The sequence below is a fragment of the Tistrella bauzanensis genome (genome assembly GCF_014636235.1).
GTDB classification, from domain to species: Bacteria; Pseudomonadota; Alphaproteobacteria; order Tistrellales; family Tistrellaceae; genus Tistrella; species Tistrella bauzanensis.
The window spans coordinates 1-57,512 of the sequence record NZ_BMDZ01000029.1; the positions used below are offsets into that span (position 1 = coordinate 1).

Below are 57,512 nucleotides of genomic sequence, written 5' to 3' on the forward strand. Positions count from 1 at the left end.
CAGGCGCCGGCCGCAGGCTCAAGGGCGGATCTCACTGCGATCGCGACACATTCCGAAGACCCATTCTGCAACAGGCTCTCAGGCCCCGCGCCGCCAGATGCTCGCCCAGTTCCAGCATTTCCGACACCCGGAACCATTCATCGGTGAAGCTGAACGTGCGGCGTCCGGTCTCGCCATGCCATACCGCCAGATCCTCGGCGACCTGAGCCATCGGACGCAGGCGCTTGCGGAACTTCACTTTTACCTGCCCGTCGGTCTGGCGTTCATGAACGACGGTGTCATAGCCTTCATTGATATCGCAGAAACTACAGATGCCGGAATAATAGCAGCCACGATAGATGTTCAGCGCCGTCACCGGCTCGGGCGTCCACGGCCGATAGGCCTCAGGGTCGGGGCGTGGCAACTGGTCGAGTTGAACCGGCACCGAAGGTGGCCCCGATACCGGCCGCGCGCCATCGAAGCGGATCACCTGCGGCACCGGCCGGTTCGCGACCCGGCCATGGACCAGTTCCTCAAGCAGGGCCGCCAGCGGCTGTTCGCCTTCGTGGTGAATGAAGCTGTCGACGACAGTATAGAAGGCGGCCGTCAGGGGGTCGTCCGCTTCCAGCGTCGTCTTCAGCCGCGCGATCAGATTACCGCCGATGGTGATGTGGGTATCGGGCAGCGCCTCGCGCAGCATCGATGCCAGAACCATCGACGGGATCAACTGATGGTGATCGTTGACCGACAACCCCACCAGGCGCGGCTTCAGGGTCGCGATCGCCGGCACCTCGACGTCGCGGTAATAGTCGTGAAACAGATGGTTCTCGCGATCGGCAACCGCCGCCATCACCGCCTCACGGCGCCGGGCATCATAAGCCGATATGTATTTCAAGGTGTTGCGGAAGATCAGAAACGTGTCGGGCACGGCGGCGTCGATGATCGTAGACGCCTCCTCGATCATGCGCTTCGCTGCCAGATAGGGCTCAAGGGCATGGTGCGCCGCCTCGTCCCGCATCGTGGCCAGGGCCGGGCCGATACCGGTCAGCATATGCCCGGGCGCGCCAGCCACCGCCAGTGCCTCGGGGCGCAAGACGTGCTCGATGGCCGGAATGTTGGCGTCACGCTGCACCACCGCCCATCCCTTCGCCTTCAGCCACGCCGTCAGATGCGACAGGCCGGGGGCGACGAACCACGGATAATAGGATGGCGGAAATACCAGGACGGCGTCGGTCATCGGGCACGCTCCTCATCCGCGAAGGGGAGGCGCGCGCCTCTGGGCGTGGCATGACCGGCAGCACCGGCGACGCACGCATGCAGTCCTCACCGCATCATCATCGGTCTTATGAGGCGCGCAGGAAAATTGGTGCCGGAGGCAGGACTTGAACCTGCAAGGACGCGAAGATCCTGTCAGATGATCGGCAAGCCGAAAATCCGGTGTCTACCAGTTTCACCACTCCGGCAGATACGGAACCGGGCACTCTGGTCTTCTCCTCATCACGGCCATACAGGCCGATACCCCGGTATCCATGACAATGATGGTATTTTGACTCGATGCCATCGATCAACTGAAAATTGATTGACTGACCGGAAAAATGTCATTTGCGCTCACAGGCTGACCAGCCCCACCACGGCACCGGTCATGCAGGTGGCAATCGTGCCCGATACCAGACTGAGCGGCGCCAGACGCACGATGTCGGCACGCCGTTCCGGCACCATCGCGATCATGCCGCCGATCATGATGCCCAGGCTGCCGATATTGGCGAAGCTCGACAGGGCATAGGTCAGGATCAGCCGCGATCTGGGGCTGAAGGCCGAGGGATCGGCGGCGAAATTCAGGAACGCGACCAGTTCGTTGACCACGACCTTGGTGCCGAGCAAGGGGGCCGCGGCCAGCGCCTCGGTCCAGCTCATGCCCATGGCCCAGGCGATCGGCGCCATGATCCAGCCCAGCATGCGTTCCAGGGTCAGCGGCGCGCCGCCGATATCGCCGCCCAGGCCCAGAACCATATTGGCGAGCGCCGCCAGCGCGATGCCGGCGATCAGCATCGCCACCACGTTGATCAGAAGATTGATCCCGTTCAGCACCCCCACCACCGCGGCCTCCAGGCTGCTGGACGCCTCGGATGGCGGTGCATCCACGTCCTCCGCAAGGACACCGTCCGGTGTCGTGGCAGCCATGGCCGGCATCATCACCATCGCCACCACCAGTGCTGCCGGGGCCGAAATCAGCGATGCGGTCAGCAACTGGCCGATCGGGTCGTCGATCACGCCGGTCAGGAACACCGCATAAAGCACCATCATGTTGCCGGCGAGTGTCGACAGCCCCGCCGTCATCACCATGAACAGCTCAGAGTTGGTCAGACGGGCCAGATAGGGGCGCACGAACAGCGGTGCCTCCACCATGCCCACGAAGACATTGGCGGCGGTCGACACACCCACCGCGCCGCCGACACCGAAGCTGCGCCGCAGCAGCCGGGCAAACAGCCGCACGAACAGCGGGATCACCCGCCAGTGATACAGCAGCCCGGCGATCGCCCCGATCACCAGGATCAGCGGCAGGCCCTGGAAGGCCAGGACGAAGCTGTTGGCCGGCGTGACCGCATCGAAGGGCGGCGCACCACCGCCCAGATAGCCGAACACCACCGAAGTGCCGGCGCGGGTTGCGGCTTCCAGCGCCGACACTGCCCGATTGGCCCAGACGAAGGCCAGTTGCACCGGTGGCAGTTTCAATAGCACCAGCGCGATGACCACCTGCACCACCAGCCCGATGCCCACCGCCCGCCAGGACACGCCACGTGGCATCCGGCCGATGATCCAGGCCAGCGCCACCAGCAGAAGCAGCCCAAGCCCGCTCTGTGCGACGCCCGCCAGGGCGCCACCGGTCATTCCGTCCATCATCAGCCCCGCCCCTTGGCCCCGTCCGTCGATGCTGCCCGCCTCAACCCCGGCGGGAAGTGCTCCCCGGCACCGATATTAGGCCGCCGGACCGGTCGTGACCAGACAAGGGACCGCGTCACGCGGACGTGGCCGTCGCCGTCAACGCATTGGCATCGATCCGGTCAAGCGACCGGCCGATCAGCAGATCATGGTCGCGCTTGACCAGATCGCGGAGGTAATCGGCGACCGTGCGCACCCGCACGATGTCGCGCAGATCGGCATGGGTCACCAGCCAGAAGCTGCGGGTGATGCTGCTCTCCTTCGGAATCACCGGCACCAGCCCCGGTGCCGTCGCCGCCACGAAGCAGGGCAGGATGCACAGGCCCAGACCGTCGATGGCGGCATCGCGCTGCACGATCAGGCTGGTGGAGCGCATCACCACCTGCGGCGTGCGCACCAGCTTGTCGAGATAGCGCAGTTCCGGGGCGAAGATCAGATCGTCGACATAGCCGATGAAATCATGGGTCTCCAGATCCTTCAGGCTGCGCGGCGTGCCCATGCGTTCCAGATAGGCGGGGCTCGCATAAAGACACAGCCGGTAATCGGTCAGCTTGCGTGCCACCAGCCGGCCGGAGGTCGGGCGCGCCAGCCCGATCGCCAGATCGGCTTCCCGCTTCGACAGGCTGAGATAGCGCGGCGCCGCGACCAGATCGATCTGGATGCCCGGATGGGCCGCAAAGAAACGATGCAGCCGCGCGCCCAGAAACGCCGACGCGAAGCCTTCGGGCGCACCCAGCCTGACCGTACCCGACAGATGCAGATCCTGGCCGGCGATGCTTTCCTGAATAGCAAAGGCGGTTGTCTCCATCGCCTCGGCATATTCCACAAGCTGGGCACCGGCGGGGGTGAGGCTGTATCCGGCCGGCGTGCGATCGAACAGCTTGGTGTTCATCCGCTCTTCCAGGGCCTGTATGCGGCGGCTGACGGTGGTATGATCAACCGCGAGGTGTCGTGCCGCGGTGACCAGACGCCCGCGTCGGCTGACTTCCAGGAAGAAGCGCAGGTCGTTCCAGTCGAACATCGGGGCCTCGCGGAGTGTGTGCATCCGCGCAGACAGCCTCTGCGCGTTTTAGGCTGGTCGTGCAGTTTTACATCGTTATCGTAGCGTCACCAAGCTGTCCGGCGGGTCGTGACGCACGACCCGCCTGCTGCACATGATACCAAGGCACAAGACAAGGGCGGTGCGGACGCGCCGCCGCCTGATCTGGCGGCAGGATGGCGTGGTCCTACACCCTCGCAAAAAGTTGGGGAAACGCGGGATGGTCAAGCAGATCCATCACTTTATCGGCGGCAAGATCGTCGAAGGCACCAGCGGCAATTTCGGCGACGTTTACAACCCGTCGACCGGCGAGCTGTCGGCAAAGGTGGCGCTGGCCACCAAGGCGGAAGTGGAAGCGGGCATCGCCAATGCCGCTGCCGCCTTCCCCGGCTGGTCGAACACCTCGGCCATGGCACGCGCCAAGGTGATGTTCAAGTTCAAGCAGCTCGTCGAAGAGAACATGGACAGCCTTGCCGAGCTGCTGTCGAGCGAGCATGGCAAGACCTTCACCGATGCCAAGGGCGACGTGACCCGCGGTCTCGACGTGGTCGATTTCTCCTGCGGCATTCCGCATCTGCTGAAGGGTGAGTATTCCGAGAATGTCGCGCGCGGCATCGACGTTTACTCGATGCGTCAGGCCCTGGGCGTCTGCGCCGGCATCACGCCGTTCAACTTCCCGGCCATGGTGCCGATGTGGATGTTCGCGGTGTCCATCGCCTGCGGCAACACCTTCGTTCTGAAGCCGTCGGAGAAGGATCCCTCGGTCCCGATGCGTCTGGCCGAGCTGATGATGGAAGCCGGCGCGCCGGCCGGCGTGCTGAACGTCGTCAACGGCGGCAAGGACGCGGTCGACACGCTTCTGACCGATCCGCGCGTGCCGGCGATCAGCTTCGTGGGCTCGACCCCGATCGCGAAATACGTTTATGCGACCGGTGCGGCGCATGGCAAGCGCGTCCAGGCCATGGGCGGCGCCAAGAACCACATGATCATCATGCCGGATGCCGATCTCGATCAGGCCGCCGACGCGCTGATGGGCGCGGGCTTCGGCTCGGCCGGCGAGCGCTGCATGGCGATTTCGGTGGCGGTGCCGGTTGGCGAGGAAACCGCCGAGGCCCTGCGCGAGCGTCTGATCCCCCGGGTTCAGAACCTGAAGTTCGGCCCCTCGATGGCCGACGGCGATTTCGGGCCGCTGGTCACCGCCGAGCATCTGCGCAAGGTGCGTGGCTATGTCGATCTGGGCACCCAGGAAGGCGCCGAGCTGATCGTGGACGGCCGCGAGGTCAACATCCAGGGTTACGAGAACGGCTACTACATGGGTGGCTGCCTGTTCGACCGCGTGACCCCGGACATGCGGATCTACAAGGAAGAGATCTTCGGCCCGGTGCTCAGCATCGTGCGCGCGAAGACCTATGACGAGGCCGTGGCCCTGCCGACCGAGCACGAATTCGGCAATGGCGTGTCGATCTATACCCGCGATGGCGACACCGCGCGTGAGTTCGCCCGCAACGTCCAGGTCGGCATGGTCGGCGTGAACGTGCCGATCCCGGTGCCGGTGGCCTTCCACACCTTCGGCGGCTGGAAGAATTCGGCTTTCGGCGACACCAACCAGCATGGTCCCGAAGGCGTGCGCTTCTATACCAAGGTCAAGACCATGACCAGCCGCTGGCCGACGGGTATCCGTTCGGGCGCCGACTTCCACATCCCGACCATGGGCTGATCCACCGGCTCTTCGCGTCGATTGAACCGTCACGTCCCCCGCCCGCCGGTCGCACCCGACCGGCGGGCGGGGCGTGGACGCATACGGTGCTGGAGGTGACCCCATGGATTTTTCCCTGACCGAAGACCAGCGCGCGTTCCAGGACATGGCACGCGGCTTCGCAACCGATCGTCTGGCGCCCGGCGCGCCGGAATGGGATGCGAAGAAGATCTTCCCCGAGGCGGAACTGCGCGAAGCGGCCGCCCTGGGTTTCGGCGGCATCTATGTCAGCGACGATGTCGGCGGATCGGGCCTGTCGAGGCTCGATGCGGCGATCATCTTCGAGGAACTGGCCGCCGGCTGCACCTCGACCGCGGCCTATATCTCCATCCACAACATGGCGTCGTGGATGATCGACCGCTTCGGGTCGGACGAACAGCGCAACCGCTTCCTGCCCAGGCTGTGCTCGATGGAGCATTTCGCCAGCTACTGCCTGACCGAACCGGGCGCCGGATCGGATGCGGCGGCGCTGCGCACCCGTGCAACGCGCGACGGCGATCATTATGTGCTGAATGGCTCGAAAGCCTTCATTTCCGGCGGTGGTCGCTCCGACATCTATGTGGTGATGGTCCGCACCGGCCAGGACGGCCCCAAGGGCATCTCGACCTTGGTGATCGAAAAGGACACCCCCGGCCTGTCGTTCGGCGCCAACGAACGCAAGCTGGGCTGGAACAGCCAGCCGACCGCGGCGGTGATCTTTGAAGACTGCCGGGTGCCGGTCGCCAATCGCCTCGGCGAAGAAGGCGACGGTTTCAAGATCGCGATGATGGGCCTGGATGGCGGGCGGATCAATATCGGCGCCTGCTCGATCGGTGCCGCGCGGGCCTCGCTTGCTATCTCGCGTGACTATGTCATCGGCCGGCAGCAGTTCGGCAAGGCGCTGGCGGAGTTCCAGGCCACCCAGTTCCGGCTCGCCGACATGATGACCGAACTGGATGCCGCCCGGCTGATGATCCGCCGCGCCGCCTGGGCGCTGGACAATCAGCACCCTGAGAAGACCGCGATCTGCGCCAGCGCCAAGCGTTTCGCCACCGATGCCGGCTTCCGGATCTGCAACGAGGCGCTGCAACTGCATGGCGGCTATGGCTATCTGATGGATTACCCGATCGAGCGCTATCTGCGCGATGCCCGGGTCCACCAGATCCTGGAAGGCACCAACGAGATCATGCGGGTGATCATCGCCCGCCGCCTGCTTCAAGGCATGGCGGTCGACTGAGCCCCCGTCACAAGAACTGAAGATTTCAGGGAGACGTTCCGAAGATGGCGACCATCGGTTTCATCGGCCTCGGCAATATGGGCGGGCCCATGGCCCTCAACCTGCTCAAGGCCGGCCATGCCCTCAAGGGCTTCGATCTTTCCGACGAGGCGGTGCAGCGCATCGTCGACGCCGGCGGCAGCAAGGCCGCCAGCGCCAACGAGGCTGCGACCGATGTCGATGTTGTGGTCTCGATGCTGCCCGCTGGCCGGCACGTCAAGGGTGTGTATCTGGGCGATGACGGCATCCTCGCCGCCTCGCGCCCGGGCACGCTGTTCATCGACTGCTCGACCATCGACGTCGACAGCGCGCGTGAGGTGATCGCCGCCGCCGAGGCCGCCGGCCGGCCGATGGTGGACGCGCCGGTCTCTGGCGGTGTCGGCGGTGCCGCCGCCGGCACGCTGACCTTCATGGTCGGTGGCACGGCCGATGCCTTCGCCAAGGCCCAGCCCTTCCTTGAAAAGATGGGTAAGAAGATCGTCCATGCCGGTGGTGCCGGCAATGGTCAGGCGGCGAAGATCTGCAACAACATGCTGCTCGGCATTTCGATGATCGGTGTCTGCGAGGCGTTTGCCCTGGCCGAGAAGCTGGGCGTCGAGCATCAGACCCTGTTCGACATCTCGTCGACCGCCTCGGGCCAGTGCTGGTCGCTGACCACCTATTGCCCGGTGCCGGGCCCGGTGCCGACCTCGCCGGCCAATAACGACTACAAGCCGGGCTTCGCGGTCGACATGATGCTGAAGGATCTGAAGCTGGCGCAGGATGCCGCCGGCTCGTCCGGTGCCGCCACGCCGCTGGGCGCCGCCGCGGCAGCGCTTTATCAGCAATATGCCGATGCCGGTCAGGGCGGCGCCGACTTCTCAGGAATCGTGCGCATGCTGCGCGAGATGGCCGGCAAGGCCTGATCCCGCTTTCCCGCCGCCATACGCCTGACAGATGACCACCCTGCGGCCTTCTCCTGACGGAGCGGGCCGCATTTTTTTCACAGCTCGATCAGGGCGCATCATCATACAACTCTGCCTGCGGCGCCGTCGTCGTCCCTGGCGGTATCCGCATCACCCTGCCCTGATCCTGTCCGGAGTTCCTGCCGTGGCCGCGCCTGCCGACATCACCATCCTGCTCGACATGGATGGCACGCTGATCGATTCCCATGACGCCGTGGTGCGGTGTACCCACATGACCCTGCGCGAGATGGGCCATCAGCCGGATCTGTCGGAAGACCTGGGCTGGACGATCGGCCCGCCACTGACCGACACCATGGCCCTGTTGATGTCCCGCCATGGCGATGACCGCGTGGCCGAGGCGGTGGCGGTGTTCCAGCGCCATCACGACGAGGTCGTGCTGAAGGACAGCCCGCTCTTCCCCGGCATCCCCGAGGTGCTGGCACAATTCGGCCGCGAGGGGCGCCGTCTGGTGCTGACCACCTCGAAGGCCCTGCCCGCCGCCCGCCATATCCTGAAGCGCCACGGGCTGATGCCGCTGTTCACCGGCACCTATGGCGCCAATGCCGACGACAGCGGCGGCGAGAAGCCCGAGGTGATCGGTCGCGCCCTTCGCAGCGAACATATCGATCCCGCCCGCGCGATCATGGTCGGCGACCGCCGCTATGACATTTCCGGCGCCCACGCCCACAACATCCGCGCCCTCGGCGTGTTGTGGGGCTATGGCGGCCGCGACGAGTTGGAGACCGCCGGCGCCGACGGCCTTGTCGCCGATCCCGCAGACCTGCCCGATGCAATCGACCAGATGGCCCGCGCGTTGTGACATCACTGTCTGGTGGCGCATTGCCGCATTGCGGGTGCCGGGCAAGACATCAGCAGGCGGTCAATAAAACGCCGATGTAAACGGTGAAAGATCGGCAAGTCGAGCAATCGATCGCGCCAGGAACGGCATTGCTGTAACTTGACCGGCGATGCCGCCCCATGAAGGCGGCCCGACGATAACGACAACCGGAGGACGCTCCCCCATGACCCCCAATCTGGTCATCACCGCGATCATCACTGCCGAACCCGGCCATGCCGACACCGTGCGCGAGGCTCTCGCCGCCTGCACCGGCCCCAGCCGGGCGGAAGATGGCTGCCATCGCTATGACCTGCATGTCGATGTCACCAACGATCATCGGTTCGTGATGCTGGAAGAATGGACCGACGAGGCGGCGACCGTCGCCCATGGCAAGTCCGACCACTTCCGCACCCTGGGCCGGACGTTGAAGGGCATCGCGCAGTTCGAGGTGATCCGCCTGAAGCAGATCGGCTGATCCGGGCCCGGCGCCGGGCGGGCCGGCTACGGTCCTGCCCGGCGACCGTCCTGATCCCCGATGCCACGGTGCCCGCGATCAGAGCGGGATCATATGATTGTCGAAGGCCAGGGCATGGCGCGCGCGCAGTGTCATCCTGAGGCCGCCCTCGGCCGCTGGATCGGGCAACAGCGCCAGCACACGGCCGCGACCGTCCGTGGCCAGGAAGCCGTCGCTGTCGGGATCGGCCGCCAGGCCGCAGACATCGGCCGCCACCAGACTGGCGCGGAAGCCGCCGGTCTCGACGCCGAAGACCTGGATGCGGCCGCCGACCGGCGAGGTCATCGCCACCAGATCGCCTGCGCGGTTGAAGGCGGTGCTGCCGGCATAATTGCGCATCGCCGCATGCGCGGGCTCCGGGGCGGTCAGCAATCGCGGCGCCGTGCCGGCCTTGTGCAGCATCATCAGTGGCGGGCGCTCATGAGCATCGCCCTGCCACTGCATCACCGCCGCCGCCAGCCCATCGGGGCGGGTCGACAGATGTCGGATGCTGTTGAGCCTCAGCGCCGGCTCATTCTGCACGGCATCGACGATCCGGCCGTCATCGACCGCGATCCGAACCAGATTGGGCTGCATGGTGCCGGGGTTGAGCACCTCGCGTCCGGTGTCGGGATGAGTGGCATTGCCGCCATTGGCGACCAGCAGGGTGACACCACCGCTCTCCAGGCGGATCTCGTGCGGCCCGACACCGCCCGAGGCAATCTCGTCGATCCGCTTGTAACCGTCGGCCGCGTCCCAGATGCCGATGCGCCCGGTTGCCGCCTCGTAATCGTTCTCGGGCGTGAACAGCAGCCGGCCATCGTTCGAGAACGCGCCATGGCCATAGAAGACCCGGCCCTTGGGCGGTGTCAGCCGCAAGCTCTCACTGCCGGTCGCGCAATCGATGACCAGCGCCTCACGCCCCGGCCGGCGCGCCACCGCCACCGCTTCAGACCGCAGCGGATGAACCACGCCGCCATGACCACGGGCCGGCAGCGGCAGCGTGAACCGGATGCCGCCGTCCCGCATCAGGCCGATCAACGCATAGTCGCCGTTGTCGTGGCGGGCCGCGACCAGGAAATCCGGCGCGCCGGGTGCCGGGCCGGCAGATGATGCCCACAGGGTTCGCGGACGGGCCATCGCGATGCCGGCCATAGCCGCGCCGAGCCCCCCCAACACACGCCGCCGGGTGACAGTCGTGTCGCCATCGCTCATTGTCGGGCCCTCTCCATCCATCGCCATCAGTCGCCGTCGAACGAGTTGAAGCCCACCCGCACACCCAGCGCCGGCGCGAGACGCGACACCGCGAGGCCGCGGGCATCGGCGAGGGCCGATTTCAGCGCGGCAATACCGGCGATATCGGCCGGCCCCGCCGCGATGGCGGCATCAGCCGCGCGCACCGCCTCGGCAAGCGATGCCGCCATCGCCGCCTGCGCCGTCTGGTCGATGGCGGCGGGCGCGAACACCACCCGTTCGAAGTCGATCAGGCCACCAATGCCGGCGCGGATGTTTTCAAGCGATGCCCCTGCCCGTTCATGGTCGGCCCGGGGCGATTTCGAGGCCTGATCGGCGACGATCGCGCCCAGCCGCAGTTCCTCAAGTTCCTGAAGCGCGCCGTGAAAGGCATTGAACAACGCGAAGGTCGCCTCATCCGGGGTGAAATAGGTCATGTTCTCTTCGGCACCCGCGGTCGTCAGCAGGAAGGCCGCACCACCCTCCGCATCCCAGTCGGCCCGCGCCGCGTGGGCCTCACGGGCAAGATTGCGCGCAACGGCACGGATCAGCCGGTGGCGATAGTCGGCGCCAGACGTGCCGGCGGCGGGCGCGGTATCGCGCGGGCGCAGCAGCCGTTCCATGGCAACCAGGTTCTGCGCGCCGGCGGACGCGCCGGCGAACGCATCGGGATCATCGACGATCGGGTTGCGGGCCCGGACCAGCGCGCTGATCGCCCGATAGGCGATGCCGCTGCGCTCCGGCCAGAACTCCAGCCGGAAGCGTCGGCCTTCGGCCTCCAGGGGCCCGAAGCGGAAGAACCAGACGCGCATCCAGGCGTCATAGGCGGCATCATAGAGCGGCAGCAAGGTCTCCGGCGACTGATCATCCTCGGCGGCGGCGGCCAGACGGGCGGCGGCCGTCTCGAAACCGTCGAATTCGGGCCGGATATAGCCGTCGAGCGCGCGCGCGGCCAAAGCCTTGTGGTCAACCGCCTGGGCAGCGGCGGTCTGCTCCGCCGCCGGCGCGGATGTCGCGGCACCGGCAGGCGCCGTCATGGCGATGGTCAGGGTGGCCAGAATGGCCAGTGGCACGAGACGACGATGGTTCAGGCAACGCATCACAGCGACTCCAGAAAACGGATCAAGGCGTCCCGATCGGGCTTGGGCATGGTCATCACGGCCTGCTTCTGGGCTTCAGCCTCTCCGCCATGCCAGAGCACGGCTTCAAGCAGGCTGCGGGCGCGACCGTCATGCAGGAAATGCGCGGGCTCGTCCACGGTCGCGGTCAGGCCGATGCCCCAGAGCGGCGCGGTGCGCCATTCGGACCCGTTCGCCGCCCCCTCGGGCCGGCCATCGGCAAGCCCGGGGCCCATATCGTGCAGCAACAGATCGGAATAGGGCCAGATCAGCTGAAAACTCTGTTCGGGACGGTCGGTCAGGCGCGCGGTGACGAATTTGGGGGTGTGACAGGCAATGCAGCCGGTGTCGTTGAACACCTGCTTGCCACGCAGCACGGTCGGGTCGTCGGCATCCCGCCGCGCCGGCACCGCCAGATTGCGCGAATAGAACGTCACCAGATCCAAGCCCGGCCCATCGATCTCGAATCCGTCCCTGTCATCGGCATCCGCGCCGTCCGGGGCATCACGGCAGGCCATCTGCGCCTCGGTGCATTCACCATAACCGGCCGGGTGCAGGACATTGGATATCCCCATATCGCCGGCAAAGGCATCGGCGGATTGCTGGCGCACGGTGGGCGTGCCCGCCTTCCAGCCGAAACGACCCAGCATGACCCGCTGGAATTCCGGGCTGAAGGCGAAGTTGGGCCGGCCGGAAATGCCATCGCCATCGGCATCGTTGGGGTCGGCATTGGCCAGTATATCGCGCGCCGGCACGGCTTCCAGCAGCCCAAGCCCGATCATCGCCGGCGCCACCCGTGGCGACAGCATCACCTCAGGGTCGAGCGGCCCATAGCCCGGATCGTCGATGCTGTATGTGGGCACACGCAGGCTGGCCATCTCGCCATCCGATAAGGCCACCGCCATCTCACGATAGCCGATCTCCATGCGCCCTTCGGCCGGCACGCCCTGGACCGCCAGATCCTGAAGCTGACCGCCATAGCTGGGCTCGGGCACCACGGTCAGCAGATGGGCGGCGATCGCCGCCTTCAGTTCGTCGGTTCGCGGTGGCACCGACAGGCGCAGGAAGATCGAGACGCGATCGTCATCCTCTCCGGCCGGCGGATGGCCGCGGCCGTCCTTGATATGGCAGCTCTGGCAGGATCGGGCATTGAACAGTGGCCCCAGCCCGTCGGATGCCCTGGTCGATGATGGCGACGACACCCAGATCTTGCGGAACAGACCGTTGCCGACCTTGAAATCCAACTCGCTCTCGAACGGCATATTGGCCGAGGATTGCGAGAAGATGTCGCGATTGACCTGCTTCATCGTGGTCGCGGCACCACCCGGCCGGACCTCGTATTCCTCAGCCCGGGTGAAATCGGTGGTGGGCCGGATGACGGCGGCGATCCGCGCCCGCTCGGCCTTGGTGCGCGGCACCGCCGACAGATGCGGATCAGGCTGTTCTGCAACCTCGGCGGGGATATCGACCGTTGTCATCGGCGGCGGTGGCGATGACGCGGCCTGCGGCACCCCCAGCACCGCCATCATTCCCGCCGCATAGCCGGCAGACCTGATCCATCTGCCCCTGGTCGTCGCGATCGTCACGCCTGGTGCTCCAAATGCATGACGGTCGGCCGGACGCCACGTCCCCGGCTGACGCCAGGGCCCGTGATATCCAGACCGACCGTTGAAGACGCGCCGGCGGCTTGCATGCCGCCGGCTTTATGATTGCCGGCTTTTCAAAGGTCCGCCGCGCGCGTGGGCTTATTTGAACACGGCGTTCGGATCGTCGAGGCTGTCGGAGCCTTCGATCGCCACCGGCTCCAGCTTCAGCGCGGTCACCGCACGCTCGATGGCGCGGGTCTGCTGCACCAGACCGTCGATGGCGGTGTTGATCAGCGCGGCCCCGGCCTCGTTGCCCGGTGCCAGTAGCTGGTCGTAATGGGTGCCCGCTTCCGCCGTCGCCTTGATCGCGCCAAGCGAGGCCAGCGTCACCGCCATCCGTGCCTTGACGTCGGCATCCACCTTGGGATCGGCCTCGGCGACCAGGCCGGACAGCGACGGCCCTTCGACCGCCGAGCCGTCGATGCGGACATAGCGGCCGCTATAGACGTTCCACATGCCCACGGCATCGTAATAATGCGAATTGTGGGTGTTGTCCGAGAAGCAGTCATGCTCCTCTTCCGGGTCGTTGAGCAGCAGGCCCAGCTTGATGCGCTCGCCGGCCAGTTCGCCATAGGACAGGCTGCCAAGGCCGGTCAGCATCACGCTCAGCCCGGCATCGGGCGTGGTGTCGGTCAGCGCCTTGCGCGCCTCGCCGCCATCCTGCCACTGTGCCGCCATCCAGGCCAGATCATCGACCAGCAGATCGGTCGCGGCCTTCAGATAGGCGGCCCGGCGGTCGCAATTGTCGCCGGTGCAGTTGGCGGTGTCGTAATCGGTCCAGGGCCGGTTGCCGGCGCCGGCCCCCGTGCCGTTCAGATCCTGGCCCCAGAGCAGAAACTCGATCGCGTGATAGCCGGTCGCGACATTGGCCTCGACGCCTTCGGCCTCTTGCAGCGACTCGATCAGCGCGGGCGTGATGGTGGTGGCATCGACGGTCTTGCCCGCCACGGTCAGGCTCGTGTTGGCGATGACGTTCAATGCCGCCGCCGCATTGCCCTCGGCGCCGACATACGAGCTGTCGACATAGTCGATCAGGCCTTCGTCGAGCGGCCAGGCATTCACTCGGCCCTCCCAGTCGTCGACGATGGCATTGCCGAACCGGAAGGCCTCGGTCTGCTTATAGGGGACATTGGCGGCGATCCAGGCGGCACGGGCTGCTGCCATGGTCTCGGGCCCGGGGCTGGCGATCAGCGCCTCAACGGCGGCCTGCAGGGTCTTCGCGGCCGTCAGGCTGTCGCCATAGGCGGCCTGGGCGATGTTGGCGTAATTGGTGACCACCGCACGCTTCTGGTCGTCGGTGGCGGCCAGCGCCGACGCCGAAGCCAGCAGCGCACCACCCAGAACCAAGCACCCGATCCTACCCATCTTCATCGCCATGTCGTCTCCTCCGCCCTGAGGTCATCTGCGCCCTGAGATCATCTTCGCAAGTGCGAATGACTTGCATTCCTACACCCTGAGCGGCAGGACGTCCAGCGGCGGCGGCGGGCAACCCACCATTTCACGGCGCTGCGCCGTCAAAGCGGCGGGCGGCGGTCGCGCACCGGGCTCAAGGCTTCCAGCCGCGCCCCGGCATCAAGCACCGTGCGTTCGGCGAACCAGCGGCCGACGATCTGCACGCCGATCGGCAGGCCGGTTGCCGTCATCCCGAAGGGCAGTGACAGCGCCGGCAGCCCGGTCAGGTTGAAGGGAACCGTTGCGCGCATCACATGGCGTGCCGATACCCGCTCGCCATCCACCAGATGATGGGCCTGGCCATGCAAAGGCGCCGGGATTGGCAGCACCGGGCACAGCAACAGGTCATGGCGGGCGAAGACATCCGCGAAGGCATCTCTCAGCGCCTCCGCCGCCCGCACCGCCGCCGCGTGATCGGCCAGCGCAACCGGCTCGCGGGTCACCACGTGGCGGATCAGCGGGTGCACGGCATCCAGGCGCCCGCCCACCGCCGCACGAAATCCGGGCTCGACCTCCGGCGCGTGCAGGATGGCGCTGACCGCGGTCCAGTCGGTTTCCAGGGCCGGTATCACGACCGGCTCGACCACGCAGCCCGCCGCCGCCAGCGCATCCGCCGCCGCGGCGATCGTCGCCACCACCTCAGGATCGACTGGCCCGAACCCTTCGGCCGCCATCCATCCGACCCGCAGCGGCAAGCCGTCGGCCACATCCGCGCCCACACCGGCCGGCACGACCGCGTGACCGTCCCGGCCATCCGGGCCGGCCAGCAGATCCAGCGCCAGCGCCAGATCGCGCACGCTGCGCGCCATCGGACCGACATGCCACCACCGGCGCAGCATGTCGGGCCAATGGCCGGTGAACGGAATGCGGCCGTGGGTGGCCTTCAGCGCCGCGATGCCGCACATCGCAGCCGGGCCGCGCACGGAGATTGCGACATCGCTGCCAAGACCCAGCGGCGACAGGCCGGCGGCGATCGCCGCCGCCTCACCGCCGCTCGATCCACCGGGCGTGCGCGCCAGATCCCACGGATTGTTGCTGCGGCCCGAAAGCGGGTTGTCGGATTCGATCCCGTATGAGAATTCCGGCAGGTTGGTCTTGATCAGCGGAATGCCGCCCGCCGCGCGAAGCCGTGCCACGGCGGTCGCATCCTGCACCGGCAGATGATCGGCAAACAGGCGCGAACCGCGCCGCGTGGGAATGCCGGCGGTGTCGAGGCAGTCCTTGACCGAGAACGGCACGCCGAACAGCGCGCCCGTGGCCGCACCAGCCATGACCGCCGCCTCGGCCACCCGCGCGGCCGCACGGGCGCTGTCGGCCATCACCGTGACGGCCGCGTTCAGCATCGGATCGATCCGGGCGATGCGGTCGAGATGGGCGTCGATCACCTCGACCGGCGACAGCGCCCGGGTTCGGATCAGGGCTGCCTGTGCGGTGGCATCGAGATAGCAGAGTGTCGTGGCATCCATGGTCGGGGCGGCCTCGCTGGTGGTCGATCGACCGACTGTCGGCGCGGAAAGCGCCCGCGACAATTCGGTTCTGCGGCCGCAGCCTTCAGGAAACCGCAAGGCGGGCGGCACGGTCGCCACGCCGCGCTTCCGCCTGCAGCCAGTCGCTGACCACGCCGACCGGGGCGCGGGCCGCGGCACCTGCGGGCATCACCAGATGAAACGCACGCGAGGACACAACCGTGCCCGCGATCGGCCGGACCAGCCGGCCGGCGGTGATCCAGGGCTGCACCAGCCGGTCGATGCCGATCGCCACCCCCAGCCCCTGGGCCGCCGCCTCATACAGCATCTGCAGGCTGTCGAAGGTCCGGACCGGCGGCAATGCGTCGGTGTCGAGCCCCTGGGCCCGCGCCCATTCCGGCCAGAATTCCGGCCGGTGGCCCGGGCCCAGCAGCACCGTGCGGAACAGATCGCGCGGCTCGTTCAATCCGGCCGGATGATCCGCAAGCCATGCCGGGCTGCAGACCGGTTGCAGATCCAGCGCCATCAGGGGCCGAGCGTCGGTGCCCCGCCATCGGCCCTGCCCCAGCCGGATCGCCAGATCGGCATCACCGGCGGCGAGGTCGACACAGGCGGCCGATCCGTCCAGGTCGATCGCAATCGCAGGGTTGGCGGCATGGAACGCCGCCATCCGCGGCAGCAGCCAGGTCACCGCCAGCGTCGGGATCAGGCTGATGCGCACCGTCTGCCGGTCGGGGTGGCCACGGGCGGCGGCGCGGGCCGTGTCGCTCGCGCGGTGCAATGCCGTCACCGCCGGCGCCAGATCCGCCGCATAGGCGGCGCCCAGCGCCGTCGGCTCGACACCACGCGGCAACCGCACCAGCAAGGGGCTGCCGATATGCGCCTCCAGCACGCCGATCCGCCGGCTGAGCGCCGGCAGCGATAGGCCCAGCTCGTCGGCCGCCGCCGTCAGGCTGCGCCGCCGTGCCGCGACCACGAAGGCTTCTATCGACCGGAACGGGGGAAGCTGCGTCATCACTGGGGCATCCGGGCTGTCGTTTCTTCGACACTGGACCTCAGTCTGTCGAATGCCAACCATGACGGAAAGCCCTAAGCTCACAGGCGACCAGTACATAACGCCCATGCAAGGACCACCCCATGCCCCTGAAGAGAACCGTGAAAGACCTGGTGATGGAGGCCAGCGCCCGCATTCGCACCATCCCGATGGACGAAGCCGAAACCCTGCTCGACGATCCCGAAACCCTGTTCGTCGACATCCGCGACGTGCGCGAGCTGGACCGCGAGGGCATGATCCCCGGCGCCTATCACGCGCCGCGCGGCATGCTGGAATTCTGGGTCGATCCAGAAAGCCCCTATCACAAGCCGGTCTTCGCCTCGGGCAAAAGCTTCGTGCTGTATTGCGGCGGGGCGTGGCGATCCGCACTGGCGACGGCGGCCCTGCAGGATATGGGGCTTGAACCCGTGGCGCATATGGAGGGCGGATTCACGGCCTGGAAGGCCGCCGGCAGGCCGGTGGTGCCGCGGCCGGCCAAGAGCTGACGCCTCATCCCCGCGGTCGGCCGGTTGCCTCAACTGCCACGCGGCTTGGCCCGGTGGGTGGCGACCGCGCCGGTCGGGTCGTCCGGCCAGGGATGTTTGGGATAGCGGCCGCGCAGCTCGCCCCGCACCTGGGCATAGCTGCCGGTCCAGAATCCGGCAAGGTCGGCCGTCACCTGCACCGGCCGACCAGCTGGCGACAGCAGATGGACCAGCAGCGCCACCCGGCCATCGGCCACCCGCGGGCCTTCGGCGGCACCGAACATTTCCTGCAGCTTCACCGCCAGCACCGGCGGATCGGTGGCATAATCGACCGCATGCGACCGGCCGGACGGCACTGTCACCCGTTCCGGTGCCGCCTGATCCAGCCGGCTGCGCTGGCGCCAGTCCAGCAGACGCAGCAGTGCTGCCCTGACATCGATCCGGGCCAGATCGTCGAGCCGGCGGACCCGCCCCAGATCGGGGCCGAGCCAGTCTTCCAGTGTCGCCGTCAGCCCGGCATCCGACACATCCGGCCAGCCCGCATCGGGGCCGTCGATACGGGCCAGGAAGGCGATGCGGTGGCGAAGCGACAAGGCCGCGTCGCGCCAGTCCAGCCGGTCGAGGCCGAGCGACCGCACGCCTTCGGCAACCGCATGACCATGATCTTCGGGCGCCAGCTTCGACAGTGGCTTTGTCCCGATCAGCAACTGACCCAGCCGGCGTTCGCGCAGCGCCACCAGACCACCCGATTTCAGATCGAATTCCACCCGGTCGACCGTGCGGACATCAGCGCCGAAACTGGTCTCGATCTCGTCGAGCGTGATCCGGGCCGCCAGGAAGGCGCGCGCATCGCCACCATGGCCGCTGCCGCCGGTGGTGGCCACCGCAAGCCAGGGCTCCGCCGCCAGCGGGTCGAGCGGATCGAGCGCCACGCCGCCACCACCCATCAGCCGGAACACCGCGTCCCGGCCGCGCGCCTGAGCCAGCCGCTCAGGATAGGCCAGCGCCACCAGTTGGCCGAGAGAGGGGCGCGGGTCGCGACCGTCGCGCCGGGCCGCCGGCAGGCGCCTTTCCAGCGATCGCGCGCCCTCGCGCACACGGGTCAGCGTGCCACGGTCGATGACGGCACCATCGCCACCGCGCAAGGGGTCGCGGCCTTCCGCCACCAGGATCATCCGCCGGGCGAGGTCGATATCGGTCCGCGCGTTTCTGAACAGGTCGCGTTCCGACAGGATCTGGGCCAGCACCGCCGCCTCCCGCGCCGCGCCGCGCCGCGCGCCCTCGATCGCCAGATGGGCGAGGCGTGGATGCATCCCAAGCCCGGCCATCGCGCGGCCATGGGCGGTCACCCGGCCTTCTGCGTCGAGGGCACCCAGCCGTCGCAGCAGGTCGCGGGCCTGCGCCCAGGCGGCCGCGGGCGGATGATCGGCGAAGGCCAGGGCTGTGGTCTGATCCACGCCCCAGACCGCCAGCTCCAGTGCCAGCGGCGCCGGATCGTCGACCGTGATCTGCGGCGCGGCGAAGGCTGGCAGTGCCCGGGTCTCCGCCTCGGGCCACAGCCTGAGACAGACCCCCTCGGCGACACGCCCGGCGCGGCCGCGGCGCTGTTCGGCCTCAGCGCGCGACACCCGCAGCGTCTCAAGCCGGCTCATGCCGCTTGCCGGGTCGAAGCGCGGCCGCCGGGTGTAGCCACCATCGATCACCACCCGCACGCCGTCGATGGTCAGGCTGGTTTCGGCGATCGCGGTCGCCAGCACCACCTTGCGCCGGCCGGGCACCGACGGGCGGATCGCCAGATCCTGAGCCTCGGCGGTCAACTCGCCGGCAAGCGGCATGATATCGACGCCGGGGCCACCCGCCCCGGCCAGCAGATCGGCCGTGCGCGCGATCTCCCCCGTGCCGGGCAGAAACGCCAGGATGTCGCCGGTCTCGGCCGCCAGCATGCGGCGGACCGCACCGGCCATGGCAGGGGCAAGCTCGCGCGGTTCGGGCCGGCGGTCGTCGTTCACCACCACCACCGGAAACATCCGGCCATCGGCGCGCAGCCGGGTCGCGTCCCCGATCAGGGACGCGACCCGGCCGGCGTCGAGCGTCGCCGACATGGCGATGATCCGCAGATCCGGCCGCAGTGCCTGTTTGACCTCGATCGCGAGCGCAAGCCCCAGATCGCCGTCCAGGCTGCGTTCATGGATCTCGTCGAAGATCACCGCGGCCACACCGTCGAGTTCGGGATCGCCCTGGATGCGGCGGGTGAAGATGCCCTCGGTCACCACCTCGATCCGGGTGGCGGCGCTCACCCGGGCATCCAGACGCACCCGATAGCCCACGGTCTGGCCCAACGGCTCGCCCAGCATCGCGGCCATGCGGGCGGCCGAGGCCCGCGCGGCCAGACGCCGGGGTTCCAGCATCAGAATGCGGCCGCCGGCAGCCCAAGGGGCATCCAGCAGCATCAGCGGCACGGCCGTGGTCTTGCCGGCGCCGGGCGGGGCCTCGATGACGAGGTCACGTCCGGCCGCGAGTTCCGACCGGATGGCGGGCGCGAGCCCGGCCACCGGCAATGCCGCGATCGCATGGGCGATCCGCGCCGGCAGGGGCGCATCGGTATCAGGCGCCGTCACTGTATGGTCAGTCTTCCAGGAAGAAATCGATGGTGCTCACCACCCGCACCGTCTTGGTGATCTGGCGGCTTTCCGGCATGTTCGGAATATCGGTCGCCGGCAGGATCTGGAACAGCCCCTGCGAGGCATTGCGGATCGCGCCCACCCGGCTGCCGCTGTCGGTGGCGAACTGGGCGGCGCCGTCACGCGCATTGGCGGTGGCCTCGGCGATCATCTCGGGTTTCAGGTCGTTCAGTTTGGTGAAGACGAAAGACGGGCCGCTGCCAAAGGCGCCCATCTCGTTCGACAACACCACCCCCGCCTCGACCAGTGCCCCCACCTTCTGCGACGCGGCCTCGACCTTGTCGACCTCGGTGGTGCGCACGGCCACCGTCTGCGCCACGATATAGCGCACCTCGACCGGGCCGGAGCGATAGAGCTGCGCATTCTGGTCGGTGACGTCCAGGCTCAACATCTCGATGTTCTCGGCCGGCAGGCCGGCATCGGTAAAAAAGCTGGTGACAGATTCGGTTGCGCCGCGCAGTTCACGCAGAACCTCAGTCAGATCATTGCCCGACGCCACATAGCGCAGCGACCACACCGCCAGATCGGCCTTGACCTCGCGTTCGGACAGGCCCTTGACCGAAACGGTGCGATTGCCCAGCCGCGCCTCGACCACGCCCTGGCCCACCAGCCAGCCGCCGGCGGCGATGCCGACCGCGATCACGGCGGCACCGGCCAGACCCAGAATGTCCATACGCATGCGGCAGCTCTCCTCACCACGTGGGAACCAGACGGGCCATGGCCATGTTTGGACCTGTGCGGTCGCCGTCGTTACCTCTGACGCGGAGCCTGCGCCGGGTGCCGGTCGCCGTCAAGCACCGCTGCGACATGCGGACGACACAGGTTGTTGCCCGATGCAATCGCTGTGGCCGCAACTGCGCTTATCTTTCATGCCAGGACATCATAGCGACACAACTTGAGACATGCCTCAATATTCACTGGCAAAATGCCTCATGATTATGCCACAGCCTTTGCCATTCACAATCATAATGGAAGATCTTAAGTCTTAGGGGAAGGCAAGAGAGCTTGCCGGATCGCTGAACACAGGAGACCCCCCATGCTGAAGTCCATGCGCAGCACCACCTCGGCTCTCGCGATCATTCTTGGCCTTGGTGCCGTTCCGCTTGCCGCAGGCAGCGCGCTGGCCCAGGCGACAACCCCCGGTGCCGGCACCACCACCGAGGCGCCGGCGGGCGGTTCAGCCGACACGATGAACCAGGCCCCGGCCGCCGGCGCACCCGCCGCCACCACCCCGCCCGCGGGCGCCGAGGATACCGCCGAGGCGCCGCCGGAGCCGCAGCCGGCCAACACACTGCTGTCGAGTGACGCTGTCGTCCGCACGCCGGATGGCGAGGAAGTCGCCACGCTTCGCGGTCTGATCTTCGATCCCAATGGCCAGATCACCCACGCCGTTCTGGGATATGGCGGCCTGCTGGGCTTCGGCACCAAGGAAGTGATGGTGCCCTGGGATCAGCTGACCGCGGAACCGGGCGAACAGGTTCTTGTCGCCTCGATGACGCCGGAACAGCTTGAGCAGATGCCGGCCTTCAAATCGGCAGAAGCGGTCAAGAGCGACGCCGAGGCCGGTGCCGCCCAGCCGATGACCACCACCGCCCCGGCCCCCGCCGGCTGATACTCCGTCTCCAGCCTGAACGACCCGCGTTTCCCTGGAATACCCACTCTCTCTCTCCCTGAGACTTGCTCTCTCCCTGAGACTTGGGCCCTGAAGGCCTGGCGTCGCATCCCGATGGTGCGACGCCATTTTTTTGGCCGCTGCCGGTGCTGCGTTCCACCGGCCGATGGATGGCCCTTGTCGGCGGTGGATGCTGTGTCTATGGTGCGCGGCGACGGTTTCGCGCACAGGTTCTGTCTGTGAGCGGATGAAGAGGGAATGCGGTGCGGCGGGGCCAGCCCCCGCCAATGCCGCGGCTGTACCCGCAACTGTAGGCGGAGAGCACCACCCGATCATGCCACTGGTGACCATGGGTTGCCGGGAAGGCCGGGCGGCGCATGGACCCGCGAGCCAGGAGACCTGCCGTCAGCCACCCGCGTATCGAGGCGACCACCGGACGGGTCTGACCGGTGGAGCGGCGGCATCTTTTGTCTGCAAAGAGCCGCCAGCCGCGTCGATGCGCTTTGGCCATCGTCATTGCGGGACCGCTCGATGCACACCTCCAGGCGCTATCGTCCTATCCATGTCACCGCCCGGCCCTCGACCGCAGCCCGGCCCTCAACCGCAGTCTGGCCCTCGACCGCAGCCCGGCTCGTCGCCGGCGGCGCGCTTGCCATTCTTCAGGGCCAGCTTGCCATCGCACCGGCCCGGGCCGACGAGCCCTTGTCGCCGCTTGTGGTCAGCGCCACCCGGACGGCCGTGGATCCGGATCGCATCGGCAGCGCCGTGACCGTCATCGAGGGCGACAGCTTGCGGCAGGCGGGCACGGTGTTCGTGGTCGATGCCCTGCGCCGGGCGCCGGGGGTGAGCTTCAGCCGCACCGGCGGCCCCGGCTCCGCCACCAATCTCAGGCTGCGCGGCACCGATGACAGCCAGACCAAGATCCTGATCGACGGCGTCGAGGTGAACGATCCCGCCAGCGCCAGTGGCGGCTTCGATCTGGGCCGGCTGCTCGCCGACGATGTCGACCGTATCGAGGTGCTGCGCGGTCCGCAAAGCGCCCTTTATGGCGCGGATGCCATTGGTGGCGTGGTCAATATCATCACCCGTCGCGGCCTGAGGGATGGCGGGCATGGGGTGGAGGGCGATGCCTCGGTCGAGGCCGGCGCCTATCGCAGCCAGCGGGTCAGCACCGCCCTGCGCGCGGCCGGTGCCGGCTGGGACGCGGCGATATCCGCGGTCGATTTCCGGACCGAGGGCTTTTCGCGGCTGGAAGGCGGCCGAGAGGATGACGGGTTCACCGGCACCCAGATCGGCCTGTCCGGGGGCGTGACGCTCAGCGACGTGCTGGCGCTGGAAGCCACGGGCACGGCAGCGCGGACCAGCGCCGATTTCGACCCGTCGAGCAACCCCGAAGCGCCGGGTACCAATGATGCCCTGAGCTATAGCGGGCGGCTGACCGCGATCGCCACCCTGGCCGATGGCCGGGTGGAGAACCGGACGACGCTGTCGGGCGCGCGGCTCGATCGGGAGTCGAACAACCCCCTGTCGCGTTTTCAGGCCCGCACCGAATTCGATGGCGTGCGCCAGGGTATCGAGACCCAGACCGATATCATGGTCGACGATCACGACGACATCCTGACACTCGGCCTTGGCACCGAGACCGAACGCGCCACCATCCGCGATGCCCGCGCATTGGGCGATCCGGTCACCACCACGCTGAAGGCCGATGCCACGACCACCGCGATCTTCGGCCAGTATCAGGCCGGCTTATGGGATCAGGTGTATCTGACCGCCGGCCTCAGGCGCGACGATCACGACGCCTTCGGCGCCAGCACCACCTGGCGGTTCACCGGCGCCTGGGTGATTCCAGGCACCGGCACCACCCTGCGCGGCAGCCTGGGCACCGGCACCAAGGCACCGTCGCTATACCAGCTTTATCACCCGACCTATGGCGACGCGTCGCTTGATGTCGAGAAGAGCCGCGGCTATGACCTTGGTATCGAACAAAGTTTCCTGGAAGAACGCCTGACCCTGGGCGCCACCTGGTTCCGCAACGATATCCGCAACATGCTGAGCTTCGACAGCGCCGCCAGCCGCTATCGCAACACCGCCCGCGCCCGCACCGAAGGCGTCGAGCTGTCGGCCAGGGCCACGCCGGCAGACCTGTTGTCGCTTCAGGCCGCTTATACCTATCTGGAGACGACCGACCTCGATACCGGCGGGCAGCTGCCGCGCCGGCCGCGCCACAGCCTGTTCGCCGCCGCCGATCTCTATCCATGGGATGGCAGCCGGATCGGCGCCGAGGTGACCCATGTCGGCGCACAGCAGAATTCCGCCAGCCGGCCCACCAGGATCCGTCGCTATACGGTGCTGGGGCTAAATGGCGACCAGCGGTTGACCGACAGCCTGACCGCCTTCGCGCGGCTCGACAATGTCTTCGACGTCGACTATCAGGAAGTGGATGGCTATGCCACCCCTGGTCGCAGCGTCTATCTGGGCCTGCGGGCCACATTCTGAGACCGCCGGTCAGGAGGGCTACAATCATGGCCACCGCGCGCTGCCTGATGGTGATGGGCACTGGTTCCGATGTCGGCAAATCGCTGCTGGTTGCAGGCCTTGCCCGCATCGCCCGCCGGCGCGGGCTGACGGTGCGGCCGTTCAAGCCGCAGAACATGTCCAACAATGCCGCCGTAACCGCCGATGGCGGGGAAATCGGCCGGGCGCAGGCACTTCAGGCCCGCGCCTGCGGTGCTGCGTTGAGCGTGCACATGAACCCGGTGCTGCTGAAACCGCAGACCGATATCGGCGCGCAGGTCGTGGTTCAGGGCCGGATGGCCGGCACGGCGCGCGCCGCCGAATACCGCGGCTGGCGCGACCGCCTGATGCCCAGGGTTCTGGAGAGCTTCCATATCCTGACCGATCAGGCCGATCTGGTATTGATCGAGGGTGCGGGATCGGTGTCGGAGGTCAATCTCCGTGCCGGCGATATCGCCAATATGGGCTTCGCCACCGCCGTGCAGGCGCCCGTGGTTCTGGCCGGAGATATCGACCGCGGCGGGGTGATCGCCCAGATGGTCGGCAGCCACATGCTGTTGCCACCCGATGAGCGCGCGCTGATCAAAGGCTTTATCATCAACCGGTTCCGGGGCGATGTTCGCCTGTTCGATGGCGGGCTCGACGAGATCCGGCGCCGCACCGGCTGGACGGCTTTCGGTGTCGTCCCCTGGCTGCCGGCGGCGGCGCGGCTGCCGGCCGAGGATGCGGTCGCCCTGGACATGCCAGGCGGCCCCGGCCCCGGGGGCCTGAAGATCGCCGTGCCGATGCTGTCGCGCATCGCCAATTTCGACGATCTGGACCCGCTGAAGCTGGAGCCACAGGTGGCCCTGACCATGGTGCCGCCCGGCCAGCCGCTGCCGGTCGCCGATCTGATCATCCTGCCGGGCAGCAAGGCGACCATCGGCGATCTGGCCTTCTTCCGCGCCCAGGGCTGGGATATCGATCTGGCCGCCCATGTCCGGCGCGGCGGACGGGTGATCGGCATCTGCGGTGGCTATCAGATGCTGGGGCGCAGCATATCCGACCCTGAGGGCATCGAGGGCGAGCCCGGCCATGTCGCGGGGCTGGGCCTGCTCGACATCCACACCCGGCTGGGTGGCGATAAGTCGCTGATTGAGGCGACAGGCACCGACAGGATCACGGGGGCCGCCGTCCATGGCTATGAGATGCATATCGGCGTCACCACCGGCCCCGATTGCGCGCGGCCGATGCTGATGCTGGCCGGGCAACCGGGCGTGGCGGAGCGCGCCGATGGTGCGGTGGGCCATGACGGGCGGGTGACCGGCTGCTATCTGCACGGGCTGTTCGGCGCCGATGGCTATCGCGCGGCATTGATCGAGGCACTGACCGGCCGGCGCCCGGCGCCGGTCGACTATCAGCGCTCGGTGGATCAGGCGCTGGATGCCCTGGCCGACCATCTGGAAGCCAACCTGGACATCGAGGCGCTGTTCGCCGCCGCCGCCCGGCCGGTGCGGCCATGACCGGGACGGGACCGGCGGAGCGGGATCATGGCGGCGGTCTGACGCGGATGATGGTCCGCTATCCGCATGCACCACGGCCCTGGATCGACCTCAGCACCGGCATCAATCGGAATCCATATCCAATTGATATTGCTAACAATATTTCGGATGCCTGGACCCGGCTTCCCGATGACGACCTGATCCGGCCCTGCATCGCCGCCGCCCGGCGCTTCTATGGCGCCGCGTCGGATGATCAACTGTGCCTGGGGCCCGGCTCGCAGGCGCTGATCCAGGCCCTGCCCTTCGCCGTGCCGCGCGGGCGGGTCGCGGTGCTGGGGCCGACCTATAACGAACATGGCCCCGCCTGGCGGCGCGCCGGACACGCGGTCTGCGTGGTCACCGACCCTGCAGACCTCACGGCCCCCGGCATCGATACCGCGCTGGTCGTGAACCCGAACAATCCCGACGGCCGGCTGCACGCACCCGACATGTTGATGGATCTTGCTCAGGTGATGGCGCGGCGCGGCGGCCGGCTGGTGGTCGACGAGGCCTTTGGCGAGACCACCCCCGCGGCATCGGTCGCCGCATCGGCCGGACCGGCGCTGATCGTGCTGAGGTCGTTCGGAAAATTCTTTGGTCTGGCGGGGTTACGGCTGGGGGTTGCGATCGCCGATCCGCCCGTTGCCGCGGCCATGGCCGATCATCTGGGGCCATGGGCGGTGTCGGGTCCGGCCCTGGCCGTGGCGGCGCAGACCTATGGCGATGCCGGCTGGGCCGCTCGAACCCGAGACCGGCTGGCTGAAGATGCCCGCCGCCTCGACCGGCTGCTGGCGGGGGCCGGGCTTGAGGCCGTGGGCGGCACCGACCTGTTCCGCACCGTCGATGCCGGCAGCCGCGCCCGGGCGGCCGCCATTCTGGCGCATCTCGCGGCGCGGCATGGTATCCTGATCCGCGACTGGCCGGCAGCCGTCACCATCCCTGAACAGGCCGGCTGGCTGCGCTTCGGCATCCCCGCCCATCATACCGCCGACGCTATCGGCACGGGCGACGCGGACGAATGGCAGCGTCTCGCCGCCGCCCTCGCCGATGTGGCAATGCACACGGACGGCTGACAAGACACGCGGTTTCCGCTAACGATGATCGGCCGGAGTGCGGCGGACGAGGGGGTCGTCTGCGTCCGGTGCCCGCCCCCGGCCCGGCTCCGCCCGTCCGGACGGGCCGAGCTTGGCCAGGGAGAGCCCTTGAGCGATGTCGTCGCGCCTGATCGGACTGGTCGCCTTTCTTGTCACTGCCGCGATCGCCTGGGGCCTGTGGTCCTGGACGAATGCGCCGGTGGCCCTGCCCGATGTGCCGAATGCCCATGTGGCCTGCACGTCCTATGCCCCGTTCCGCGGCCGTCAGACGCCCCACAATGTCGATTTCGTCGCCCCGCCCGCCCAGATCGCCGAGGATATGGCGATCCTCAAATCGGTCACCGACTGCGTGCGGCTGTATTCGGCGCGCCAGGGGCTGGAAGAGGTGTCGGTCCAGGCGGCCCAGTTGGGCATGAAGGTGCTTCAGGGCATCTGGATCGGTGCCGACCCTGAGAACAATCGGCTTGAGATCGATGCGGCACTGGATGTTGTGGCCCGCAACCCGGATGCGATCCGGGCGGTGATCGTGGGCAATGAGGTGCTGCTGCGGCGCGAACAGTCGCCGGAGCGCCTGCGAGAGCTGATCCGCGGCGTGAAGGCACGCACCGACAAGCCCGTCACCTATGCCGATGTCTGGGAATTCTGGCTGCAGAACCGGGACCTGGCCGACGAGGTCGATTTCGTCACCGTCCATATCCTGCCCTATTGGGAGGACGAGCCGGTGTCGGTGGACCACTCGATGGCTCATCTGCGCCGGATCATCGCCGAGGTGAAGGAAGCCTTCCCCGGCAAGCCGATCATGATCGGCGAGACCGGCTGGCCCAGCGAGGGCCGCACCCGCGGCCCCGCCTCACCCGGTCTGGTCAATCAGGCCAAGTTCATTCGTGAGTTCATCCCACTCGCCCGCAGCATGGGGGTCGATTACAACCTGATCGAAGCCTTCGATCAGCCCTGGAAGCGGGTGCAGGAAGGCACGGTCGGCGGCCATTGGGGGCTGGTGGATGAATTCCGCAACCAGAAATTCCCCCTGACCGGGCCGGTGGTGGAGATGCCGCACTGGTACTGGCTGGCGGCTGGCGGCATTTTCGCGGCCGCCATGCTGATGCTGCTGGCAGGGCGCCGCCGTCCTGACCGCTCGATCGAGGAACATGTCGGGCGCGAGATCCTGGGCTGGACCGCGGCGGTCAGCGCCGCACAACTCGCCGGGGCGACATTGCTGCTGTCGATCGACCACCTGTCGCTGGTCAATCGCGGCCCGGTGGAATGGACCGTCGGCATCGGCCTGTGGCTGCTGTCGACGGTGACCGCCGTGGTGCTGGCCCGGCGCTGGGCCGGGCGTGCCGAGATGCGCATCCAGCCCGCCCCGGTGCATACGGTGCTGAGCGCCCTGCGCATGCCCCATAAGGCCCGTTGGCTTGGCACCGACGACGAGGCACGCGCCTTGCGCCATGGCCTGCTGCGCGGGCTGGCAGCGGTATCCGTCGCCATCGCGATGATCGGGCTGGCGCTGGATCCGCGCTATCGCGACTTCCCGATCGCCACATTCCTGATACCGGCGCTGGGCTGGGCCGTGGACGCCCTGATGCCCGTCGCCGGCCGAGCCCGCACACCGCGCCTGACGCTGCCGGTCGAAGAAGCCCTGCTCGCCTTGATGATCGGTGGTGGCGCGGTCGCGGTCGCCGTGGCCGAGGGCGCCGAGAATGGTGAAGCGCATGTCTGGGCGGTGATCGGCCTGCTGTTCGCGACCGCCATGGCGATCGCCCCCCGGCGCGGACCAGCCGGCCCGGACTGATCCCGCCCCGGCAGCGGCGGCCATGCACGCACCCCACGCCCGAGGCGATTTTTCACCGGCTGATGAATGATCATTGGTCCATTCGGGGCTGCGGACTGGAAAGCTGCGCGCGGTTGCGCAACACTGCCCTCATGACGTCACATGCCCGTTGGCCCGGAGTTCCGAATGACCACATTGTCGCCGGCTGAGAGATCTCGTGAACGCGCGGTCGCCATCGCAGTGCTGGCCGATCTGGCCTTGTGCGGGCCGTTCATGGCGGTGGCCATATGGTCGGGTTCGCTGACCATGATCGCCGACGGCGTGCGCGGCACATTGCTGATCTGTGTCGGGCTGGTGTCCTATGCCACGCTGCGCAACATCAACCGCCGCCGCACCGGCAATTTCGAATACGGCACCGCCAAGCTGGAACAGGCGGTCTCGATCCTGATCGCGATGATGCTGGTCATCGCCGCCTGTTTCATCCTCTACAAACTGGCAACCAAGGTGCCCGCCCCGTCGGAGACCGGCACCGCCGCCTATCTGGCCACCTTCTTCGTGACCTTCAATCTGTTCCTGAATACCGGTCAGCTACTGTCGTTGCGCCGGGCGGCCCGCGACGGCGCCTCGATCATCGTGCGGTCGCAATACCGGGCGCGCTGGGCCAAGACCATCGGATCGGTGGTGGTGGTGGGTTGCGTCGCCATCGATCAACTGGGCGGCGACATGATGCTGTCCTACTGGGCCGATATGGTCGGCTCCACAGCAGTTGCGATCATCATGCTGGCCACCACCTTCGGCATGCTGAAGGAGGCCATGCCCGATCTGCTCGACCGGTCGCTGGCCGAACCGTTGCAGATGGAGATCAACAAGGTTCTGGCGCAGTTCTTTGACGATTATGACGATCTGGTGCGGGTGCGCAGCCGCCGGCTGGGCAACGGCGCCGAGATCGAGATCACCCTGACCTTTGAAGGCGATCGCAGCTTCGCGGCTGTCGCCGAGATCATGAACCGGATGCGCGCGGCGCTGGCCGCAGCCCTGCCCGATGCCCAGATCGTGCTGGTCCCGCTGGCCAGCCGCCATGGCGGCGGCCAGCCGGCCCCATCCGTCGCGGAACCCGCCTGATGCTGCCCGGCCATTGTTTCCTGGCGGTGCAAAGATCGTTGCGCCGGCCACGTCTACGGAAACAGTGGCGCAGTGCCTATCTTCAGGGCTGAACACGGCACCCGACCGAAGACCTGCCCGGCCGGACACGCCGCACCGGCACCGCGACCTTCGGACCAGAGGAAAGGCGTCTCCCCATGACCGCGACCATGACCAATACGACCCCCGCCACTGCCGGCGGTCGCCGGGTGACCAAGGTCATCGTCGGCCGTCCGGCATCGGATGGCGACGGTGTCAAGCTGACGCGGGTGATCGGCCAGCCGGCGCTCGACATGCTCGATCCGTTCCTGATGCTCGACGAATTCGGCTCCGACGACCCGGGCGCCTATATCGGCGGCTTTCCGGCACATCCCCATCGCGGCTTCGAAACCGTGACCTATATGCTGGCCGGCCGCATGCGCCATGCCGACAATGCCGGCCATGCGGGGGTTCTGGTGCCGGGCAGCGTGCAGTGGATGTCGGCCGGCCGCGGCATCGTTCATGAGGAAATGCCCGAACAGACCGAGGGTCTGATGCGCGGCTTTCAGTTGTGGGTGAACCTGCCCGCGTCGGAGAAGATGAAGGCGCCGGCCTATCGCGAATTCGGCCCCGACAGCATTCCGGATGTGCCGCTGCCGGGCGGCGCCGGCCGGGTGAAGGTCATTGCCGGCACGGTCTTCGGCACCAGCGGCCCGGTGGCCGGGGTTGCAAGCGATCCCTTGTATCTGGATGTGGCCGTCACCGCCGGCGGCAGCGTCGACCTGCCGGTGCCTGCCGGCCATGCCGCCTTCATCTATGTCTATGAAGGCGCACTCAGTCTGGGCGTCGGAGCCGAGGCCAGCCCGCTCGCCACCCGGCGGCTGGGCGTGCTGTCGGGCGATGGCGATGTCAGGCTGCGCAATGACGAGACGGCCACTGCCCGCGCCATCCTGGTCGCCGGCCGGCCGATCGGCGAGCCGGTGGCCCGATATGGCCCGTTCGTGATGAACACCCAGGCCGAGATCATGCGGGCGATCGACGACTATCAGCGCGGCCGGTTCTGACCGGCGGCAACGGCCCGATCACGGTTGCTCAGGCCGCACCGGGCCGGCGTCGCGCCGGCACCTGCTGGGTGATGCAATGGATATTGCCGCCGCCCAGCAGGATCTCGCGCCCCGGCACACCCACCACCTCCCATCCCGGACAGGCGGCAGCGATCGCATCGGCCGCCGCCTGATCGCGGGCATGGTCGAGCAGCGGCATCACGATCCGCCGCCCCCCGGCGCCATTGGCCCTGCCATTGGCCATATAGAAATTACAGTAGGATCCGGCCATGCGGTCGCCCGCGCGGCGCGGCTGGCTGCCGGCCACGATGTCGACGCCCGCCGCCTCGTCGGCGGTGATGGTGAGCGGGCCGGGCTGATGGATACGGTGGATGGCCAGGCGGCGGCCGCGGGCATCGCGCGCCTCGGCCAGCACCGCCTCGGCCTCTTCCGAAATCGACCGCTGCGGGTCGGCCATGTCGTCAGTCCAGGTCAGGCAGACCATGCCGGGTGCCGGCACATGCAGCAGATTGTCGACATGGCCGGTGGTTTCGTCCAGATGCACCCCGCGCGGCAGCCAGATCACCAGATCCACCCCCAGCGCCGCCTTCAGCGCCGTCTCGGTCGCATCCCGGCCGAGCGCGGCATTGCGGCCGGGAGACAGCAGGCATTCGGCGGTCACGAAAGCGGTGCCCTCACCATCGACATGAACGGCGCCGCCTTCCATCACGATCGGTGCCCGCCAGACAGCGGATGCCTCGATGCCGGCAATCTTGGCCGCCACCTGATCATCGCGATCCCACGGAAAGTACAGCCCGTCGACCAGACCGCCCCAGGCATTGAACCGCCAGTCGACCGCTATCCGGCCGCCCCGGTCGTCGATCACGAAACTGGGGCCGGTGTCGCGCACCCAGGCATCATTCGTGGTCATCTCCACCACCCGGATGTGGCCGGGCAGCCGCGCGCGGGCATTGGCCCATTGCCCGGCCGAGGCCGCGACCGTCACCGGCTCCACGGCCGCGATCGCGGTCGCCACCGCCGTGAACGCCGCCTGCGCCGGCTTGGCACCCAGCCGCCAGTTGTCGGGCCGCTCGGGCCAGATCAGCCAGCAGCCGTCATGGCATTCGAACTCGCCCGGCATGTGGCAGCCGGCCGCGGCTGGCGAGGGCATATCCTGCGATGTCATGGTCATCTGCCTCAGCGGTCGGGGAAGATCAGGGTCAATCGAAAACCGGGCCGGCGGCACGTGCCGCCCGGATATCGGCGATGCGGGCCAGGCCGATCAGGGCCAGATCATCTCCGGCTGGCGCCATATCAAGTGGAACATCAGCAAGATAGCTGGAAAACCGCCCCTTGCTTCTGAACCGTGCGGCGACGAGATCGCGGTCGAACAGCGGACCCAGGCCATGGAGCAGATCGCCGGCCAGCACCACGCCGCCACGGGCGCCCGTGGCAATGGCAAGGTCACCGGCCGCGGCCCCCACCCAGCCCGAGAACAAGGCGAAGCCCGCCTGAGCGGCATCGTCGCCGGCAAACGCCGCCGCCGCCAGTGCCGGCGGGTCCATCGTCAACGCAGCACCGCCAATGCCCGGCCCCGATAGATCGCGTGTGGCAGCCACCGCCGCCACCAGCCGCCCCAGCCCATGCCCCGACACCAGATCCTCTAGTGAAACATGCGACATCACGCCGGCAACGCCCGGCAGGGCGCGCGCGGCATCGATCACCGCCCATTCATCGGCAGTCTCTGCCGCCAAGGCGATATGACCGCCTTCCGCCGGCACCACCTGCGGCAAGGCATGATGGCCGGGCAGCAACAGCGCGGTGCCGAAGCCGGTGCCGATGCCGATCAGCAGGCGTGGCGCTGCGGTGTCGCCAGCGCCGGCGAGCAGATGTTCGAAACGGTCATCCGGCCGGTGGCCGCCGGCACCGTCCCCGGGCTCGGTCATCACGCCAAGCCCGGTCGCCTGCGCCATCAGGTCGTTGACCACCGCAACGGATGGCAGGCCCAGCCCGGCGCCCAGCGTGCGCGCCTCGATCGCGAGCCCCGGCCGGTTGGTCAGCACGGCGGCGCCACGTGCGCCATCGACCGGGCCGGCGACACAGATCGCCGCCGCCTGCGGCACGGTGCCCACGGCTTTCAACCAGGTGCTGCGCAGGGTGGCCGCCAGATCGGTGATATCGGCGGTGGCGGCACGGCCGATCATGGTCAGGCGTCCACGGCGGTCGCGGCGGGCAATGCGCAGATTGGTGCCGCCCAGATCCGCCACCAGCACGTCGGCCGGCTCCGGTCGGCGCAGGCCGCCGGCTCCGTCGACGGGCCGTACGGCCGCAGGCAGGGGGCCGGACCGGAAGCGCGGGGTCTGCGGCATGAAAGGTCGTTCCTCAGGATGATGATGCCGGAAGATCTCGATCGGGTTCATTGATAGCGTCCGGGGACGACGCTGCAAAGTCCGGGCGTTCGGAAAGCGCCCGCCGGGCCGCGCGCGCCACCACCTCCATCACCGTCCGCACCGCCGGCATGCGCGCCATATCGGGGCGCGCCACCAGCCATACCGGCCGGTCGGGTGGTACCGGCGCCTCGGGCAGCGGCACCAGGCCGCTGCCGGGTCCGCACATGTAATCCGGCAGCACCGCAATGCCCAGGCCGGCGGCCGCAGCGGCGCGCTGCACCTCAATGCTGTCGGATTTCATCCCGACCGGCATATGGCCCAGCGCCTCGGCCATCCAACGTGCCAGAGCCAATCCTTGAAAGCCACGATCCCAGCCGATCAGCGGCACTCGGCCACCGGCCCTGACCGTCTCCAGCCGGTCGGGGCGCAGATACAGGTGATAGCGAATGCGCCCCACCCGCCGCATCAGCAGGCCCTGCGCTTCGGGCCGGGCCAGTCTGAGGGCCAGATCCGCCTCGTGCTTCAGCAGATCGAGCCGCCGCGCGCTGGCCAGCAGTTCCACGGTGATGTCGGGGCGACGGGCTGCAAGCCCGGCCAATGCCGGCGCCACCAGATAGACCGCCAGGGTATCGGCGGTGGCCAGACGGACATGCCCCGACAATGCCGCCGCCTCGCGCTCCAACCCCGACAGGGCCTCGGCGACCGGGGCCAGCCGGCGGGCGAGCGCGGTGCCGGCCGCGGTCGGCAGATAGCCACCGGCGCCGCGGGCGAACAGCACCACATTCATCGCCGCCTCGATCGCCGCCACCCGTCGACCGATGGTCGCCGGGCTGCTGGCCAGGCGGATGGCGGCGCCGGACAGGGTGCCGGCCTCGAACACCGCCTGCACCACCTGCAGATCGTCCCAGTTGATCCGCGCCATCATCGGCCCCCATGCTGCATCGGCCCCGCGCCGCATTAGATTTTCAAAAGTGAAAAACTCATCATTCATATCTGTGGTACCAGCCCGATACCGCCAAGGGCAAGCTCCCGGCAACCGACGGCCGCGAGCCCGCGGCTGCCACCAACCGGAGATCCGCCACATGCCTGTTCAGGCCGGATTGCTGCTCACCGCCCTGCTCTGGGGCGCCACATTGATCGCCGCGCGCATCCTGGTGCCGGATACAGGCATCTATGGGCTGGGCTTCTGGCGCTTTCTGATCGCCGCCGCCGTACTGCTGCCGCCGCTGCTGATCCACCGCCGCCTGCACATGCCGTCCCTGTTCCGCGACGGCGTGCCATTGGCGCTGATGGGGGTGATCGGCGTGTTCGGGTTCTCGTGGTGCCTGTTCACCGGCCTGCCGATGACCTCGCCGGTCAACGCCGCGCTGATCATGACCCTCAATCCTGCACTTGCCGCCCTGTTCGGCGGGATGATGGGCGCAGGCCTGCCCGGCCGGCGGTTGGTTGCCGGGCTGGTACTGGGTATGGCCGGCGTGGCATTGGTGTCGATGCCCGACCTGGCCCATCTGGCGGCTCTGCGCTTCAACCCCGGCGACGGGCTGATCCTGGCCGGCAATGCCGGCTGGGCACTCTATGGCGTTCTGGCGCGCCTGCGCCTGAAGGCGACACCGCCCGACATCGCCACCGCCGTGACCATGAGCCTGGGCGCGCTGTGCTTCGCCATTGCGGCGCTGGTCGCAGGCCATGGCGTCGAGATTCTGCCGCCGGCGCCAGGGTTGTGGCCGCTGATCGGATTCCTGGCCATCGGCGGCACGGTCCTCACCTATGTCTGGTGGACGCGCGGCGTGATGGCGCTGGGGGCCGCGCGGGCGGCGCTCGCCTATAATCTGGTGCCGGTGGCGGCGATGGGCTTCACCTGGGTGCTGTATGGCACGGCGCCGCTGCCGGCCCAGATCATCGGCGCGATCCTGGCGGGTGCGGGCCTCGTGATCGCGACCGGATTGTTCAGCCGCGCGCGCGCATCAGCCTGAGAGACGCGAAGACGGCCGCGGGAGCCGCGGCCCCGGCATTGTAGAGCGCAAAGGCGAAGATCGAGAGCACAAGCCCGGCCAGCGCCAGCTTGCGGCCCAGCGGATGCGTCACCAGCAGGGCCGCCACCGACACGATCAGGGCCAGCCCTCCGAAGATCCCGAGGTTGAACGCCTCAAGCAGCAGTTGGCGTGGGCCGCACCACAAAGGACGGGCATCGGCGAGGCAGGCCCAGGTCAATGTCTCCGGTTGGACCACCTCCACCCTCAACCACAGGGCTGTCAGCACGGCTGCGGCGATGAGAAGGCCGGCAAGGGGCATAAACAGGGCCGAGGGATGTTCCCGGTACATATCTTGACACATGGCTATGCGTGATCCGCCGTTGCGTGCCTTGGCACTGAGCATATATAACTCGTAACCGACGCAGGGCTGCGTCGCCTAGAAAAAAAGAACGGTTAGACGAGGACATCTCGGGTGTGGCGACGCCCGGTTCTCTGAGGCAAAGCTGGAAGTAAAGAAACGGTTACGACGCCTTCAAAAAGGTGTGATCCGTTGGCCCGATGACCGGAAAATCGTTGGGCACAGCCTTTAAGTCCACTTGAACATCGACTGGTTGGCTCATGGCGTCCTCCATTCCGGGGTACGCCGTTTTTCTGTGGCATCACTTGGGACGCTGGATCGTGCCGAACGACATGCCTGCTGAACCGACCATGAAGACGCGTGGCAAGACGCGCGGCTGGATCGGCGCTGTTGCCGTAACGGCCGTGATTGCGCTTGGAAACGTTGCCTTCTGGGCTCTTCCGAACCAGCACGAGCGGGAACTTCCTGCGGTCACTGAACCGCTGCTCGGTGCTGCCTATTCCCCTTTTCGTCCGGAGAACGACCCCAAGGCCGGCGAGGAACCGACGCTTGATCAGGTCCGCGAGGATCTGTCGCTGGTGGCCACCACGTTCCGCGAGATCCGCACCTATTCCAGCCTCGGCATTCAGGGCCAGGTGCCCGCGATCGCGCGTGAGCGCGGCCTGAAGGTGACGATGGGGTCGTGGCTCGACAAGGACGAGGCCAAGAACGACCGCGAGATCGAAAGCCTGGTTCAGGGCGCCCGCCGGAATCCGAACGTCACCCGCGTGCTGGTGGGCAACGAGTCGATCCTGCGCGCCGACCAGACGGTCGATCAGGTCATCGCCCGGATCCGTCAGGTGAAAAGCCAGGTCCGCCAGCCGGTGTCGACCGCCGAGCCGTGGCATGTCTGGCTGGAGCATCCGGAACTTGGCCGTGCCGCCGATTTTCTGGCGATCCACATCCTGCCCTATTGGGAAGGCCTGACCGTCGATCAGTCGATCGAGCATACGGTGGCCATGCACAACCGTCTGAAGCGGATGTTCCCGGGCAAGCCGATCCTGATCGCCGAGGCCGGCTGGCCGTCGGATGGCCGCGCCTTCAATGCCGCCCAGCCGTCGCTGGCGCAGGAGGCGAAGTTCATCCGCAAGCTGAACGCCCGCGCCAAGGCCGAAGGGATCAGCTTCTATCTGATGGAAGCGTTCGATCAGCCGTGGAAGCGGTATGACGAAGGCGGCGTCGGTGCCTATTGGGGCTACTGGAACGCCGACCGGCAGCCGAAATTCGATCTGACCGGCCCGGTGGCGCCGCTGCCGGCCTGGCCCGCGATCGCGTTGGCCGCGGCCTTGATCGCCCTGCCGCTCAATCTCTATTTCCTGGGGCGTCGACGCGACGTGTCGTGGACCGGCCGGATTGCCTTTGTGGCGCTGGTGCAGGCCTCGGCCGGGCTAGTCGCCTGGGTGGGCTATCGCTTCGCCGTCCAGTACATGGACATCTCGGGCGCGGTCGCCGGCGGCGTGCTGGCGGTGATGATGGGCATGCTGGTCATCCTGCTGCTGTCGCAGACGCTGGAGTTCGTCGAGGTGCTGTTCGCGCGTGGCCGCAAGCGGCCGAGCGAGCCTGTCGAGACGGCGCCGGACGGCTTCAAGCTGCCCAAGGTGTCGATCCATGTCCCGGCCTATAACGAGCCAGCCGACATGATGCGCGAAACCCTGACCGCCCTCGCCCGTCTGGATTATCCGGATTTCGAGGTGCTGGTCATCGACAACAATACCAAGGACGAGGCCGTCTGGCGCCCGCTTGAGCGGATCTGCGAAGAACTGGGCCCCCGGTTCCGCTTCTTCCATGTCTCGCCGCTGGCGGGCTTCAAGGCCGGCGCCCTGAATTATGCGCGGCACAACATGGCGGATGATGCCGAGGTGGTCGCGGTCATCGACGCCGACTATGTCGTCTCGCCCGACTGGCTGCGGAAGATGACCCCGCATTTCGCCGACGAGACCGTGGGTTTCGTTCAGTCGCCGCAGGATCACCGCGATTGGCAGGATCACCCGTTCAAGGCGGCGACCAACTGGGAATATGCCGGCTTCTTCGATATCGGCATGGTTCAGCGCAACGACCACAACGCCATCGTCCAGCATGGCACCATGACCATGATCCGCCGCGCGGCGCTGGAAAGCGTCGGTGGCTGGTCGGAATGGTGCATCTGCGAGGACACCGAGCTTGGCCTGCGCCTGATGGAGAACGGCTGGAGTTCGGTCTATTCGAACCACCGCTTCGGCTGGGGTGTCACGCCCGACAGCTTCATGGCCTATAAGAAGCAGCGCTTCCGCTGGGCCTATGGTGGCATGCAGATCATGCGCGCCCATATGGGCCGGATTGTCGGCCGGACGCCGTCGGCGCTGAAGCCGATGCAGAAATATCACTTCCTGTCCGGCTGGGCAGGCTGGGCCGCCGACGCGGTCGGGCTGATCATCGCGGTCATGTCGGTGATCTGGGGCGCACTCGCCATCGCCTTCCCGGCGATCGTGGAACTGCCGTCCTCGCTGTTCGTGGTGCCGGCGCTGGCGGGCTTCGCGATCCGCACCATCCACATCATCGGGCTCTATCAGGGCCGGGTGAACTGCTCCATCGGCAACCGACTCGCGGCCTGCCTGGCGGGTCTCAGCCTCAGCTTCACCATCGGCACCGCCGTGCTCTATGGTCTGGTCACGCGCCATCTGCCGTTCTTCCGCACGCCCAAGGCGGAAAACCAGCCAGCGCTGATGCAGGCCTTCCAGATGGCCCGCAACGAAACCATCCTCGCCGTCTCGCTGGTCGGCGTGGCGATCGGCATCTCGATCGTCTATGCGCCCTTCGTCGAAAGCCGGTTCTGGGTCACGCTGATGCTGCTGCAGGCTGCCAATTATGGCTCAAGTCTGGTGATGGCCCTGGTGGCAGCCCTGCCCGCCCGCAAGGCGCGCAAGACCGCCGCTGCCGTGGCGATCATCCCCAATCCGGCCGACGGCTCTCAGCACTCGGCCGCCTGATCGGGCAGCCACTGCCGGCTCTCCCCGGCGGCAGCTCGAACAAGGCCCCCGGCATCCCGTGATGCTGGGGGCCTTTTTTCTTGGTGCGGTCCCTGCTGCCGGATCAGTTCAGCCGGAAGACGATCGGGATCACGAAGGACTTGCGGCCCTGCTCCAGAATCTCGGGCGGCGGCGGCGGGAATGGCGACGCCGCCTCGATCATCCGTTCGGTTTCACGATCGAGCGCGCTGATCCCCGACGGCCTGACGATGCGCCACGACACCACCTGGCCTTCGCCATCCAGCGAGAATTCCAGCTGCACCGTGCCCTGCTGGTTGCGCAGCTGCGCCGAGCGCGGATAGCGGCGATGCCGCTCCAGCCAGCCCATGACGCGCGCATTGTAAAGATCGACCAGCTTCGGATCTGCCGCACCGGCCGCACCAGCCTGCCCGCCGCCCGGAAGCCCGGGTGCACCCGCAGCCCCGGCGGCGCCTGCAAGCTTGCCGGGCTGACCGGCAGCCTGCAGGCCGGTGGCGCCCTCCGCCTCATCCGGTTCCGCCGCGGCGCCGGCACGGGGGGCCGGTGCGGGCTTCGGGGCCTCGACGCGCGGCGCCGGCTTGGGCCGCACGGGCGCCGGCGGTGGCGTCGGCTTGGCCCGTGGCAACACCGCCGCCATCTCCCGCACCTCTTGCGGCGTCGGCCTGGGTTCGGGCTCTGGCTCAGGTTCGGGCTCGGGCTCCGGTTCGGGCTCAGGTTCCGGTTCGGGCTCAGGTTCCGGTTCGGGCTCTGGCTCAGGTTCGGGCTCTGGCTCAGGTTCGGGCTCCGGTTCGGGAACCGGTTCTGGAAGCGGCTGAGGTGCCGGCTCCGGCTCGTCGGGCGGCGGCAGTTCTTCGGGAACTGGTGGCGCTTCCGGGGCCGCAGGGGCCGCCGGCGTCGCTTCCGGTGCGGCATCGGCTGCGGCATCGACGCTGCCACCGCCCTCGCCGCCCTGGCCGCCATCGCCACCGGCACCGCCAAAGCCGATCACGATCGCAACCTCGCCCGGCAAGCCGGCGGGCTCTGCCGGCTGGTTCAACAGCCACAGCGCGCCAGCACCATGCAGTGCCACGGCCGTCACCATCGCCACCGTCATGGCACCACGCCCCGGCGCGTCGGCCGGATTGCGCCGGGTCTTGTTGCGTGGATTACTCATTCCGGCACCCGCTGAACCAGAAGCACCACGCCGGGAAAGCCGGCGGCCCGTGCCGCCTCCGTGGCCGCGATCACCGTACCGGCTGGCGCGCCGGCATCGGTTTTCACCGCCAGGGGCTGCAAGGACAGGCCACGATCCGCGGCGCCCTGAACCGTCAGCGCCAGTTGCTCGCTCAATGCACCGATGGTGATGCTTTCACCATCATAAGCCATGCGGCCATCGGCACCGACCAGCAGCACCCGCCGGCCATCGGCCGCATCCTTGCGCGCCTCGGCGGCGATACGCGCCGGCTGAATGCGGAAGGCATCGCCGGCCGTGATGGTGCCGGCGACCATGAAGAACACAAGCAGCAGGAAGACGACATTGATCAGCGGAATCAGCGCATCGTCTGAATTCCGCGCACGGGAGCTCTGCCGGAGTCTCATCGGGCCCGCACCTCGACCGAGGCCGCACCGGCCGCACCGGCCGCTTCCAGCGCCGAGACCACCGCCTGCATCGGCGCTGCCTCGACCGGGCGGACATGCACCTTCAGAGCCGGGTTGGCCGCCGCGCGGGCCGACAACCGCGTGCCCAGCGCATCGGCGGCAATGGGGGCGCCGTCGAGCTGCAACTGGCCGTCCGCAGCCACTGCGATGACGGCGATGTCACTGCGGCTGGCGGTCTGCGTCGGCGGCGAGGCCGCAGGTCTGGGCATGATGATCTCCAGCACCCGCCAGTCGGCAAGTGAAGATGCCAGCATGAAGAACAGCAGAAGAATGAACACGACGTCGATCAACGGCGTCAGTCCGATGGCGAGCCCCGAACGACGATGCTTCCGGCTGAGGCGCATGATATCAGGCCCCGGTCATCAGGCCGACGGGCCGGCCGCGCGCGCGGTCCGCAATTCGGGTGCAAGGCCTCCGGCCATCGGGCGATGGCTCATGGCCATGGGTGCCGCGGGCCGTGCCAGATCGCGGGCAACGAACAGCCGGGTTGCCGCATCCTCGACCACATGCGCCGTGCGATCCACCCGCCGCTCAAGCCAGGCATGGGCGAGCACGCAGGGAATGGCCACGATCAGGCCGACGGCCGTGGTCAGCAGCGCTTCCCAGATACCGCCCGACAATTGCGACGGATCAACCGCGGAGCCTGCGGTTTCCAGGGTCTGAAACACCGTGATCATACCAAGGACGGTGCCGAGCAGGCCCAGCAGCGGCGCGATGCCGCCAACAAGTTCCAGCGCACGCAGATGGCTGCGCAGGGTCTCGACCCGGGCAAGACCGATGCGCTCCGCCTCTTCCCGCAATGCCGCTTCGGGCACGCCCGAGATGCGGCCGTCGAGAATGGTCCGGATCACGTCGACGCCCGGATGTGTCACGCCATCGAGGGCCGCCCGGCCCTGGTCGGGGCCCTCGCGAACCGCGCGGTCGACCGCGCGGTTCAAACGACGCCCGGACCCGACGCCGGCGCGGGCGAAATGCCAGATCTTGAGCAGGATGATCGCGGCCCCGATCACCGACAGCACGCCCAGAACCCCAACCACCGGCCCGCCCGCAATCAGCAGATCCAGCGTCGAGGAGCCTGTACCACCATCGGCTTCGGTGGTGGCGACCGTGTCGCCCGGTTGCGTGAAACCGGTCAGGTCGGTGGCGCCGGCGGTCATGCCGGCCTCTGGCGTGCCTGTTCCCTGCCCCTCTGTCGAGGCCTCGGCGCCGGTCGTGGCGCCGACCGCTGCAGGCGCCTGACCGGCGGCAGCCGGCACCGGGGCGGACGCTGGCGACGGAGCGTTGGCAGGCGCGGCGGTCAGCGGCGGCGTGGTCGCGGAGGTCTGGGTTTCCGTGCTCATTCGTCAGATGTCTCCGGGACTTGATCGGCTGGACGTCGCGTCGGACGCTACACCCAAGTTTACGCGATTGCAAATCATTCGCGATGACAGCACGCGCACCACTTGCGGGCACCGTGACCGCGGCCCGAAGTGGTTGAGATATAGAGTATCATGAAGATTGCGACGCATGTGCAACAAGACCGTGGCATCATGCATGATGTCATGGAAGGTTGCGGCAAAATGACGCGGTGCGGTATCGGCTCAGGCGAGCCGGGCCGATCAGTCCACCCGGGGCCGGCGCAGCCCGGGCGCTATGGCCTGGGTAATCTGGCGGGCGTCATAGGCGTCGGGCTGGTCCGGCTTACGGCCGGCATAGACCAGAATTTCGAGCCAGGCGGTGTAGCGGGTATCCGCTTCTGCCGACCCCGTCGACATGCCGACCCCATATCCGGCACCGCGCCCGCTTCCCCACCCCCAGCCCCAGGCCGGCGGCGGGTTATAGCTGTAGCGGCGGTCTGGCTCGACATCGCGGCTGACGACGATGAAAAAGTCATGGCCGGTCTGAAGCGTGATTTCGGCCGCACGATACAGCAGATAGTCTTCCACTGTCGCCCGGTCGGTGGCGGCGTTGCCGGCGAAGCTGACGCGGAAACGATTGTCTTCAAGCCGCTGATTGGCATAGCCCTCGCCATGCAGCAGCGGTTGATACGGTGTCGGTCCGCTGCATGCGGCGACCAAAGCGCCAAGGCTCGCGACCAGAAGCAGTGCCGCGCGCCGACCCTGCCGCCGCGACGGCGTCACTTGCCGGAAAGTCGTCCGGAACATCATTTTTCGTCTTCCGCTGAAGGGCTGCCCGGATACGGTCCGGGCATGCGCCGGGCGGTGTCGCGCTGGGCTGCCATGCACGGGGAAGCCGCACATCGGCCGCCATTTCCGCCAATGCCATTCTATATGGCCCCAATGCCGTGAGGCGCCAGTGGCAGAGATATGTCACGACCACCGACGCCCGCCCGCCAGCCGCGTGTATATAACGACAATGGCCGCCGGTGCAGAACACCGGCGGCCATTGTTCAGGTCGACGCTGACGCGTCAGGGATCAGAAATTGATCCGCAGACCCACCATCACGTTGTGCGACCCATAGGTGTCGCTGCTGGTGACCGAGCCATCGGCCGCCCCGCTGGTGACTTCCACGGCCTGGGTGCCGAAATAGCGGTATTCGCCAACCAGCGACATGGCAGGGCTGAGGGCATAGGAGGCACCGACGATGCCCTGATAGGCCAGCACGGTGTCGTCGTCGCTCATAGCACCGGGGGCACCGGCCGCCGAGAAGCTGTCATATTCGACATAGGCCGCACCAACGCCCAGACCGATATAGGGTGTCAGGCGCGACGCCGGCAGGTACAGGTCGTGATAGACGTTGACCATACCCGACCAGACGGTGGCATCGCCATCGCTGTTGGCGAGGTTGCTGCCGCCGATCGACAGGCTGTCGACATCGTTCTGGCGATAGCCGATTTCGAGTTCGGTGCGGAACCCGCCCCACTGCGCGACGCGGCCGAAATCATAGCCGATCGCGCCGACGACGCCGTAGCCGGTGTCGAACTCGGCGGCGACCTTGCCACCGGCAAGACCCGAGCTGAAGCTCGAGTCGGACTGCATGTTCACGCCACCAAGAATTGAGCCATACCAGCCGGGCTCGCCACCGCGCAGAAGCGCGATTTCGCTGGCCACATCCTGCGCATGCGCAAAAGCAGGGAGGGCGCAGAATGCTGCGGCCACGGCGGCCACTGTCAGCTTGCGATTCATCGCTAGGGGGTCTCCTGGTATCAGGGTCGTTTGTCAGCGCCAGTGCAGGTCTTTGCCATCGCGCCAGCGTCGCCCGACCCGACATCGAGATGCCCTGGCCGGACTATGCTGGCAGATCCGCCCGCCACAATGTTCGCCTCCCCCAGACTATGGGGATTGACGCGGCTTTTGTCAGCCCCTTGCGTTAGTGCAGCAGCAAGACTGCCACAGTTGCGTTATTTTAACCACATACCATGTTGATACGTCAACTTGTCATCAAGGCGCAATCCACCGAGATCGATGCATGTCTGACGGATATTCCGGCCGGATGCCTTGCGCTTCAAACCGCCGGTCTGCCGCAGGACGAGCTTGTTGCCGATCGGTAACGCCACAACGTCGAAGGTCGTTGCCGTGGCGGCCTGTCAGACACGACGACGATCCGGCAGACCAGCCGTCAAGATTGCGGGCGCCCCGTCGTCGGCGAACGGCCTGCGCCCGGCCCGCCCGCCTGATCCCGGGCCAGCAGATCGCGGATCTGTTCCAGAACCACCAGTTCCGGTGCAGGCGGTGGCGGCGCTGCGGGCGTCGGTGGCACCTGAGCGGCTTCTTCCCGCCGCTTCATCCGGTTCATCTGCCGCACCAGCAGGAACAGCACCCAGGCCACGATCAGGAAGCTGATCACCCGGTTGATGAACACACCGATGTTGATCGTTGCCGCCCCGGCCTCTTTGGCGGCGGCAAGGCTGGTGTATTCAACCTCGCTCAGATTGATGAAGATGTCGGAAAAATCGATGCCGCCGGTGATAAATCCGATCGGCGGCATGATGATATCATTGACCAGCGACGTCACGATGCTGCCGAAAGCGGCGCCGATGATCACGCCGACGGCGAGATCGAATGCGTTGCCCTTTACGGCGAACTCTCTGAATTCATTAATGATCTTCATGGCCACGACCCGTATGGGACACCTGCATGCGCCAAGAGGCACCGGTGTCTGTTGATACCTGTCCCATGATGATTAGGCCGCCGATCGGTCGCCGCGGCAAGTGCCGCAACATCGAGCCTGCCTCCGCCCGGACCGGCGACGGGCTGGCACGCCCGGCAACCGCCCCTATATGACCTCGACCGGCGGCGGCGCGTGGCAATGCCGCAGTTGCGACCATGTTGCGGTGCGAGGCTTCATGGTATCGTTCACAACAGACAGCCCCCTGACCGAATCCCCCGGCAGGCGTGCCATGACTGATGTCGCGGAGAGCCCTGATGACCTATAGCGGATACGGCAGCGACGACGCGCCCGCCCCCGCGGCGGCGAACGGGCAGGACGAGCCGATCGATTTCGGCTCGGCCGGCTTTCGCGCCGATCCGTGGCCGGCCTATGCCGTCGCCCGCCGGACCCGCCCGGTCTGGTGGTCGGAACGCCTGGGCCAGCTATGCGTGGTGCGGCATGCCGACGTGATGCGGGTGCTGACCGATCCGGTCTTCACGGTGGAATATCCGTTCAAACGCACCCGTCAGGCCTTTGGCGAAACCCTGCTCGATATCGATGGCGATCGCCATCTGGCGCAGCGTCGTGCAGCACAGCATCTTCTGGGGTTCGAAGGGGTGGCGGCTGCCGTGGCCGGTCTGGCGCCAGGGCTGATCGGCGCCACATTGGCCGACCTGCCCGCAGATGAACCGGTCGATGCCGTCGCGGCGCTGGCCGAGCCGATCGCGCGCGGGGTGATCAGCGGGTTGTTCGGCATCGATGCCGCGACCGGCGATCGCCTTGCCCATCACCTGTCGCGCGTCAGCCGCTATATAGAACAGAGTGACGGCGACGTCGGCGGCATCGCCGATGAACGCCGCGCGCTGGAAGCCCTGATCGGACGGCTGATCGATCAGGGGCTGTCGCCACGGCCGGCGGCTCTGGCGCTGAGGGTCCAGCGGATGGCGGCCGATCTGGAACGCACCCAGTTGATGCGCCTGATCCTTCTGATGATGGCCGCCGGTGTGGAAACGCCGCTGTCGGCAATCGCCAACGCGCTGGCGGTGCTGTTGCGGCATCGCCATCTGATCGACCGGCTGGCCGTGGAGCCAAGCCTTGCCGACAGCTTCGCCCTGGAGGTCATGCGGTTTCAGCCGCCCCAGCACGACACCACCCGCTTCGTGCGCGGCCAGACCGAGATCGGTGGCGTGACCGTGCAACGGGGTGCGTCGGTCCGGGTGTTCCTGGCCAGCGCCAATCGCGACGAGACCGTGTTCCCCGCAGCGGGCCAGTTCGATCCCGAACGCTTCATGCCCGGCCGGCCACCGGTGCCGGTGCTGTCGTTCGGCGCCGGCCGCCATGCCTGCCCCGGCCGACCTTTGGCCTCGGCGATTATCGCCGAAGCCCTGCGGCGTCTGGCTGAACGCTTCGCCGACATCGCGCCCGCAGATGACTGCGATCCCACCATCGCCGGCGACAGCTTCCGCCGGCCGCGGCGCCTGACACTGGTCCTTCGGCCCCGACGGGCCACCGTGCCCGGCTACATGGCCGGCGCCGCCGTCGCCTGAGGTGCCGGCGCCGCGCCCCACCCCACTGTCAGAGGCCCCACCGTCAGAGCCAGGCGAAACCGATCTTCGGGCGCCCGGTCGTGGCGTCGATCATCACCTCGGCGGTGACGTCATAGACCGCGTCGATTGCGGCCGGGGTCAGCACCTGTGCCGGTGCGCCGCGATCGAGAATCCGCCCTGCCCGCATCAGCACCACCTCATCGGCGACCGCCGCCGCCAGATCGGGATCGTGGAGCACCGCCGCAACCGCGAGGCCACCCTCGGCCGCGCGCCGCATCACCCGCGCCAGATCGCGCTGGCGGGCGATGTCGAGCGCGGCATTGGGTTCATCCAGCAGCAATGCCCGTGTGCCAGGTTCCGCAGCACATCCCGCCGCCTGCGCCAGCGTGCGGGCCAGTTGCACCCGCCGGCGCTCGCCACCCGACAGCCGGGTGACGATGCGCCCGGCCAGAGGCTCGATGCCGGTTTCGGTCATCGCAGCGCGGATCGCAGCATGATCCTCATCCGGCGTGGCCACACCACGAAAAGGCGACCGGCCCAGCGCCACCACCTCGGCGGCGGTGAAACCGAAGCCCAGCATATCGGCCTGGCTCATCACCGCCCGCCGGCGGGCCAGCCGCTCGGCCGGTATCCGCTCCAGCGACACATTGTCGAGCGCGACCCGCCCGCCATCGGGCCGGATGGCGCCGGTGGCGAGGCCGAGCAGCGTTGATTTGCCGGCACCATTGCAGCCCAGGATCGCGACCAGATGACCGGGCCGGATGTCCAGGCTGGCCTCATCGACCAGAACCCTGCCGCCGCGGCGGCAGGTCACACGGGTGAGGCTGAGCATGGGCGAAGGCTCCAGAAAACAGGGCGGGCGGGACGCGGTCAGCCGCCACCGCGGATACGCGCCCGCAGCAGGTGGATGAAATATGGGCCCCCGATCAGGGCGGTAACGATGCCGATCGGCAGTTCGGCCGGCGCCACGATCAGCCGTGCCGGCAGGTCGGCGCCGACCAGCAGCACCGCGCCCGCCAGCATCGACAGCGGCAGCACGCCGCGATGGCCGGGCCCCGCGATCAACCGCACCAGATGCGGCACCACCAGACCGACGAAGCCGATCGTGCCCGACACCGCGACGGCGGCACCCACGCCCAGTGCCGCGCCGATCACCGCCCGGCGCCGGAGCCGCTTGCCGTCGACACCCAGATGGTAGGCATCCTGGTCGCCCAGTGCATGGGCATCCAGCCCGCGTGCCAGCGGCAGCAACAGCCAGGCCGCAACCGAGATCGCCAGCAGCGGCGCCCAGAGCAGACCCCAGCGTGCACCGCCAAGACCGCCCATCGACCAGAAGGTCAACTCGCGCAATTGCTGATCATCGCCGATGAAGGCGAACAGACCGACGCCGGCGCTGGCGATTGCCGTAATGGCGACACCGGCCAGCAGCAGCAGCGACATGTCGTGCCCCCCACCCTCGCCGCCCACACCCTCGCCGCCCCCCGAGGCGGCACCGCCGGCCAGGCGCCAGACCAGCATGGTGGCCGAAATGGCGCCGGCGAAAGCCGCAGCCGGCACCAGCGCCGATGCCGCCCAGGCCGGCAGATCCGGCAGCAGCGCATGCCCCAGCACGATTGTGGCCACGGCCGCCAGTGCAGCACCGGCCGAAATGCCGATCAGGGCCGGATCGGCCAGCGGATTGCGGAACAGGCCCTGCAACACCGCCCCCGACAGTCCCAGAACGCCGCCCACCATGATCCCCAGAATCAGGCGCGGCAGACGGATATCCAGCAGCACCGCCGCCTTGATCTGGTCGGCCCGCGCCTGATCCGCCCACGCCTGATCGGCCGCAACGGCGATCGCGGCCGGATCGAGCAGGCCGGCACGCACCAGCAACGCCCGCGCCACCGCCGGATAATCGGCCGGCATGATCGCGAGCGGCCCCACGGCCAGGCCCAGCACCGAAACCGCGATCAGCGCCACGATCAGAACCGCGCCCAGACGCCGTCGGGCGCGGTGGCGCTGGTCATGCATCGGCAAGGCCCGACCGGCGGTCACGGCGGTATCATCCAGCGTCGCCGCCATCCGGTCCTACCCCATCACCTGCGCCAGATCGGCCGCGAATGCGGTCGCGACATCGGCGGTGGACGGCCCCAGCCCCGAGAGGGCGCGGCTGTCGATGGCGATCAGCCGGCCGGCCATCGCCGCCGGGGTCAGCCGCAACTGCGGCAAGGCCAGCACCGCCTCGCGCCCGCCCAGGCGGGCGATCGCATGGGTGGGCATCGCCAGAACCTCGGGCGCCATCGCCGCCGCCGCCTCGGCCGAGATCGGGGCATAGTCGGCGCTCAACTCGAAGGCATTGCGACCACCGGCCAGGCGGATCACGGCCGCCGCGGCCGTGTCGCGCCCGGCCGCCATCAGCCCGGAATTGCCGACGCCGATCAGGCACATCACCGACGGATGCACCGGCCGCGCCGAGGCCGCTTCCGCAACCTCGGTCAGTGCCGCCGTGACCTGAAGGCCCAGCGCCACCGCCGGATCATGCAGATCGATGGCGTCACCCACCGCCACGATCGCCGCTTCGACCTGATCGATGCGGGTGGCCGAGGTCACCATCCGCAGATCGATTCCGGCAGCCCGGATCTGGTCGAGCGTCGAGGCCGGCCCGGCACCGTCATCGGCGATCACCCGGATGGCACCGGTCGCGATCACGCCTTCCGCAGCCAGGGTGCGCATATAGCCGACCTTGGGCAGACGCTGCACCGCGGCCGGACTCATACTGGTGGTGTCGACCGCGACGATGCGGTCGCCGGCCCCCAGCGCCCAGACGGTTTCGGTGACGGCGGCACCGATGGTGACCATGCGGGCGGGCACGGCCAGCGCCGGCCGTGCCCAGCCGGCGAACAGGCCGCCCGCCGCAACCGCGCCGAGTGCGGCGGTCAGGCCAAGGAACCGCCGCCGGCCGCTGTCGATCGCCGCAGTCACGCCGCACTGCCCGGCAGGGCATGCACCAGCGCCCGCCATTCCGGCAGTTCAGGCACACCCGTCTCGCGCACGCCCACCATGATCAGGAACAGATCGCCCCGATCGTCATACAGCTCAACCGCCGTCACGGTGCCGTCGACCGTGGGCTTGTCGACCTGCCAGGCGGCCGCGATGTGGTCTTCGCGGACATGCAGGTTGAAGCCCGGATCCAGAATGTTGATCCAGGGGCCGCGCGGTTCCACCCGGTTGATGGTGCCGCCCGAAATCTGGATGCAGCCCGGATTGGGCACGAAGATCATGATCCTCACCTGATCACGCGCCGCCGCTTCCAGCGCCGCGCGGAACGCGCCGTCACCCAGCTTGCGGGCGAAGCGGCCATCGGCCAGGGCCAGCGCCGCCGGACGCGACAGATTGTGGCGGTTCAACAGCGGCAGGAAATCATGGGTGTCGGCCAGATGCGACCAGTCGGTCAGGAAGGCGTCGGCATCGAACCCCTCGGGTGCCGTCGCCGCAACCGGCTCAGGCGTCGGGGCGGGCTCGAAGGCCGGCGCCTGCTGAACGGCACCACGATTGGTGGCGATCAGCGCGTCATAGGCGGCACGGTCGCTGTCGGGGCGCAGATAGATCTTGTGCATGGCCAGGCCATGGATGTCGAAGAACTGCAGGCTGCGCAGCACGGTGTCGCCGCGCGCTTCCTCGACCGCCAGCGCCGCATGCCAGCGCTTCAGGAACAGGCGCAGATCGATCGGCTTGTTGATCACCAGCCCGGCATGGGCGCCCAGCTTGACATTGCCATAGGTGCCGACGATCTCGTGCACCGCATGGTCGTTGCGGGTCAGCGCCATCACCGGGCCCAGGGTCTCGATCGCGCGGATCAGATCGCCGATATCGGCGTCCAGCCACACCACACGGGCGCCATCGGCCCCGTCACGGCCGACGGCCGATGCCACCAACTCCCCTTCCGACACGCCCAGCCGCTCGGCCTGATCGCGGACGCGCAGGCCCGGCTCGGCGGCGGCCAGGGCCGCACGGCGGCTGACAAGGTCGTCGCCGGCCGTACCGGCCGGCTGGGTGGCATTCTGGTCTGTGGACATCCGGGTCATCTCGTCTCGGTCCTCATATCGGGGCTGACCTTACTTGGTCAGGATCAGCTTGTTCTGTCTTGTGCGGCGCAGACGATAGGTCTCGCCGCAATGTGCGATCAGAACCTCGCCCGCGGCGCCCAACAGCGCCATGCTGTCCAGGCTCGGCGGCGTCGGGCCGCCCTGCTTGTGACCAGTACAACAGGCACTGGCACCATGGGGGCCGCGGCTGTTGCCCGCGGGCGCGGTCTCGCTCATGCTCGTATCCTCGGATGGTGAGCGGTCAATCGACGGCGGTGCCGCCTCAGAAGCGATAGGCGGCGGTCAGCTTCACGGTCCGTCCCGGATCGTCGAGTTCCGACAGGGCCGGGCGATAGGCCTTGTCGAAGACGTTGTCGACGCCAAGGTCGAAGCGGGCGCCCCTGAGGCCGCCGTCCGATGGCTGGAAGCTGACCCAGGCGTCATGGACGGCATAGCCCGGCGTCACGGCCTCGCCGGTCGCGACACGATCCTGTTTGTCATGGGCGACCATGCGCCAGCCGGTCACCACGTCGCCGCCCATGAATTTCAGGCCGCCGCCCAGCGAGACCTTGTCGCCGGGCAGGCCGCCCAGCGCGTCGCCCTCGGTGCGGTCGTCACCGCGGATGCGGGCCGCCCCGAAGCTCGCGAACCACAGCGGCGCATCATAGGCCAGCTCGAACTCCACACCATCCAGGCGCGCATCCTGAACGTTGTTGCGGGTGGTCGTTCCAGGATAACCCAGGAACTGCACCTGCATCTCGATGAAGTCTTCGACGTCGTTGCGGAAGGCCGCGACCCGGCCAGTGATCCGGTCGCCACTGGTGAGCACGTCGCTTTCCGACAGGGTCAGGCCGATTTCCTTGTTCTTCGCGGTCTCGGGCCGTAGATCCGGGTTGGTGACGAAGTTGTTGCCGGGGAAGTGCTCGCCGGTGGCATAGAGTTCGGTCAGCGACGGCGCCCGGAACGCCTCGGCATAGCTGGCATAGGCATTCAGCCAGGGCGTGACCGCATAGGCGACCGAGATCGAGGGGCTGACCGCGTCGTCCGACTTGCTCTCAAGGCCGCTGGCCTCGCGGTCGAACTGGTCGAAGCGCACGCCCGGTGTGAAGGTCAGGCGCTCGAAGAGCACAATCTCATCCTGAACGAACAGGCCGAGGATGTCCTGCTGCGCGTCCGGATATTGCGGCCGGATATCGCCATTGCGGTGACCATCCTGATCGTCACGATAGGCTTCGACGCCATAGGTCACGGCATGGTTGCCGAAACCGCCCAATTGAAAACGGCTGGTATTGGCAAGGTCGATGCCGGTGGTGGCAAGGTCGGTCTCGTCGAACCGGCCGGTGTCGAGCCGGCGCTCGTCGAGGCTGGTCTCGGTCCGGTAGATCTTCGCGTCCAGATCGAGCCAGGGGTTGCCGTTGCCATCAAACCGCCAACCCAGGGTCATGGTCTTCTGGTCGGTCTTGCGGTCGACGATGATGCTGTTGGTGTTGGTGTTCGCGGCCGACGGGATGATGTGCTCGTCGCGGAACTGCATGTAGGACGCGGTCAGTTGATGACCTTCCGCCGGCCGGAAAACCAGCTTGACAAGGCCGCTGCGGACATCGTCGGCGGTAAAGGGAATGGTCTCGCCGGCGCCGTTCTCCAGATCATCGGCGTCGAAGCCGGTAAAGCCGACCAGGGCCTCGGCATTGGCACCCAGACGGGTGGCGCCGATCGCGTGGCCGCCGAAGCCGTCGCCATTGCTCTCCCAACTGACACCGACCTCACCGCCCCAGGGCTCGCCATCCTCAAGGAAGGTGCCGGGATTGATGGTCTCGACCTCCATCACGCCGCCGATGGCGCCGCTGCCATAGAGCGAAGAGGCGGGCCCACGCCGCACCTCGACCCGCTCCAGCAGCGAGGGATCGATGAAGATCCGGCCGCGATGGCCGCTTTCGAAATTCTGGCGGGCGCCATCGACCCGCAGCACAACCCGCTCGCCGGTCAGGCCGCGGATCACCGGCTGCATAGCGGTGCGGCGCGGGCCGCCCGACATCTCGACACCGGGAATATCGTCGAGCAGATCGCCCAGATCATCGGGCTGACGCTGGCGGATCTCTTCGGCGCCGACCACGGTCACCGACGCCGGAACCTCGCTCACGGTCTTCTCGGTGCGGGTGCCGAGCACGGTCACCGGGTCGAGCTGAACCGGCGCGCGGCCGGCGGCAAGCTGAACCTCGCCGGTCCCGGCATCGGCGGCCAGCGCCATCATCGGCACGGTGCCGGCGGCCAGCGCGGTGCCGGCGCCCAGCAGCAGGCCGAAGGCCCGCAGGCGCCGGCTCAGCGACCGGTGGCCAGCCATATGCGGGGAATGAAACAGGGATTGTCTGGGCAGCGACGACACGGGCCAAGCCTCTCAGGACGGTTCTTTGCGACCGGACGGGCACGGCGGTTCTCCCCTGGGGCGGAGAGGCGCCGCGCCCGAGAGTGGGCACTGGCTGCCTGACGCATCCGACGACGCTCAACGCACCCCGCAGCGCGACCAGACGGGGCAGATGAGCGCGGGGACGCGCTGGGTGGCTGGCTTGTCGAGCCGGATGCGGATGTGAGGTTGCGACCGGCTCGCAATGCGGACTTTAAGCGGAGGTGTCCGCAATTGCAACTCATTCTCATGTGAGACATCACAATCGCGCGCACGGACGGATGCGATCCTGAATTTTCCACCAAACTCGAACAGATTCTTCTGGTTTGGAATATTTCAGGATGATATCCAGATAATGATCAATGAACAGGATGCTTTCCCATGCTCGACCATGCCGACCGGATCATCATCGCCCGACTTCAGGCCGATGGCCGCACCCCAATGGCAGAGCTGGGCCAGGCCGCCGGTCTCTCCACGTCGGCGGCACATGATCGTGTGCGCCGGCTGACGGAACGCGGCGTGATCGAGGGCATGACCATCCGCGTGGATCCGGTGGCCATAGGTCGGGGCGTGGTGGGCTTCGTATTCGTGGCGCTGGACCGCCCCGCGGCCGAGCCGGGCTTCATCGCAGCGACCGCCGCCGATGGTGCTGTGCTCGACTGCCACCACGTCACCGGTGACTGGTCCTATCTGCTGAAGGTGCGGGTGGCCGATATCGGCGGGCTCGAAGCCCTGCTCGGCCGCCTGAAGCGGATCGACGGGCTGGTGCGCAGCCACAGCCTGATCGCGCTGTCCTCGCCGAAGGATGGTGCCGCACCGCCGCCCTTCCCCGACCCGGCCTTCCCCGACCCGGCCTTCCCCCACCCGGCCGCCGGCCCGATTGCGAGCTCCAGATCATGACGCCGCTCGATGCATTGCTGCGCGGCATGGCGCTGGGACTGGCGGTGGCGGCACCGGTCGGGCCGATCGGGTTGATGTGCCTGCGGCGCGCCGTCACCGGCGGCTTCGGCGCCGGCATGGCCTGCGGCCTGGGCGTGGCGCTGGCCGATCTGGTCTATGCGTTGATTGCCGCCTTCGGGCTCGGCGCCGTTCTGGGTGTGGCGGCACTCGATCCGCTATGGCCCCAACTGGCCGGCGCGGTGCTGATCGCCTGGATCGGCATCGGTGCCGTCCGGCGTGGGCGCATGGTTCTGCGCCATGGAGATGCCGGGCCCGCAGCGACGGCACCGGGTCGGGGGCGTGATACCGTCACCGCATTTCTGCTGACCCTGTCGAACCCGATGACCATTGCGAGCTTCGCCGGCCTGTTCGCCGGTCTGGGGCTTGGGGCCGCCGCCGGCGATGCCGGTGCCATGGATGGCGGCGCGGTTCGAACCACCACGCCGGCCGCACTGGCGCTGGGTGTGTTTCTGGGATCGCTGGGCTGGTGGGCGATGCTGGCAGGTGCGGGGCATCGGTTCGGGCGGCGGCTGACCGCGCCCGCCCTCGCCCGCATCGATATCGCCGCCGGCCTGCTGCTGGTCGTCGGCGCCGCATGGCTGGCGATGGAAGCGGTGCACCGCGCATCGGCGTGACCGCCGGTCAGGATGCTCCCGGACCGGCGATCGGCGGCGGGTCGGAGGATGGTGCATCCATCATCACAGCCCCACGCACCAGCGCCAGCACAAGCGCCGCCGCCAGCGGCACCACCACGGCGGCAATCGCGAGCCAGGGCCGTGGTCGCGGCCGTCGGCGGGGGCGGTCCGGTGTTTCCGGGGTCGTGCGTCGCTTGCCCATGATCCGTCGCTCAGAACGTGTCGAGCTGCTGGCGCAGGTTCACGACCAGTGCCCGCACCTCGGCCACATTCAGCACAGGCTGCTCGGGGGGCAACAGGCTGGGCCAGGCGCGGGCCAGGCGGGTCAGATCATGGGCCACGATCGTCCAGCGTTCAGGATCGGCATCCTTGAAACGGGGCGCTGCCTGCCGCAGCACACCGGCTGCCACCTGCATATAGCCCAGGCTGGCCTGATAATCGGTCGCATCGACGATCCGGCCATCGACCACCGCGGCACCATAGGTGTCGGCGATCGTCCCCAGCAGCAGGCTTGCCACCTTCAAGCCGGTGTGGATGTCGCGCCGCTCGGCAACCGGCACACTGGCGGTGGCCGCGCGCAGCTTGACCAGCACGTCATCGATCCGCCGGGAAATTCCGGCCGCGGGCTGCCCAGCCTTGGCGGCCTGTAGCAGTGCTTCCAGCTCCGGCTTGAAATCCGGCACATCCCGTGCGTCGATCGACGGCTTCAAGCCGGGATACAACACCTCCAGCGGGCGGCGGAAGTGAACCAGGGCATCAGTGGCCTTGCCGTCGGCATAGAGCGCGCCGCCGACCCGCAGATGGCCTTCGACAGCACCAAGCCCGGCCACGAATTCAGGCGTGGGCAGCGGTTCGGCCTGGCTTGCGGCTGCAATCGCCGGCACGCCACCGGCAGCACCCGAAGCACCCGCCACCGATGATGCCGCCAGAGACGGCGCGCCGGCCACGGCACCGGCAATCAGTATCGCGGCGCCGAGGCCCGTCCGAAGCCTGATGCGGATGTCGGTCATGGGATGCTCCTGAAGGCTGGTGCTGACACGCACTGGCAGCGCCGGGGGATGGTGGCGCCAGTTCCACAGACAATACGCCGAGAGCGGCTGCCGCGTCGATGCCCGGGCGGCGCCGGTCGCCATCATGACGCAGCCGATGCTATGCTTCGGTCGACCGTCGGACACGGCCGAACAGGCGATATGCGCGAGCGGGCTTGGAGAACCGGCCGCACCATGCCATATCCGCAGCCTGTGGCCATGGTGCCATCCGAGATTTGGTGCCATCCGAGATTTCCGCTTCCCGTCCCGAGGACCGATATGGACAAGATCCCCGTCACCGTGCTCACCGGCTATCTTGGTGCCGGCAAGACCACGCTGTTGAACCGCATCCTGACCGAACAGCACGGCCGCAAATATGCCGTGGTGGTGAACGAGTTCGGCGAGATCGGCATCGACGGCGACCTTGTCGTGGACGCCGACGAGGAAGTGTTCACGATGAACAATGGCTGCCTGTGCTGCACCGTGCGCGGCGATCTGATCCGGATCGTGGGCGCCCTGCTGAAGCGCGCGGGCAATCTTGACGGCATCCTGATCGAGACCACCGGCCTGGCCGAGCCGGCGCCGGTGGCGCAGACCTTCTTCCTGGATCGCGACATCGCCGCCCGCACCCAGCTCGACGGCGTGGTCACGGTCGCCGATGCGCTGAACCTGGAACAGCGGTTGATCGATGCCCCCGAAGCCGCCCAGCAGGTGGCTTTCGCCGATATCGTGCTGCTGAACAAGGCCGATCTGGTCGATGCCGACACCCTGGCACGGGTGGAAGCCACCATCCGCCGGCTGAATCCACTGGCGCGCATCCATCGTACCGTGCGCAGCGACGTGCCGCTGACCGAGGTGCTGGGCCGCGGCGCCTTCGACCTGAAGCGCGCCCTGTCGCTGGAGCCCGATTTCCTGGCGGGTGGCGACCATGGGCACGATCATGGCCATGATCATCATCACGATCACGATCATGCGCATGACCACGACCACGGACATGACCACGCCCCGGCCGCCGGCGTGCTGGCCCATGATCACGATCTCAGCATCACCAGCCTGTCGCTTGCCACCGACCAGCCGCTGGACAAGACGCTGTTCGAAAGCTGGCTCAGCATGCTGCTGATGACCAAGGGCCAGGACATCCTGCGCTTCAAGGGCATCCTGAACTTCGCCGGCCAGAACCGGCGCTATGTCCTGCAGGGCGTGCACATGATTTCCGAAGGCACGCTCGACCGGCCATGGGGCGCCGATGAAGCGCGGCGCAGCCGCATGGTGATGATCGGCCGTGATCTGGATCCGGCAGAGCTGAAGCGGGGCTTCGATGGCAACATTGCTTGACGCCAAGCCGCAACCCGAGACCTATTTCACCCGCGTGGCCGAGCGCCGGCGGATGGAGGATCTTGAAACGCCGGCGGTGTCGCTGGCCTTCGATCGCGGCGGCAACAGCCTGGCGGTGGCGCTGGGCGATGGCAGCCTGCGGCTGTTCAGTCGCACCGACGGCTTCCGTCTGGGCAGGTCGGTCACGGCCCATAAGGGGCAGGTGCTGTCGATGGTGCCGGATATCGGCGCCGGCGCCTTCCTGACCGGCGGCGATGATGGCCGGGTGATGTCGGTATCCGCCGACGGCACCGCAAGCGTGCTGGCCGAGTTGGGCCGGCGCTGGGTCGAGGCTGTGGCCTGCACGCCAACCGGCGGCTTGCGGGCGGCGGCAGCGGGCAAGCGCGTGGTGCTGATCGACCGCAAGGGAGCCATTGTCGGCGATGGCGACGACCATCCGCGCACCGTGACCGGGCTGGATTTCCATCCCAAAGGCAAGCGGCTGGCGGTGATCCATGGCGACGGCGCCACCCTGTGGTGGGCGGCATCCTTCGGCCGCGCGCCGAAGCGGCTGGCCGCCGAAGGCCAGTTGATCGGCGGCCGGATGTCGCCCGATGGCGACTGGCTGGTGGCCGCCACCGGCGACAGCACGCTGAACGCATGGCGGCTGGCCGATGGCCACAAGCTGCGCATGGCCGGTTACGATGCCAAGGTGCGCAGCCTGGACTTCACCCCCAATGGCCGGATGCTGGCAACCAGCGGATCGGGCAATGCGATCATCTGGTCCTTCGCCGGCCGCAACGGTCCTGAAGGCAAGGCGCCGACCGAGCTTCCCCAGCCCTATGGCACGGGTGTGACGGCGGTGGCCTGGCATCCGAAATCGCCGACGCTGATGATCGGCTATGACCACGGCATGCTGATCGCGGTCCCGGGCGCCGGCACCGGCGCACCGGTCACCGACCCCTGCGGCAGCCCGCTGATCTCGATCGGCATTTCGCCCGATGGCGACTTCATGGCCGGGGTTACGGAATCAGGACGGCTGGCGGTCATCGACATGCGCGCCCGCAGCACCTGA

General features: G+C 67.8%; 50 protein-coding genes, 1 tRNA gene and 1 riboswitch. Of the genes, 20 read left to right on the forward strand and 31 right to left on the reverse strand.

All coding sequences use genetic code 11. The features are described from left to right. Positions 1–31 precede the first annotated feature (31 nt). From IEW15_RS12815 to IEW15_RS12830, 4 genes are all read right to left on the reverse strand, one after another. A complete protein-coding gene (locus IEW15_RS12815) occupies positions 32–1,216 on the reverse strand; it encodes a hypothetical protein (protein WP_188578469.1) in 1,185 nt (394 codons plus the stop codon). A gap of 127 nt (positions 1,217–1,343) precedes the next feature. Further along, positions 1,344–1,442: transfer RNA gene (locus IEW15_RS12820), tRNA-Gly, on the reverse strand. Positions 1,443–1,587: 145 nt separating this feature from the next. Then, positions 1,588–2,868, reverse strand: coding sequence for a NupC/NupG family nucleoside CNT transporter (locus tag IEW15_RS12825; RefSeq protein ID WP_188578471.1), 1,281 nt, complete (start codon positions 2,866–2,868; stop codon positions 1,588–1,590). Between the two features lie 127 nt (positions 2,869–2,995). After that, positions 2,996–3,964, reverse strand: coding sequence for a LysR family transcriptional regulator (locus IEW15_RS12830; protein WP_229708063.1), 969 nt, complete (start codon positions 3,962–3,964; stop codon positions 2,996–2,998). Between the two features lie 214 nt (positions 3,965–4,178). On the opposite strand from IEW15_RS12830, the gene IEW15_RS12835 reads away from it, so the two are divergent. The 5 genes from IEW15_RS12835 to IEW15_RS12855 all read left to right on the forward strand — a co-directional run bounded on the left by IEW15_RS12835 (position 4,179) and on the right by IEW15_RS12855 (position 9,226). After that, positions 4,179–5,675: a CoA-acylating methylmalonate-semialdehyde dehydrogenase gene (locus IEW15_RS12835; RefSeq protein WP_188578473.1), complete on the forward strand. Its 1,497-nt coding sequence runs from the start codon at positions 4,179–4,181 to the stop codon at positions 5,673–5,675. Positions 5,676–5,778: 103 nt separating this feature from the next. Continuing rightward, positions 5,779–6,930, forward strand: a complete 1,152-nt coding sequence (locus IEW15_RS12840; RefSeq protein WP_188578475.1) for an isobutyryl-CoA dehydrogenase — start codon at positions 5,779–5,781, stop codon at positions 6,928–6,930. A 44-nt stretch (positions 6,931–6,974) separates the two neighbouring features. Then, complete coding sequence (gene mmsB / locus IEW15_RS12845; RefSeq protein WP_188578478.1) at positions 6,975–7,874, forward strand: 3-hydroxyisobutyrate dehydrogenase; 900 nt, start codon at positions 6,975–6,977, stop codon at positions 7,872–7,874. Between the two features lie 184 nt (positions 7,875–8,058). Continuing rightward, on the forward strand, positions 8,059–8,733 hold the full coding sequence (locus IEW15_RS12850; RefSeq protein ID WP_229708064.1) for an HAD hydrolase-like protein: 675 nt from the start codon (positions 8,059–8,061) through the stop codon (positions 8,731–8,733). A 202-nt stretch (positions 8,734–8,935) separates the two neighbouring features. Beyond that, positions 8,936–9,226 (forward strand): putative quinol monooxygenase, encoded by a 291-nt coding sequence (locus tag IEW15_RS12855; protein ID WP_188578480.1) that lies wholly within the window; start codon positions 8,936–8,938, stop codon positions 9,224–9,226. A gap of 78 nt (positions 9,227–9,304) precedes the next feature. Here IEW15_RS12855 and IEW15_RS12860 read toward each other — a convergent pair whose 3' ends face one another. The 6 genes from IEW15_RS12860 to IEW15_RS12885 all read right to left on the reverse strand — a co-directional run bounded on the left by IEW15_RS12860 (position 9,305) and on the right by IEW15_RS12885 (position 17,174). After that, complete coding sequence (locus IEW15_RS12860; RefSeq protein ID WP_188578482.1) at positions 9,305–10,459, reverse strand: DUF1513 domain-containing protein; 1,155 nt, start codon at positions 10,457–10,459, stop codon at positions 9,305–9,307. Between the two features lie 26 nt (positions 10,460–10,485). After that, entirely contained in the window at positions 10,486–11,577 is a 1,092-nt protein-coding gene (locus IEW15_RS12865) for an imelysin family protein (protein ID WP_188578484.1), read from the reverse strand. Further along, complete coding sequence (locus IEW15_RS12870) at positions 11,577–13,073, reverse strand: di-heme oxidoreductase family protein (RefSeq protein ID WP_188578565.1); 1,497 nt, start codon at positions 13,071–13,073, stop codon at positions 11,577–11,579. Before IEW15_RS12870 ends, IEW15_RS12865 begins: the two co-directional genes overlap by 1 nt. 267 nt (positions 13,074–13,340) lie before the next feature. Then, entirely contained in the window at positions 13,341–14,618 is a 1,278-nt protein-coding gene (locus IEW15_RS12875; protein WP_188578486.1) for an imelysin family protein, read from the reverse strand. A gap of 137 nt (positions 14,619–14,755) precedes the next feature. Then, a complete protein-coding gene (locus IEW15_RS12880; RefSeq protein WP_188578567.1) occupies positions 14,756–16,159 on the reverse strand; it encodes an amidase in 1,404 nt (467 codons plus the stop codon). Between the two features lie 85 nt (positions 16,160–16,244). Then, entirely contained in the window at positions 16,245–17,174 is a 930-nt protein-coding gene (locus tag IEW15_RS12885; protein WP_188578488.1) for a LysR substrate-binding domain-containing protein, read from the reverse strand. A 122-nt stretch (positions 17,175–17,296) separates the two neighbouring features. Between IEW15_RS12885 and IEW15_RS12890 the strand changes: the two genes are divergently transcribed. Beyond that, positions 17,297–17,698 carry a rhodanese-like domain-containing protein gene (locus tag IEW15_RS12890; protein WP_188578490.1) on the forward strand — a complete coding sequence of 134 codons (402 nt, stop codon included), beginning with the start codon at positions 17,297–17,299 and terminating at the stop codon, positions 17,696–17,698. 29 nt (positions 17,699–17,727) lie between these two features. Here IEW15_RS12890 and hrpB read toward each other — a convergent pair whose 3' ends face one another. Together hrpB and IEW15_RS12900 are read right to left on the reverse strand one after the other, a co-directional pair. Then, positions 17,728–20,295 carry an ATP-dependent helicase HrpB gene (hrpB, locus tag IEW15_RS12895; protein ID WP_229708067.1) on the reverse strand — a complete coding sequence of 856 codons (2,568 nt, stop codon included), beginning with the start codon at positions 20,293–20,295 and terminating at the stop codon, positions 17,728–17,730. Positions 20,296–20,302: 7 nt separating this feature from the next. After that, positions 20,303–21,037, reverse strand: coding sequence for an SIMPL domain-containing protein (locus IEW15_RS12900; protein WP_188578493.1), 735 nt, complete (start codon positions 21,035–21,037; stop codon positions 20,303–20,305). A gap of 357 nt (positions 21,038–21,394) precedes the next feature. Here IEW15_RS12900 and IEW15_RS12905 point away from each other — a divergent pair, with 357 nt between their 5' ends. The 7 genes from IEW15_RS12905 to IEW15_RS12935 all read left to right on the forward strand — a co-directional run bounded on the left by IEW15_RS12905 (position 21,395) and on the right by IEW15_RS12935 (position 31,055). After that, on the forward strand, positions 21,395–21,970 hold the full coding sequence (locus IEW15_RS12905) for a PRC-barrel domain-containing protein (RefSeq protein WP_188578495.1): 576 nt from the start codon (positions 21,395–21,397) through the stop codon (positions 21,968–21,970). A gap of 198 nt (positions 21,971–22,168) precedes the next feature. After that, positions 22,169–22,391: riboswitch (cobalamin riboswitch) on the forward strand. Positions 22,392–22,501: 110 nt separating this feature from the next. Beyond that, positions 22,502–24,469 (forward strand): TonB-dependent receptor plug domain-containing protein, encoded by a 1,968-nt coding sequence (locus tag IEW15_RS12910; RefSeq protein WP_188578497.1) that lies wholly within the window; start codon positions 22,502–22,504, stop codon positions 24,467–24,469. A 26-nt stretch (positions 24,470–24,495) separates the two neighbouring features. Beyond that, positions 24,496–25,989 (forward strand): cobyric acid synthase, encoded by a 1,494-nt coding sequence (locus IEW15_RS12915; RefSeq protein WP_188578499.1) that lies wholly within the window; start codon positions 24,496–24,498, stop codon positions 25,987–25,989. Further along, positions 25,986–27,080: a threonine-phosphate decarboxylase CobD gene (gene cobD / locus IEW15_RS12920; RefSeq protein ID WP_188578501.1), complete on the forward strand. Its 1,095-nt coding sequence runs from the start codon at positions 25,986–25,988 to the stop codon at positions 27,078–27,080. The genes IEW15_RS12915 and cobD overlap by 4 nt, the downstream gene beginning before the upstream one ends. A 136-nt stretch (positions 27,081–27,216) precedes the next feature. Then, entirely contained in the window at positions 27,217–28,893 is a 1,677-nt protein-coding gene (locus IEW15_RS12925) for a glycoside hydrolase family 17 protein (RefSeq protein ID WP_188578503.1), read from the forward strand. Between the two features lie 165 nt (positions 28,894–29,058). Then, positions 29,059–29,994 (forward strand): cation diffusion facilitator family transporter, encoded by a 936-nt coding sequence (locus IEW15_RS12930; protein ID WP_188578504.1) that lies wholly within the window; start codon positions 29,059–29,061, stop codon positions 29,992–29,994. A gap of 176 nt (positions 29,995–30,170) precedes the next feature. Next, positions 30,171–31,055 (forward strand): pirin family protein, encoded by an 885-nt coding sequence (locus tag IEW15_RS12935; protein ID WP_229708068.1) that lies wholly within the window; start codon positions 30,171–30,173, stop codon positions 31,053–31,055. Positions 31,056–31,083: 28 nt separating this feature from the next. Here IEW15_RS12935 and aguA read toward each other — a convergent pair whose 3' ends face one another. From aguA to IEW15_RS12950, 3 genes are read right to left on the reverse strand one after another with little or no spacing between them, the layout of a single operon-like run. Then, positions 31,084–32,226: an agmatine deiminase gene (gene aguA / locus IEW15_RS12940; protein ID WP_372402754.1), complete on the reverse strand. Its 1,143-nt coding sequence runs from the start codon at positions 32,224–32,226 to the stop codon at positions 31,084–31,086. Between the two features lie 28 nt (positions 32,227–32,254). Next, a complete protein-coding gene (locus IEW15_RS12945; RefSeq protein WP_188578508.1) occupies positions 32,255–33,403 on the reverse strand; it encodes a glucokinase in 1,149 nt (382 codons plus the stop codon). A gap of 13 nt (positions 33,404–33,416) precedes the next feature. Further along, positions 33,417–34,349 (reverse strand): LysR family transcriptional regulator, encoded by a 933-nt coding sequence (locus IEW15_RS12950; RefSeq protein WP_188578510.1) that lies wholly within the window; start codon positions 34,347–34,349, stop codon positions 33,417–33,419. A 157-nt stretch (positions 34,350–34,506) separates the two neighbouring features. Here IEW15_RS12950 and IEW15_RS12955 point away from each other — a divergent pair, with 157 nt between their 5' ends. After that, positions 34,507–35,397, forward strand: a complete 891-nt coding sequence (locus tag IEW15_RS12955) for a DMT family transporter (RefSeq protein ID WP_188578512.1) — start codon at positions 34,507–34,509, stop codon at positions 35,395–35,397. On the opposite strand, the gene IEW15_RS12960 is transcribed toward IEW15_RS12955, so the two are convergent. Further along, positions 35,372–35,716, reverse strand: a complete 345-nt coding sequence (locus IEW15_RS12960; RefSeq protein WP_188578514.1) for a hypothetical protein — start codon at positions 35,714–35,716, stop codon at positions 35,372–35,374. The genes IEW15_RS12955 and IEW15_RS12960 overlap by 26 nt on opposite strands. A gap of 371 nt (positions 35,717–36,087) precedes the next feature. Between IEW15_RS12960 and IEW15_RS12965 the strand changes: the two genes are divergently transcribed. Then, positions 36,088–38,760 carry a glycosyltransferase gene (locus IEW15_RS12965; RefSeq protein ID WP_188578516.1) on the forward strand — a complete coding sequence of 891 codons (2,673 nt, stop codon included), beginning with the start codon at positions 36,088–36,090 and terminating at the stop codon, positions 38,758–38,760. Between the two features lie 103 nt (positions 38,761–38,863). Here IEW15_RS12965 and IEW15_RS12970 read toward each other — a convergent pair whose 3' ends face one another. From IEW15_RS12970 to mscL, 7 genes are all read right to left on the reverse strand, one after another. After that, positions 38,864–39,931, reverse strand: a complete 1,068-nt coding sequence (locus IEW15_RS12970; RefSeq protein WP_229708069.1) for an energy transducer TonB — start codon at positions 39,929–39,931, stop codon at positions 38,864–38,866. Continuing rightward, positions 39,928–40,356, reverse strand: coding sequence for an ExbD/TolR family protein (locus IEW15_RS12975; protein WP_188578518.1), 429 nt, complete (start codon positions 40,354–40,356; stop codon positions 39,928–39,930). The genes IEW15_RS12970 and IEW15_RS12975 overlap by 4 nt, the downstream gene beginning before the upstream one ends. Further along, entirely contained in the window at positions 40,353–40,760 is a 408-nt protein-coding gene (locus IEW15_RS12980) for an ExbD/TolR family protein (RefSeq protein WP_188578520.1), read from the reverse strand. Before IEW15_RS12980 ends, IEW15_RS12975 begins: the two co-directional genes overlap by 4 nt. Positions 40,761–40,778: 18 nt before the next feature. Next, positions 40,779–41,756: a MotA/TolQ/ExbB proton channel family protein gene (locus tag IEW15_RS12985; RefSeq protein WP_188578522.1), complete on the reverse strand. Its 978-nt coding sequence runs from the start codon at positions 41,754–41,756 to the stop codon at positions 40,779–40,781. A 258-nt stretch (positions 41,757–42,014) separates the two neighbouring features. Continuing rightward, a complete protein-coding gene (locus tag IEW15_RS12990) occupies positions 42,015–42,560 on the reverse strand; it encodes a CC0125/CC1285 family lipoprotein (protein ID WP_229708070.1) in 546 nt (181 codons plus the stop codon). A gap of 271 nt (positions 42,561–42,831) precedes the next feature. Further along, positions 42,832–43,542 (reverse strand): outer membrane protein, encoded by a 711-nt coding sequence (locus IEW15_RS12995; RefSeq protein ID WP_188578524.1) that lies wholly within the window; start codon positions 43,540–43,542, stop codon positions 42,832–42,834. 433 nt (positions 43,543–43,975) lie between these two features. Then, a complete protein-coding gene (gene mscL / locus IEW15_RS13000) occupies positions 43,976–44,461 on the reverse strand; it encodes a large conductance mechanosensitive channel protein MscL (RefSeq protein ID WP_188578577.1) in 486 nt (161 codons plus the stop codon). 320 nt (positions 44,462–44,781) lie between these two features. On the opposite strand from mscL, the gene IEW15_RS13005 reads away from it, so the two are divergent. Beyond that, positions 44,782–46,053 carry a cytochrome P450 gene (locus IEW15_RS13005; RefSeq protein ID WP_188578526.1) on the forward strand — a complete coding sequence of 424 codons (1,272 nt, stop codon included), beginning with the start codon at positions 44,782–44,784 and terminating at the stop codon, positions 46,051–46,053. Positions 46,054–46,096: 43 nt separating this feature from the next. On the opposite strand, the gene IEW15_RS13010 is transcribed toward IEW15_RS13005, so the two are convergent. From IEW15_RS13010 to IEW15_RS13035, 6 genes are read right to left on the reverse strand one after another with little or no spacing between them, the layout of a single operon-like run. After that, positions 46,097–46,885: a heme ABC transporter ATP-binding protein gene (locus IEW15_RS13010; protein WP_188578528.1), complete on the reverse strand. Its 789-nt coding sequence runs from the start codon at positions 46,883–46,885 to the stop codon at positions 46,097–46,099. Between the two features lie 38 nt (positions 46,886–46,923). After that, a complete protein-coding gene (locus IEW15_RS13015) occupies positions 46,924–48,066 on the reverse strand; it encodes a FecCD family ABC transporter permease (RefSeq protein WP_372402857.1) in 1,143 nt (380 codons plus the stop codon). Between the two features lie 57 nt (positions 48,067–48,123). Further along, positions 48,124–49,017, reverse strand: a complete 894-nt coding sequence (locus IEW15_RS13020; protein WP_188578532.1) for a heme/hemin ABC transporter substrate-binding protein — start codon at positions 49,015–49,017, stop codon at positions 48,124–48,126. After that, entirely contained in the window at positions 49,014–50,111 is a 1,098-nt protein-coding gene (locus IEW15_RS13025) for a hemin-degrading factor (RefSeq protein WP_188578534.1), read from the reverse strand. The genes IEW15_RS13020 and IEW15_RS13025 overlap by 4 nt, the downstream gene beginning before the upstream one ends. Positions 50,112–50,150: 39 nt before the next feature. Continuing rightward, on the reverse strand, positions 50,151–50,357 hold the full coding sequence (gene hemP / locus IEW15_RS13030) for a hemin uptake protein HemP (RefSeq protein WP_188578536.1): 207 nt from the start codon (positions 50,355–50,357) through the stop codon (positions 50,151–50,153). 46 nt (positions 50,358–50,403) lie between these two features. Continuing rightward, positions 50,404–52,503, reverse strand: coding sequence for a TonB-dependent hemoglobin/transferrin/lactoferrin family receptor (locus tag IEW15_RS13035; protein WP_188578538.1), 2,100 nt, complete (start codon positions 52,501–52,503; stop codon positions 50,404–50,406). Between the two features lie 399 nt (positions 52,504–52,902). On the opposite strand from IEW15_RS13035, the gene IEW15_RS13040 reads away from it, so the two are divergent. Together IEW15_RS13040 and IEW15_RS13045 are read left to right on the forward strand one after the other, a co-directional pair. Further along, positions 52,903–53,421, forward strand: a complete 519-nt coding sequence (locus IEW15_RS13040) for an Lrp/AsnC family transcriptional regulator (RefSeq protein WP_188578541.1) — start codon at positions 52,903–52,905, stop codon at positions 53,419–53,421. After that, complete coding sequence (locus IEW15_RS13045) at positions 53,418–54,095, forward strand: LysE family translocator (protein WP_188578543.1); 678 nt, start codon at positions 53,418–53,420, stop codon at positions 54,093–54,095. The genes IEW15_RS13040 and IEW15_RS13045 overlap by 4 nt, the downstream gene beginning before the upstream one ends. Positions 54,096–54,102: 7 nt before the next feature. On the opposite strand, the gene IEW15_RS13050 is transcribed toward IEW15_RS13045, so the two are convergent. Both IEW15_RS13050 and IEW15_RS13055 read right to left on the reverse strand, forming a co-directional pair. Then, positions 54,103–54,297 carry a hypothetical protein gene (locus IEW15_RS13050; RefSeq protein WP_188578545.1) on the reverse strand — a complete coding sequence of 65 codons (195 nt, stop codon included), beginning with the start codon at positions 54,295–54,297 and terminating at the stop codon, positions 54,103–54,105. A gap of 10 nt (positions 54,298–54,307) precedes the next feature. Further along, complete coding sequence (locus tag IEW15_RS13055; protein WP_188578547.1) at positions 54,308–55,105, reverse strand: hypothetical protein; 798 nt, start codon at positions 55,103–55,105, stop codon at positions 54,308–54,310. A gap of 297 nt (positions 55,106–55,402) precedes the next feature. Here IEW15_RS13055 and IEW15_RS13060 point away from each other — a divergent pair, with 297 nt between their 5' ends. Further along, positions 55,403–56,458 (forward strand): CobW family GTP-binding protein, encoded by a 1,056-nt coding sequence (locus IEW15_RS13060; protein ID WP_188578549.1) that lies wholly within the window; start codon positions 55,403–55,405, stop codon positions 56,456–56,458. After that, on the forward strand, positions 56,442–57,512 hold the full coding sequence (locus IEW15_RS13065) for a WD40 repeat domain-containing protein (RefSeq protein ID WP_188578551.1): 1,071 nt from the start codon (positions 56,442–56,444) through the stop codon (positions 57,510–57,512). Before IEW15_RS13060 ends, IEW15_RS13065 begins: the two co-directional genes overlap by 17 nt.

Coding starts and splice junctions, on each gene's coding strand:
- aguA (WP_372402754.1), bottom strand. CDS start 32,226: ATGACCATGACATCGCAGGATATGCCCTCGCCAGCCGCGGCCGGCTGC.
- mmsB (WP_188578478.1), top strand. CDS start 6,975: ATGGCGACCATCGGTTTCATCGGCCTCGGCAATATGGGCGGGCCCATG.
- IEW15_RS12840 (WP_188578475.1), top strand. CDS start 5,779: ATGGATTTTTCCCTGACCGAAGACCAGCGCGCGTTCCAGGACATGGCA.
- IEW15_RS12930 (WP_188578504.1), top strand. CDS start 29,059: ATGACCACATTGTCGCCGGCTGAGAGATCTCGTGAACGCGCGGTCGCC.
- IEW15_RS12890 (WP_188578490.1), top strand. CDS start 17,297: ATGCCCCTGAAGAGAACCGTGAAAGACCTGGTGATGGAGGCCAGCGCC.
- IEW15_RS13010 (WP_188578528.1), bottom strand. CDS start 46,885: ATGCTCAGCCTCACCCGTGTGACCTGCCGCCGCGGCGGCAGGGTTCTG.
- IEW15_RS12905 (WP_188578495.1), top strand. CDS start 21,395: ATGCTGAAGTCCATGCGCAGCACCACCTCGGCTCTCGCGATCATTCTT.
- IEW15_RS12965 (WP_188578516.1), top strand. CDS start 36,088: ATGCCTGCTGAACCGACCATGAAGACGCGTGGCAAGACGCGCGGCTGG.
- IEW15_RS12860 (WP_188578482.1), bottom strand. CDS start 10,459: ATGAGCGATGGCGACACGACTGTCACCCGGCGGCGTGTGTTGGGGGGG.
- IEW15_RS12875 (WP_188578486.1), bottom strand. CDS start 14,618: ATGGCGATGAAGATGGGTAGGATCGGGTGCTTGGTTCTGGGTGGTGCG.
- IEW15_RS13055 (WP_188578547.1), bottom strand. CDS start 55,105: ATGACCGACATCCGCATCAGGCTTCGGACGGGCCTCGGCGCCGCGATA.
- IEW15_RS12925 (WP_188578503.1), top strand. CDS start 27,217: ATGTCGTCGCGCCTGATCGGACTGGTCGCCTTTCTTGTCACTGCCGCG.
- IEW15_RS13005 (WP_188578526.1), top strand. CDS start 44,782: ATGACCTATAGCGGATACGGCAGCGACGACGCGCCCGCCCCCGCGGCG.
- IEW15_RS12900 (WP_188578493.1), bottom strand. CDS start 21,037: ATGCGTATGGACATTCTGGGTCTGGCCGGTGCCGCCGTGATCGCGGTC.
- cobD (WP_188578501.1), top strand. CDS start 25,986: ATGACCGGGACGGGACCGGCGGAGCGGGATCATGGCGGCGGTCTGACG.
- IEW15_RS12910 (WP_188578497.1), top strand. CDS start 22,502: ATGCACACCTCCAGGCGCTATCGTCCTATCCATGTCACCGCCCGGCCC.
- IEW15_RS12970 (WP_229708069.1), bottom strand. CDS start 39,931: ATGAGTAATCCACGCAACAAGACCCGGCGCAATCCGGCCGACGCGCCG.
- IEW15_RS12960 (WP_188578514.1), bottom strand. CDS start 35,716: ATGCCCCTTGCCGGCCTTCTCATCGCCGCAGCCGTGCTGACAGCCCTG.
- IEW15_RS12830 (WP_229708063.1), bottom strand. CDS start 3,964: ATGCACACACTCCGCGAGGCCCCGATGTTCGACTGGAACGACCTGCGC.
- IEW15_RS12865 (WP_188578484.1), bottom strand. CDS start 11,577: ATGCGTTGCCTGAACCATCGTCGTCTCGTGCCACTGGCCATTCTGGCC.
- IEW15_RS13045 (WP_188578543.1), top strand. CDS start 53,418: ATGACGCCGCTCGATGCATTGCTGCGCGGCATGGCGCTGGGACTGGCG.
- IEW15_RS12815 (WP_188578469.1), bottom strand. CDS start 1,216: ATGACCGACGCCGTCCTGGTATTTCCGCCATCCTATTATCCGTGGTTC.
- IEW15_RS12980 (WP_188578520.1), bottom strand. CDS start 40,760: ATGCGCCTCAGCCGGAAGCATCGTCGTTCGGGGCTCGCCATCGGACTG.
- IEW15_RS12995 (WP_188578524.1), bottom strand. CDS start 43,542: ATGAATCGCAAGCTGACAGTGGCCGCCGTGGCCGCAGCATTCTGCGCC.
- IEW15_RS12950 (WP_188578510.1), bottom strand. CDS start 34,349: ATGATGGCGCGGATCAACTGGGACGATCTGCAGGTGGTGCAGGCGGTG.
- IEW15_RS12855 (WP_188578480.1), top strand. CDS start 8,936: ATGACCCCCAATCTGGTCATCACCGCGATCATCACTGCCGAACCCGGC.
- IEW15_RS12880 (WP_188578567.1), bottom strand. CDS start 16,159: ATGGATGCCACGACACTCTGCTATCTCGATGCCACCGCACAGGCAGCC.
- IEW15_RS13025 (WP_188578534.1), bottom strand. CDS start 50,111: ATGTCCACAGACCAGAATGCCACCCAGCCGGCCGGTACGGCCGGCGAC.
- IEW15_RS12915 (WP_188578499.1), top strand. CDS start 24,496: ATGGCCACCGCGCGCTGCCTGATGGTGATGGGCACTGGTTCCGATGTC.
- IEW15_RS13065 (WP_188578551.1), top strand. CDS start 56,442: ATGGCAACATTGCTTGACGCCAAGCCGCAACCCGAGACCTATTTCACC.
- IEW15_RS13060 (WP_188578549.1), top strand. CDS start 55,403: ATGGACAAGATCCCCGTCACCGTGCTCACCGGCTATCTTGGTGCCGGC.
- IEW15_RS13050 (WP_188578545.1), bottom strand. CDS start 54,297: ATGGGCAAGCGACGCACGACCCCGGAAACACCGGACCGCCCCCGCCGA.
- IEW15_RS12870 (WP_188578565.1), bottom strand. CDS start 13,073: ATGACAACGGTCGATATCCCCGCCGAGGTTGCAGAACAGCCTGATCCG.
- IEW15_RS12885 (WP_188578488.1), bottom strand. CDS start 17,174: ATGACGCAGCTTCCCCCGTTCCGGTCGATAGAAGCCTTCGTGGTCGCG.
- IEW15_RS13015 (WP_372402857.1), bottom strand. CDS start 48,066: ATGCATGACCAGCGCCACCGCGCCCGACGGCGTCTGGGCGCGGTTCTG.
- IEW15_RS12935 (WP_229708068.1), top strand. CDS start 30,171: ATGACCGCGACCATGACCAATACGACCCCCGCCACTGCCGGCGGTCGC.
- IEW15_RS12955 (WP_188578512.1), top strand. CDS start 34,507: ATGCCTGTTCAGGCCGGATTGCTGCTCACCGCCCTGCTCTGGGGCGCC.
- hemP (WP_188578536.1), bottom strand. CDS start 50,357: ATGAGCGAGACCGCGCCCGCGGGCAACAGCCGCGGCCCCCATGGTGCC.
- IEW15_RS12825 (WP_188578471.1), bottom strand. CDS start 2,868: ATGACCGGTGGCGCCCTGGCGGGCGTCGCACAGAGCGGGCTTGGGCTG.
- IEW15_RS12985 (WP_188578522.1), bottom strand. CDS start 41,756: ATGAGCACGGAAACCCAGACCTCCGCGACCACGCCGCCGCTGACCGCC.
- IEW15_RS12835 (WP_188578473.1), top strand. CDS start 4,179: ATGGTCAAGCAGATCCATCACTTTATCGGCGGCAAGATCGTCGAAGGC.
- IEW15_RS12990 (WP_229708070.1), bottom strand. CDS start 42,560: ATGTTCCGGACGACTTTCCGGCAAGTGACGCCGTCGCGGCGGCAGGGT.
- IEW15_RS13040 (WP_188578541.1), top strand. CDS start 52,903: ATGCTCGACCATGCCGACCGGATCATCATCGCCCGACTTCAGGCCGAT.
- IEW15_RS12945 (WP_188578508.1), bottom strand. CDS start 33,403: ATGCCGCAGACCCCGCGCTTCCGGTCCGGCCCCCTGCCTGCGGCCGTA.
- IEW15_RS12975 (WP_188578518.1), bottom strand. CDS start 40,356: ATGAGACTCCGGCAGAGCTCCCGTGCGCGGAATTCAGACGATGCGCTG.